Below are 57,671 nucleotides of genomic sequence, written 5' to 3'. Positions count from 1 at the left end.
TTCTTACTTGGGACGGGAGCAGTCGCTGGACGGAGTAGAACCGAGTGCGATCGCAACACTCAATCTGCATCAACCTATATCAGCAGTTGATCTACCGATTATTACGCCGTTATTAACCTTACCTGCTGCTTGGAGCTTGAGTCAATTCTGGTCTCATCTAAAGGCAGCAGAGCCGCCTGCTGAGGCTTGGGCTCTAGTAGATTTAGCGGGAGAGTTTCTAGGACTACTGAATTATTCACGGCTTTTGCAGTTATTGGCTCCCCTACTTACCCCTGGCGCTGAGGTCATACCCAACAGCCCTACAGCAACCCACGTCACCGCCACAACTGCAAGAGAATTGGCCGAGCCACCTGTAACTCCATCGGCTACCTCGGCACCCATACAGCCTCTAGCTCTCTTGATCCGACTTCTAGAGCAGATCCCTTTGCCTTTGATGGTGCAAACTAGCACAGGGCGAGTTTTACATCACAATCAATGTTGGCAACAGCAAATTGGGGAGCTTTCGGAGCTAACAAGACTTAGACAAGCGGCTGGAACGATCCTTAACACTACAGTAGATTCTCCGCTTGCTGAGTTTGGCGGTTCGCCCAACCAGCACTCTCAACCGAATACTCCAGAAGTTGATCCTGAGGCATGGCCACAGTCCGCTACTGGGACTAACCAACCGAACCATTCTCCCACTTGGCAGCGATCGCCTACGGTTCGGCCCCAAGATGTTGCAGGCATAACCAACAAGGCCAAGGGTTGGGGTGCAGCAGAGCGATCGCTTTCCACACAACTCAACCAACAGATTGGTCGCATGCGATCGGGCAGTGCCAAGTTCCGCCAAGCACATCCTGGCGTCACTTTGCTCAATCAACAAATGTTGTCTTCTAGAGCCCAACCGGGAACTCCCTTGAAGCTACAGCAAGCATCTTTCGCCAAATGGCCCTCTAAGGCTTCCTCTAGCACTACCTCATCTGAGCAGCAAGCTGGACTGCTGTCATTCTTTGCCTCTTCAATCGCGCAATATCACTGTCAAGTAGGAGCAGCAGAGGATAGTTGTATTTGCACCTGCCCGACCGACAACGGTCAAGAGCGGATTTGGCAATTTAGTAGAAGTCTGCTTGATTTATCGACTTGGATTGGGGATCAGCCAAACGAGCAGCAACCACAGCGCGTTCCAATAGCCACCACCTCGACTTCACCGTTTCAACTTGCAGACCTAGGCACAAGCCCTGTTGGTACTTTGGGCCAGTCGCCCCCTGCGCTACCAAGCTTCTCACCTCAGGAAGCTTTATGGTTGGTGCTAGCTCAAGACCATACAGACCAACAGGTCAACCGCACTTTAGCCGCGAAGAATGCTGATTTAGTCCAGCTCAACCTCTTAAAAGACGAATTTTTGGCCTGTATTAGCCACGAGCTAAAAACTCCGCTAACCGCGGTTTTAGGTTTATCTAATCTCTTGAAAGATCAGGTGCTAGGCCCTCTAAATGAGCGTCAGGCTCGTTATGCCAGCCTCATCTATCAAAGCGGACGGCACTTGATGACGGTGGTCAATAACATCTTAGATTTGACTCGGATGGAAACGGGTCAGCTAGAGCTAGCGATCGCGCCTGTCAGCCTTAAGTCAACCTGCGATCGCGCTCTTGAACAAGCGTATCAACTGCAATTTCCCGAAGAAAAAGCCTTAGTTGAGCACATGGTCGAAGCACCTTCAATGGTGCCCTGCACTCTGGAGATTGAGTCTGATCTGGAGAGCATTGTGGCCGATGAAGTGCGTTTGCGACAGATGCTGGTTAATTTGCTATCCAATGCTATCAAGTTCACTGAGGTTAGTGGCAAAATCAGCTTGAAAGTCAGCCGTTGGGAAGGCTGGGTTGTCTTCACCATTTCCGATACAGGCATTGGAATTGCAGCAGACAAGCAGCACCTAATTTTTCAAAAATTCCAGCAGCTGGAAAATCCCTTAACTCGTCGTTTTGAAGGGACAGGATTGGGGTTAGCCATCACCCAGCGATTGGCTCGACTGCATGGAGGGGATGTCACGTTTATTTCAAAAGAGGGCGAAGGGAGCCAGTTTACCTTACTGCTACCGCCAAGCCCTCCCCAACCAACCCTAGGTGTGCCATCGCGCGATAATTCCAGCCACAACCGCTTGGTGTTGATTGTAGAATCGGTGGCTCAATTCATTGAAGGATTAGCGGATGAGCTGACTAGTCTAGGCTACCGAGTGGCGATCGCCCGCTCTGGAACCGAAGCGCTAGAAAAAGCTAGACGCCTGCAACCCTGTATTGTTTTTCTCAATCCCTTACTGCCACTTCTTTCGGGTTGGGATGTGCTGACTCTATTGAAGTCGGATGCAGAAACTTACCATATTCCAGTCGTGATCACTGCGACCAAGGCTGAACAAGCTCAAGCAGCCCGTTATCAAGCTGATGGTTTTCTTTGCTTACCCATTCAGAGCCAAGCCCTACAAGATCATCTGGCTCACTTGACCACCTCAGTTGCCAACTTAGACTCAACTTCGCACCCAACTCGTAGATTAACGGTGCTTTATTTGAGTAGTGTTGAAGCTTCTATGCCATCAGACTTAATGCAGCATGGCTTAGGGCAATCAACTTCATCGCCCTCGATCTCAGCGCCCGAAGCATCTAGCCCCTTAAACCCAGCTTCCAGAGTCATCAGCAGGCTCAGCAGCTTACTCCAGCAACATCACCACCGCATTTTAGAAGCAGATGATCTCGAGCAAGCTGAATTGTTAGCGCGAGTTTGGCGGCCTGACGTTCTCTTAATCGACCAGGCGATCGCTGAGTTGCCGAGCTATTTCCAAACGCTAGCTCAACAGACTGCTTTAGCCTCCCTACCGTTAGTGACACTCACCAAAGCCGCTACCCAAGCCGCAAACCAAGTACCAGGTTTATCTGTTTTTCCTTGTTTAGCTGCTCCCAATTTTGACTTGGCCACAAATTCGGACCCAACTAATTCAGAAGCAGCCGCTTTAATGCAGGCAATTCAAGTGGCTGTCGGGCTCAACTGGCAACCTAGCGTTTTAGTGGTGGACTTGTTACACCTGCCCGATTTAGTCACAGCTGCTGCCAGGTCAGCCCCTGAACTAGCAGCCAATCTTTCAACCACGCTCAAGGATGCAGATTGGTTACAAGCTTTAGTGCAATATCTGCAAACAGCAGGCTTACGGGGGCTCCATAGTCACTCATGGGCGGAAGCGCTACGACAGTTAAAGCATCAAAGCGCTGATTTGTTACTGATTTGCCTACGAGGTCATCGCACTTCGCCCGTGGTGCTTCAGGCCCTAGAAACTCTCAATCAACTACAGTTGCCAATTCCCATCTTGGTCCTTGATCAACGGCAGCTTGCGAACCAAACACCACCCTGTACTGAACCCAGTTTGTTAGAAGCCGCAGCAATGACAAACATGGTGGACATGACGGATATGGTGGAGCTGACCACAGTTTTAGGGGCGATCGCAACTCAGATTCTCCCCTCGACCCTACCTGTAGAAGAGTTGTTAGAGCAAATTTATCAAGCCCTGTCCCAAGCTCACCAAGTTGCTGATTAACTGCTATCGAGCAGCGCGAATTAGTAGCCCCCCACCTGCGGTCAAGCCTACGAGGATCGGTAACCAGCCGGCTAAAAAGGGGGAAAATGCTCCTGTTTCACCTAAGGCATTACTCACAAAAGCAATTAAATAGTAGCCAAAGATAATCAAGATGCTAATGCCAAAGCCAGTAGACGTATTAGTACGACGACTGGTAGTGCCTAGAGCCGCCCCGACCAGACCCAACGCTACGCAGATGAATGGAAGAGCTAGTTTCTCTTGAATTCGTACCCTATACTTACGAATCTCTTTCTTCTCATCCCCTTTCTGCTCCAAAAGCGCCAAGCGTTCTTGCACCTGAGCAATATTCATTTGATCTGACTTGCGCTTTTTATTCGCTAAATCTAGAGGCGCACGAGGTAAGCGGAGTTGGTGGCGCTCAAACTTGAGCAAATTTTGCGACGAGCCATCCGGTGCCACAATGTAAATGGTGCCATTGGCAAAATCCCAGGTGCTCTGCTGCGCATTCCACACCGCCGATTCGGCTTCCACAATTTGATTCAACTCTTCTTTTGAGAAGTCAAGAATAGTCAAATTTTGCATGCGCTGACCATCGAAGTCATGGGCATAAAAAATGCGAGCCAGTTTTTTCCCCGAAAACTCTTGATAGAAAATATTTTTCTCTTGAAATGCCAGCTTATCTTGGCTTAATGCCTTTTCTAATAAAATTTCTCCCTGATAGTTACTGCTGGGAACTACCAACTCGTTGAGGAAAAAAGTCATGCCAGTCGCAATCAAGCTGACCAGCAAAGCAGGCACCATTAGCCGATAAACGCTGACTCCGCAACCCCGCAGCGCCACAATTTCGCTATCCCCCGATAGACGACTGTAAACCATTAAGGTGGCCAGCAAAATTGACATGGGAAACGAGAGGGTGACAAAGTTTGGCACCTGGAGCAAAAAGATCTGTATAGCCGTCGCGAAGGGAATCCCAGCATCTGTAATCTTCTGCACCAAGTCAAAGAAGACCCCTACTGCTAAACCGATCGCCGAGAAAGCGGCTACCCCAAATAAGAAAGGTGGCAGCAATTCTGCAATGAGATAGCGGTCCATGATGGAAGGCTTTAAACCCATCCCAATGACTCCTTGCCCTTAACTTTCAGGTGAGATGTAAGTAAGAATTTTAAGTAATGTGGCAAAACAAATTGAGGGCGATCAATTTCCATAGGGTCGGGGGTAAGGCTGAAGTAGGTTTTTCGCTCGGTAAATGTAAAAGACTTGGACGATCGCACCCCCCCGCCGAATCGGGACATCGGCAATTTTTTCGATGCTGCTGAAGTAGCCTTGGTATTTCGCCAACCCAGTTTTGCCCTGGAACCGCTCAGAGGTAATGTAGAGCGCGTCTCTACCAACCCACTCATTTGGCTTGGACCAAAAAGCAAAGCCGCGCAGATCTTCACATAAACAACCAATGGGTTTAGGTTCCAGAGGCTCTAAAGCCATCGCAATCTGTCCACCTAAGAAATAGCGATTGGTAAAGATAAAATCAGTCTCTTGCAAAGCTGCTCGTAGCGTGGGGTTGTCGGCGAAACCTCGACGTAACTGCTGCACATCTACTAGTTGTGTAGAGGAATCTTCCTTAGGAGACCACATTCCCCCCAAAAAAGCATAATTGCTGGTGGTTTGAGCAATGCCAAACGCCACGTGCAGCAGCGCAATCAACATCAAAGTAATGATGGTAGTCCCAGACCCAACTAGCCAACGTTGAACGGCGCGCGGAGCTTGCTTCTGCCATAGAGCCGCTTGATAACCCAACAGTAAAGTGGCACCCCAAAATCCTGGCATCGGCCAAGTTGGCAAAATCTGCTGATAACCGCCAATCAAGGTAAACACCAAGATAACGGGCAAAGACATCCAAAGAATAAACCGCTGTTTGCTATGCAAATTGAGATCAATCCCAGATTTGCGTCGCCAAGGCTGCATAATTTGTTTGCCCGCCTGACGCAGCGTTACCCACCACAGAGGAAAGCCAAAGGTGGGAAATAGGTAAGCAACTCCGAGCAAAAAGGTACCGAGGAGAGCCAGTAGATCGTACTGATCCCTGGGAACCGCTCGCCCAGATTGGAACCGAAATGAAACCCAATCTCGCTGCCAATTCCACACAAGCATGGGGGAAAGAGTGACAGCAAACAACGCTAAACCAAGACCCATCCAAGGGGAAAAGAGGGCTGAGCGATGGCGATCGCTGGTTAAGCAAAACCCAACTAACCCGAACCCCAGTAGAAATCCGTGATACTTGCCTAAGCAGGCCAAACCGACCAAAACACTAATCAACGCCAATCGCCAACTGGGCCGATAGCTTTCCGGAACCCGAAAAAATTCCCCAGCAGCGACATAGAGGGTGGCTGCCCAGAAAAACATCAGCGGCGTGTCGGGCACAGTCAAAGTGCCAAAGCCTACCTGAAAGATGGGAATGGCAGTGGCGATCGCCAGGGTTAGGGTGGCCACTTGTGCAGAGAACAGCGTGGCACTAGTTAAGTACAGAAAAATCAAGGCTCCGGTGTAAAGGAGCAACGTCCCAATCCGGATCGTGAACTGGGAAACTATCCCTGTAAGCCAAGGCCCGAACCCAGTGCTAAGAGCCACCAGCAGCGGATGGTCAAAATAGCTCCAGTCTGGGTGGAGCACATAAAGATAGTAGTAAGCCTCATCAAAACCAGGATAGAGCCAAGCTGCAATCGTGGCTCGTACCAATAATCCCCCGACCAGCAAAAAAACTACCCACTGATTTAACCGGGAAGTTAGCCACTTTTGCGCTGCTTGCATCATGGCTGACCTGTTTTAGGAACCCGAATCAGTTGATAAATTCCAGATTGAGCGATCGCTTGATATTGCGTAGGCTGCAAACCCGATCTGATTAAAGCTCTTTGCGAAGTAATCACTAAGGCAGAACCTGGAGCCGTTGATTGGGCGATCGCTTGCTGAATTTCGGGTGCGGCTGTTTCCGGGTTCATCAAGAAATTGACGGGTCGCTCTGTATAAAACACCAAACTAGGCTTGTGAAACCCGCGCACGATCATTAGTAGCGGTTCCTGGGGCTTTTCCGCCTGGACGGCAGCCGCCGCCATTTCTCTTAGGGGTAACTGCCGTTCCGCGTCCACAAGGAAGGACATAGGAGTCACGAACCAGAGCAGAAATGCCGCAAACCCAATCAAACTAACGCCCCAAAACCATTGTGCTTGCCGTTTTAGTAACAGGAGAAGCCCAGCGATCGCGCTAATTCCCCAAATAATTGCGCCCCAATTTGCTAAGCCTGCTTGTTCCATCCGTAGCCCCAAGTTAGGCATCGTCGGGTCATCACTCAACCAGTTAGGGCTATAGAAACAAGCGGCTGCTAGCAAAGCAAATAAAGCGATCCCCGCGATCGTGCTGAGCTTTAAGCTGCGTGATTGTTGCTGCCCAATTTCCGCTTGGGCAATTTGCTCACTCCACCACAGCGCCACCAAAATCGCAGCAGCAGGCATGGAAGGTAGCACATAGCTGAAGTATTTCGTAGCAGCAATCGTGAAGAACCCTAAGACGACTGCAAACCAAACGCCAGCAAACAACCCTAAATGAGTTGAGCGGGGTTGCTGTTGCCAAGCTCGACGTTGCCAAAATTGCAGACGGGCGATCGCGGCTGGCAAAAACACTGACCAAGGCAAAAAGCCAACCAGCACAATCAAAAAGTGAAAATACCAAGGGCCGCTGTGCTGATTTACCACGCTCGTAAAGCGCTCTACGTTGTGGTAGCCAAAAAAAGAGTCAATGTAGGCTTGCCCGTTAGCCAAAATCACCAGCACAAACCAAGGCACACTTAACCCTAAAACAATCAAAGCCCCCCAGCCGAGTCGGACTTCCCGCAAAACTGCTTTGAAGTGACCGACATAGAGCAGGAAAGCAGTGACGATCATCCCAGGCAGCACCGCTCCGACAGGCCCTTTCGTCAGCACCGCCAGCCCAATCAAGACATAGAAAGTCAAATACCAGCGAATTTGAACTTTGGAGTTTTCGGTATGGGCATATCCCAGAAAAAAAGCTAGCAATGAGCCACTCATACAAAGGCTCAGCAGCATGTCCGAGTAGCCCGTCCGTCCAAAAAAGAACGTGTAGGGGTGCAGCGCTACCATTGTGCCCCCCAGCCCAGCCGTCAGCCACAGTTGCCACTCTCGTCCAACGTCACTAGTCTGCTTTGGTGCTGTTGAAAACTCTAATGAGCAATCTGGTAGCTCTTGAGCCTTAGATTTTGAGAATCTATGGTGCCAGCCAAACTGACGCAGCGTATAAAAGCAAAAACAGCTCAAGGCAAATCCTGCCAAGGCTGAGGGAAGCCGAGCCGCCCATTCATTCACCCCGAAGGCTTTAAAGGCGATCGCCATCAGCCAATAAATCAGAGGCGGCTTATCGAAGCGAGGCACTTCATTAAAAAAGGGCGTAATCCAATCGCCTGTCACCGTCATCTGGCGTGCAGCTTCCACAAACAGTGGCTCGGTTTCATCAATTAAGCCAATGCTGCCCAAGTGCCCAAAAAATGCAATCCAGCCAATCAACAGTAACCAAGCGATCGCCAAAGCCCAAATGAGCGCTGAACCCTGCTTCTCGTCACGCTTCAACAAATCTGCAATACGGCGGCCCACACTCAATTTCATCCAAAATGTCAACAAGGCAATACTAGGGACGACAGAACTGGTTTTTAAGTTCTCCAGTATTATCATCCCATCCATCAACCTAAGACTTCAGCTTCTCAAGCGATCGCAGACCGTAGCTGCCTGAGATTCACTAAAGATTGACTCAACGTTGTAAGCTTAATTGCCACTCGGAGTTTTGGTCATTCCACAGGGGTTGGTCAGTTTCGCCGATGACATAAGGTCCCCAGTAACGGCGTGATCCATCTTGGGCAAACGCCACCAAAACATCTCCCTTTTTCAGTTGTAAACTTCCTTCTGGCAGGGACAAAGCTAAACCCTGAGCGCTGCCCTCGCCGGGAGCAAAATCCCAATGAGCCGGTTGGCCGTAGACGGGTGCCTTACCAGTAGGCGCTAAGGAAGCTTGGGCAGAGCTGGCTAGAGATTGTTGCGCTAGCAGAGCGACCCGAACTGGATGATCGGTGGTGTTACTCACTCGCAAGCCGCCAGGATTAGGAGTCGCATTCAAGCGAGCCGGGCTACTGTTAGCAGCAACTTGGGTTGGAGCTGTACCCTGCTGAACGCGGGGATCAGCCTCCGGAGAGGACACAATAGGATTACCTGTAGTCGATCGCATGGCGACTTCTGTTGCCGACTTCTGAGTCAGTGGAGCGGCTGCTGAGACCACAGAGGCATCTGGTCCTACAGGACTAATCGAAATCCCTACTTCCAGCCAACCCAAAGCTAAAGCCGCTGCGCCCAAAACTAACCCTGTCCCCGCGATCGCAGCTATCGGATAGGCGATCGATTTCATCTGCTTGTTCACTTGCCCCCGCTCCATGGTGTGCCCCCTACCCCAGTCATCGAAAACTCTTACGTTGGAATTTATTACGCCACTAAACGCTGCAACACTGGTGCCACAAATTCATACCATCCACCTCGCTCCCCTGTTTCAGGCAATCTGCACCTGCACAGGAGTTATATACTTTGTCACTAAGATATTTTTTTGAGATTCTGCCGCATCACCCTTTTGGAGCCTGCGTCATTTATGCAAAACACCCGCCTAAACAACCTCGTAGATGGAGTGCTAGGTCAGTTGGGACGGTGGTTGCGTAACCCTTGGCGACGGCTATCGCTGCTGGTAATCAGCGTTCTCTTCGGTATCTTTCTCGGCACAGCCATTCCAACTACAACCGGACAAGCAGCCACATGGGACATTGTCGCAGCCGCAATCTTGATGGCGTTGACAGAAGCAATTAGCCGAATTGTTTACAGCAATCGTCGGGGGGCAACGCAATCACTGCTGCTAGAAGCCCTGAACGCCACTAAGCTTGGCTTAATTTATGGCATGTTCATTGAGGCTTTCAAGATTGGCAGTTAAATCGAATTAGTCGTGCTTAAAGGTATGCAGCCATCAGATTCATCCTTGAACCTCATTCTGCAAAACTGGGCGATGGGACAAGCACCAACCCCGGTCCTTCAGCAGCAACTAGAGACTTGGCTTTTAGCAGACTCATTGAGAGCGAAAGCCTTTGGCATCAACTCTACCAATGTCAGCCAGACTGTCAAGGTGCGATCGCACCTGCTTCAAGGTGTTTATCCAGCGATCCAACAGTTTTGTCAGCACACCTTTTGCCTAGAATCTGACTTTCTAGTTCCTTTATGGAATTTATGGCTGCCCTTGGCTTTAGAGCTAGCAGTAAGCCATCAAGCGTTAGGCCGCCCCTTCATCCAGGGAATTTTGGGTGGACAGGGAACAGGCAAGACTACTCTAGCTACGATCTTGACCTTGCTACTTAGCCACTTAGGGTATCGCACCCTTAGTTTTTCGCTCGACGATCTGTACAAAACTTATCCAGATCGGCTACGCCTAAGAGCCGAAGACCCTCGCCTCACTTGGCGTGGCCCACCGGGAACTCACGATGTGGATTTAGGTTGCATGGTTTTAGACCAGCTACGCCATACTGACCCGTCCGCTTCGATTCAAGTTCCTCGGTTTGATAAATCTGCGTTTAATGGAGCAGGGGACAGAACCGTACCACAGGTAGTCAAGGATGTGGCAATTGTGCTGTTTGAAGGTTGGTTTGTCGGGGTTCGCCCGATTGACCCAGCAGCATTTGCTACCGCACCATCTCCGATTGTAACCGAAGCAGATCGTGAGTTTGCGCGAGATATGAACGTAAAACTGCAAAATTATTTACCGCTCTGGTCAAAACTCGATCGCCTGATGGTGCTGCATCCTACTGATTACCACTTAAGTCAGCAATGGCGACGGCAAGCCGAGCAGCAAATGATTGCGGCTGGCAAAAGCGGCATGAGCGATCGCGAGATTGATCAGTTTGTCGAATATTTCTGGAAGGCGCTGCATCCTGAGCTATTTATCCAACCCCTGACGCGCGATCGCCGTTACGTTGATTTAGTAGTTGAAGTTAACCCCGAGCATTCACCTGGAACTGTTTATCGACCTCAAGACCTCGCTCCTGAAAGTCAAAGTGTTACTGAGGCTTAACCCCGTTCACACCTACCTCGGCAAGTAACAATCTGTGAAGCGATCGCCAATAATGATCTCCAGGGAAGATTGCTTTCTTTTCCCTTGCTTCTAAGCTGCCACTCAAACCGAGCCATTAGACAGCAGCAGTCACAGAACTTAATTTGAGCCTTGATCCCCGCCATCGCAAAAGGTCTCAAGTTTCGGGTGGAGAGCGCGATCTCTGGAGGTAAAATCTGAAAGAGCGATCGCCTTTGCTAACAAATCTAAAAAGCTGCTTTAACTCACTGTCATTTTGAGATTAGGAGAAGAGAAGTGACGTCTGAATCTATAAACTGTGCCGAAGCTTGTAAGAACGGTTGTGTCCTTGGGGATCGATGCCCAAACTTGGAGTACAAGGAGGCAGCGACAAAGTTTATAGCCAATAACTCACTCGATAAAATGCTGGAAATTGCCGAGGAACGTGCCCGCAGGAGAGTGAGTGAGCCCCCTCAATGGGTTTTCCCAGATTTCCCAACAGAATAATTTCTAATTTTGAGAGTTCAAAAAGGCGATCGCTTTGAGTGTAGAGGAGCGATCGCCTTTCTTACTTAATCGCTTTTTAAGGAGTTGGCTCTACTGCCTGGTAAACCGTTTTCCAGGATTGAACAGTGCCCTTACCAATTTTATTTTTGACCGTCGAGCCGTTACCTGCCAAAGTAACTCTGATTACAACTTCCTCGTCAGGGGCGCTTCGTAAGGCTTTTGCCAACTCAGGGGTCACTGTAAATGTACTATCTTCGCCCTCTAGCTTGAAGACCTGACTCCCTAACTTAATTTCTAGCGCTTTGCCAACTAGAGACGAGTCCATCACATTGTTACAAGTTAAAAACCCACAAGAGCTAGTCTTCTTGTAAGGGAATACAGCAATTTTTGTTGGGGTCCATTGGGTGACGACGCCCGACTCCCGCCCAGTCCAAAAAGCGCTGCCAGAATGACTCTTATCAAATACAGCTAGATATTCGCCATCAAACTGGTCACGGACAATTACAGGCTCTGACCAAGGAATGTCTGCTTTGGGCGATCGCCAGTCTTGATCAACGTTGACCACTCGCAAATTTGCCTTAGTAGTCGCTGCATAACTGTTAGTGCTTTGTGAAGGCGTTCCTTGACCTACGCACTGAGAATTTTGTGGAGATTTGCGGCACAAGACATCTGTTACGGTCTCAGCCATCGCTCCTTGTGGCCCTGTAGTGAGTAATAAAGCACCCACACTAGCACCCAACAAAATCAAGCTTGATGCCTTTAAAACATCCATGTTGCTCACTGTAGTTTCCCTGATTGCAAATTTGTGAATTCATGATCAGTACCTACTAGCTCTGCTGAGAGAATTACGCAAATTTCAATTCCCTCGGCTAAAAGGAGCCTAACTGTGGCAATCTGAGAGGTAGAGAGAAACACTTACTTGTCTTGGTCTAGAAGCCAGCCATCAGCGTATGCAAACCCTGCCCACGCCACCTACCACCTCCGATCCCTCCAGCCAAACCTTTGTTGACACCACCATCCAGCGGCGCAAAACCCGCCCTGTCCAGGTTGGGAATGTCACGATCGGTGGAGGTGCCCCAGTCGTCGTGCAATCGATGATTAACGAGGACACCCTGGATATTGAGGGTTCAGTTGCCGCGATTCGCCGCCTCCACGAAATCGGCTGCGAAATTGTGCGGGTAACGGTGCCTAGTTTGGCCCATGCTTACGCGCTCAAAGACATTAAACAGAAATTAGCAGAAACCTATCAAGCTGTGCCTCTGGTGGCTGATGTGCACCACAACGGCATGAAGATTGCCCTGGAAGTGGCTAAGCACGTCGATAAAGTCCGAATTAACCCAGGGCTGTACGTGTTTGAGAAGCCGAAGAGCGATCGCACCGAATACTCCCAAGCAGAATTTGATGAAATCGGAGCCAAAATTCGCGAAACTCTAGAGCCGCTCGTGATTTCTTTACGAGATCAAGGCAAAGCCATGCGGATTGGAGTCAATCATGGCTCTTTAGCTGAGCGCATGCTATTTACCTATGGCGATACCCCCGAAGGCATGGTGGAATCCGCGATCGAGTTTCTTCAGATTTGTGAGTCGCTGAACTTCCACAATTTAGTCATTTCCCTCAAAGCTTCACGGGTTCCGGTCATGGTGGCCGCTTACCGCTTGATGGTGAAGCGGATGGATGAGTTGGGCATGAACTACCCCCTTCACCTGGGAGTGACTGAAGCAGGGGATGGCGAATATGGTCGGATCAAGTCCACCGCTGGCTTAGCACCACTTCTGGCAGACGGCATCGGCGATACCATTCGCGTCTCGATCACAGAAGCCCCCGAAAAAGAGATTCCGGTTTGTTACAGCATTCTGCAAGCTTTGGGTTTGCGGAAGACGATGGTGGAGTATGTCGCCTGTCCTTCCTGCGGTCGTACCCTGTTTAATCTTGAAGAAGTTCTCCACAAAGTTCGCGAAGCAACCAAGCACCTCACAGGACTTGATATTGCCGTGATGGGCTGCATTGTTAACGGGCCTGGTGAGATGGCTGATGCTGACTACGGCTATGTCGGCAAGCAACCTGGCTATATTTCTCTGTACCGAGGTCGGGAAGAAATCAAGAAAGTTCCGGAAGATCAAGGGGTGACAGAGTTGATTAATTTGATCAAAGCGGATGGTCGGTGGGTTGATCCTTAAATCAGGCATGGATTTTCTTCTTGGGTTGAGGCTTGCGAAATAAAGTTGTTATAGTCGTTCTATTGGCAAGGCTTTAGATTGAAAACCAATGAGATTCAGTCTGAGTCCTGAGGGTGTGAGGTTCTAACCAAAGCTGCTCGGTTAGACAGATTTCTTCAGCACAAATGCACGCTGTACCTTTTCCAGACCAATCCCTTCCAGCTCAGTAGGCGTATGGACATGACAAAACGCGGGCTTGTTTTAGGTGCAACAGCAGTTGCACTCACTGCTGTCAGCATCACTGGAGCTGGCATTCATCTATCTAAAAGTCAAGCCTTTTTTCGCGAAAGTCCTAAAGAAATAGTTGACGAAGTCTGGCAGATCATCGATCGCACCTATGTAGACGGTACGTTCAATCGGGTTGACTGGAAGGCAGTTCGCAGCCAGTACCTAAACCGCTCCTACAGCAATAAAGAGGAAGCCTACAAGTCTATCCGGGAAATGCTGAAGCAGCTGAACGATCCCTACACCCGGTTCATGGACCCGACTGAGTTCCGTAACATGCAGATTGATACCTCTGGTGAACTCACTGGCGTGGGTATCCAGTTGTCTCAGGATGAGAAAACCAAAAAGCTGGTGGTTGTGGCTCCGATTGAGGATACGCCTGCGGCTAAAGCTGGAGTGCTTGCCAAGGACACAATTCTCAGAATTGATGGAAAGAACACCGAAGGGATGGATGTCGATAAGGCTGTGACCTTGATTCGCGGTCCTGTTGGTTCTCAAGTCACCCTGACCGTTTTGAGGGGGAAAGAGGAATTAGAGTTTCGGCTGAAGCGCGATCGCATTGAAATTCACCCGGTTAAATACACCACTCAACAAGCGCCCAACGCCAATGTTGGCTATATTCGTTTGTCCCAATTTAGCCAAAATGCTTCCTTGGAGATGCGAAAAGCCATCCAAGATCTAGAGCAAAAGCAGGTGGATGGCTACATTCTGGATCTGCGCTCTAATCCTGGTGGTCTGCTCTACTCCAGTATTGAAATTGCCCGCATGTGGTTAGACGACGGCGCGATCGTCTCTACGGTCAATCGACAAGGCGAAACAGACCGGGAAAAAGCCAATCGTCGTGCTTTAACAAATAAACCCCTAGTTGTTTTGGTAGATGGAGGTTCCGCTAGCGCTAGTGAAATCCTGTCCGGCGCTTTGCAAGACAATGACCGAGCCGTTTTGGTGGGGACGCAAACCTTTGGTAAAGGCTTAGTTCAGTCAGTGCGAGGTCTGGGCGATGGTTCCGGTTTAGCGGTGACGATTGCCAAATACCTCACGCCTGACGGTGTTGATATTAACAAGCATGGTATTGCTCCCGATGTGGTCATCGAACTCAGCGATACTCAGCGAGAAGAACTGAGCCGCGATCGCGATAAGGTAGGCACTGAGGCCGATCCGCAATACGCCAAAGCCTTAACAGTTCTGACCCAAAAAGTTGCAGCTCAAAAAGGTACCCGTGCAGAATCCAGCACGCGGTAAGCAGTAGGGTGAGTCACGGCTCACCCCAAATCAGTTTCTAGTTCTTGGCTTTAGACAGGTTGACACTTACCCGCACGAATTAGACCCACTCGACGGGCGATCGCTTCAGTCTGCGATTTGAATGGTCCCCATTGTGGCGCTAAATCTGTAGACTGTGCTTGAGACTGCTTGGCTTCAATCTGAGCCGCAGACCAAACCTCGCAAGACCCATTAGATTGCTTGACGACAAACCAAGCTTCTTCGTCACTCATCCAGACCCTCCCAGTTAGCTCCAGTGGACCGTCATCAAAACATGCATGCCATCCACTATAGGCTAGGGTGCTTGACATGAGTGAAGTCCCGTACACGCTGTAGATAAGTTTCCGGGTCTTCCATCATCGGAAAATGAGCAGTACCAGGAATGAGCGAATATTCCACTTTCTCACTCAAGTTGGCCGCCTGCTGCCCCATCGACGCCGGGATGATGATGTCATGCTCCCCTGCAATCAACAAAGTAGGAACCGTTAACTTAGCAAACTCTTGCGGCATTACTTCTGTTGCTTTTTTGCTCACTGAAGTAAAAATGGTTCCAAGCGCAGCTTTGTAATCAGCTAAGAGAAAATCCTCTAAAAAAGCTTGGCTAATGGCATCTGGCAAAGGTTTGTGTAAGAACCGCGCCATAAACATGCGGTTGGCAAAGGGAATTTTAGCCAACCAACTGGGGCGGAACTTAACGACATAGCCACCGAAGCGATAAAAAGCACTAAACGCTTTTTCGTCGTATTCAAAGATGCCACTACAGGTCAGAATTGCCCGCTCTACAAACTGTGGGTAAAGATTCAGGAAAAAGACCGCGATCGAAGCTCCCATTGAGTGAGCATTCAGATAAACTCGCTCTAATCCCAGCGCTCGCAGTAAAGCAGCTAGATCATCGGCATAGCTTTCCAGCTCATAGATTAAATCTTCAGTACTCTCAGCTGCTTGCAACAGTTCTGTTTCAGCTGTCACTGTCTTGTCTACACTTTGCTGTAAAGTTGCTTGTTGATTTTCTGAGCCTGGTTGCTGATCAGCGGGTAAACAGGAACGACCAAACCCTCGGAGATCGTAGAGGAGACAATCGAACGTATCTGAGAGCGCTTGAGCTGTACTTTCCCAATACCGAGCCGAACCACCCCAACCATGCACAAAAACCATGATTGGCTTCCCAGAGGTTTTAGAGTGGTCCGACGTACCAATCCACTCATAGTAGTGATTAACACCACGAATTGGAATATAAGGCATTGCTCAGCAGGTTTTAAACTCCAGATTGAGATTACAAGTTTTTGGCTAAAAAACCTACTACTCAAGCGGCTACATGTATAGCTGACCTCACTACGCAGACTCAGGCTTAGGCAAAGAAGAGGGATGCAGCAGTAACTCAGCAGTTGAGCGTTTCTCCACCATCTCTTTAGTGATCGTGCAGCGTGTCACATCCTTGCGGGAGGGTAGCTCGTACATCACATCTAGCATCAGTTCTTCTACAATGCCTCGCAGCGCTCTGGCACCAGTTTTACGCCGATAGGCTTCCTGCGCGATCGCCCGCACAGCTTCTTGCTTAAATTCCAACTGGACATTGTCCATCTTCAGCAACTTCTGGTACTGCTTCACCAGAGCATTGCGAGGCTCGGTCAGAATCTCAGACAGGGCATCTTCATCCAGCGGATCGACCACTGCCACCATGGGTAAGCGACCGATAAATTCTGGAATCATGCCGAACTTGACTAAGTCATCTGGCTCCAAGTGGCGCAGGATATCTGCGGTTCGCTTATCTTTCGATTGACCATCACCCGCCTGGATGAAGCCAATCGACTTCTTACCAATCCGCTGCTCCACTGTTTTGTCAAGACCAACGAAAGCTCCACCACAGATAAACAGGATGTTGCTAGTATCAATCTGGATGCAATCTTGATAGGGATGCTTACGGCCTCCTTGAGGAGGTACATTCGCAACTGTTCCCTCTAGCATCTTCAGCAACGCCTGTTGCACCCCTTCACCGGAAACATCACGGGTGATCGAGGGGTTCTCGCTTTTACGGGCGATTTTATCAATTTCATCAATGTAGATAATGCCCCGCTGGGCTTCCTCTACATCTAAGTCCGCAACTTGTAATAGGCGCAGCAGAATGTTTTCCACATCCTCGCCTACGTACCCTGCTTCGGTTAGCGTTGTGGCATCAGCGACCGCAAAAGGCACATCCAGAATCTCTGCCAACGTTTGAGCCAGCAGAGTTTTGCCACACCCAGTAGGACCAATCAGCAGAATGTTAGATTTTTGCAATTCTACAGGGTCGTCAGTCGGCTTGGCACTTCCCTTAGCTTGAATGAAGCTGAGGCGTTTGTAGTGGTTATACACTGCGACAGATAGCACTTTCTTGGCTTCATCTTGACCGATGACGTGCTCATCTAGGTGTTTTTTAATTTCCCGAGGCTTAGGAATCTGAGTCAGCGAGAGACTAGAAGCACGAGTGCGTCGCTTCTCTGCCGGTTGCTCACGCCGAGGAGTTGGCTGAGGAGCTGCTGCACTAGAGTCAAACAGCTCCTCATCCAGAATTTCGTTACACAAGTCGACACACTCATCGCAAATGTAGACTCCTGGTCCGGCAATCAATTTGCGAACCTGCTCTTGAGACTTGCCACAGAAGGAACATTTCAGATGGGAGTCGTACTTAGACATAACTGCCTCATGATTTCAGTGCGGTGACAGCCTCTCCCGGAAGGGGAATGTTCTGCCTAGAAATAACTTGATCAATTAAACCGTAGTCTTTTGCTTCAACTGCCGACATAAAGAAGTCGCGCTCAGTATCCGCTTCAATCCTCTCTAAAGGCTGATTTGTATGACCAGCCAATAGCTCATTCAGCTTGCGCTTGTGATATAGAATTTCTTTGGCTTGAATTTCAATGTCAACAGCTTGACCTTGCGCTCCACCTAGCGGTTGGTGGATCATAATGCGGGAACTAGGCAGTGACATGCGCTTGCCTGGGGCTCCGCCTGAGAGTAAAAAGGCTCCCATGCTAGCAGCCAATCCAAAACACATAGTCACAACATCTGGGCCAATATGCTGCATGGTGTCATAGATTGCCATACCAGCCGTAACGGAACCACCTGGCGAGTTGATGTAAAGCTGAATATCTTTCTCTGGATCTTCTGCTTCTAGAAACAGGAGTTGAGCCACGATGGAATCAGCGACCGCGTCATCAACTGGCGTTCCTAGGAATACAATGCGCTCCCGCAAGAGCCGTGAGTAGATGTCAAACGCCCGCTCACCCCGACCAGATTGTTCCACTACCATCGGGATGACGTTGCTGGGGCCAGTAGAAGCAACGTCTAGCAAGTTCAGGCTGCTGATAGGGGAGTAAAGGGACTGAGATACCAACATAGGGGCTAAGAACTGAAGTTCAGGACTGTGACATCAACCAAACAGTTCGAGCGTTTATTTACGGACCTTTAGGAGCACACACTCTTGAGGAAAGCCGTAACGCTTGTATCTGTTATATGCGATCATTATGCCTCAACTCATCTAAGACTGGCTGTAGGTGAGGGAGAAATGCACGAGAAACCCGCTTAATTACGGCTAGGTAGCTAACCAGTCATTCTATCGGCTAGAGCCGTAGAGTGAGTTTAAAGTGATCGCTCCCTCAAGAAAATTTACGTAAGACTACTCACTAGCCTCTGTTTCTGCTGGAGCAGCAGTTTCCAGTTCAGCCGTAACCTCTGCTGAAGCTAGCTCCTCGCTTTCCTCATTCTGAGTGAGAGAACCTTCGGGTACAAGTTCAATCGTGGAGCGCTCTTCTAGCCACTTGAGGATTTTTTCTTTCAACAAATCTTCTTCAACCACGGTTCTCAAACGATCGTGGTCGATGTCGCGATCGCTGTATTGCTCCATGACTTCTTTGATACGAGTCTCGATCGCTTCAGGTTCGACCTGAATGGACTCCCGCTTCGCTACTTCGCCTAGAGCCAGTGTGCGCTTGATCCGAGTAACGGCTTCGGGCTGCGATCGCTCTCGCAATTGAGGAATCATGTCTTGGGTGAACAGCCGCTTGATATCCAGCCCTTGGTTTTGTAACTCAATCGCGGTTTGGGTCAACATGTAGTCAACTTCGCGATCGATCAAGGTCATGGGCAAATCAACCTCAATTTGCTTCAGTAACTCACTGATGATCGCTTGTTCCTTATTCGCGTCGGTTTTGCTGTCAGCCTTCTTTTGGAAATTGGATTCGATCGAAGCACGTAACTCCGCCAAAGTTTGAAACTCACTGACTTCTTGAGCAAAGTCATCATCCAAGGCGGGCAGTTCCTTTTCCTTCAGCTCTTTTACTGTGATGGTAAAGACAGCAGGTTTATCTGCCAGATCAGCTTGCGGATAATCCTCTGGGAACTTGACTGAGACTTCTCTGGTTTCTCCTGGATTCATGCCGACCATGCCGTCGATAAAACCAGGAATGAATCGGCCTTCCGACAACTCGACCTGGAAGTCTTCAGCTTGGCCGCCAGGGATTTCAGCGGCTTCTTCTTCAGCGCCTTCTTCAGCTACTATGCGACCAGAAAAGTCCACTACAGCTGTATCACCCAGCTGGGCAGCGCGGCCTTCAACTGGAATCAGAGTTGCCAATTCAGCCCGACGCTCTTCTAAAACTTTATCGACTTGCTGAGGGTCGTACTCTGCTTTTTCTGCCTGAACGTTAAAGCCAGTGTATTGGTCTAGCTTCACTTCTGGCTGCACATCTACAGCAGCAGAGAAAGTAAGGACAGAACCAGGTTCATACTGTTGCACCAAGTCCTCGAATGAAGAGCGCAACTGGAAGTTACCGATCGCATCGATTTTTTCTTGTTCAACGGCTTGACGGACACCGTTTTGAACCAACTCTTCTAGTGCCGCAGCCTTCATGCGACTAGAACCAAAGCGCTGAATCAATACTTGACGGGGAACTTTGCCTTTCCGAAACCCAGGGATATTAGCCGAGCGAGTAAACTCTTGCAGGACCTGCTCGTAGGCTTTCTTGGACATGTCTGGTGGAATTTCGATTTCCAAACCAATCTGACTGGCGGGAAGTTTTTCCTGGGTAACTTTCATTGGCTCTGCAGTTTTTAGACAACTAAACTTTCTGGTTCAACAGGGATTGAGGTTTGTGATACAGTGCCCTAAAGCACAGGTTTCCTTGAGCAATCCCTGACATTAAAGGTCAGCCCTTGGCCCAGCAACAACTTGATTACTGTAGGCATTAAGTACTCCGGGCATACTCAGGGCGATCGGTATGACTTAGCTTTCACAGGACTAATCACCTGCTCTATCACTTAACCTAAGGTCAGGGCGAAAGAGCTCAGTTCAGCAATTCGGGGAAATTTCGCTTGACTGCAATTAGCTATCCTAACCGATCCTAACCAGCCATGAACGAGATGAATTAAATTTGATCTAAAGTTCATCTGGGCTGTTCTTTGGCAGAGTAGCACTCAAATGCACTCAATGACTTTAGTGCTCTTGCCCCTCAGTCCAGTCTCCGTATTACTACAGCTAGCTTTGACCAGCAGCGATCGCACCTCAGAGCACAAAGTTAAGCGGATGAAACCCAGTCTTATGCAAAGATCTTAATTGAGGAGTGCTGAAATTCCTGCTTAGACAAGGTGAGCTATTTTTCAGTCCGAACAAAATCCGTTAAGATGTTGAAACCTCAATTTTTGAGACTTATCACCAAGAAAACGTCTAGATTCATGATTTAACCTCATCTGAATAAATCCTAAACAAAAGAAAATCTTATAAAAAGCCTTGTAAGCTAGCAGATCCAACAGCTAAAAATCCAGCAAAGTTAGCCAACCGACTCTTAGATTTACCTGTAAAGACCTAGCTCTAACCTTATATTTCTTCAAATATTTTTTATTCAATCGCAAAAATTATCGGTATCACAGGAGGCAATTAATTTGGGTCAGTCTTATAAAGTCGCTATTTTGGGAGCAACGGGTGCAGTTGGGACGGAACTCATTGAGTTGTTGCAAAGTCGCCAATTTCCAGTCTCCGAGCTGAAGCTACTGGCTTCTCCTCGGTCGGCTGGACGCACCCTCACCTTTCAAGGCGAAGAATTACCCATCGAAGCCGTCGGCGAAAACTCATTTGCCAATGTAGATTTAGTTCTAGCTTCCGCTGGAGGTTCGATCTCTAAAGCTTGGGCACCCAAGGCAGTGGCAGCAGGAGCAGTCGTGATTGACAACTCCAGTGCTTTTCGCATGGACCCCCAAGTACCATTGGTCGTTCCAGAGGTTAATCCGGACGCTGCTGCTAGGCACCAAGGCATCATTGCCAACCCCAACTGCACTACTATCTTGATGTCAGTTGCCATTTGGCCATTGCACCAAATTCAACCCATTAAGCGGATTGTGGCAGCTACTTACCAATCTGCCAGTGGCGCGGGTGCGCGGGCAATGGAAGAAGTTAAAACTCAAGCCAAAGCAATCTTGCAAGGTGAAACTCCTACTAGTGAAGTTTTTCCTTACCCGCTAGCTTTTAACTTATTCCCGCACAACTCTAAGCTGACTGATCAGGGTTACTGCGAAGAAGAGTTGAAGATGGTGCATGAAACTCGCAAAATCTTCGGTGCTCCCGATCTCAGAATCACGGCAACTTGCATACGGGTTCCCGTACTCCGGGCTCACTCAGAAGCGATTAACCTAGAGTTTGATGCACCTTTTGATGTGGCTCAGGCTAGAGAATTGTTGAGCCAAGCGCCTGGGGTCAAATTAGTTGAAGATTGGCAAGCTAATTATTTCCCGATGCCCATTGAAGCGAGTGGCCGTGACGAAGTTTTGGTGGGTCGAATTCGTCAAGACTTGTCTCATCCCTGTGGGTTAGAACTTTGGTTGAGCGGAGACCAGATTCGCAAAGGAGCGGCTCTTAATGCAGTGCAAATTGCTGAATTACTGGTTGCAAGAAATCTGCTTCAGCCTGCGGCTCCTGCCTTAGCGACTTGATGAGGACAACTGCTGACTCACAGCTAAAAATTCCTGACCTATTCATCATGAGGAGAAGTTGAAAGAGCGTGGTAGATTTTGGACGCGTTCTCACTGCGATGCTCACGCCATTTAAAGCAGATGGCACTGTTAATTATTCTGTTGCAGAGCAACTAGCAGCTTATCTAGCCGATAATGGAACAGATACCCTGGTTGTGTGTGGCACTACAGGCGAATCTCCGACTCTCAGTTGGGATGAGGAGTACGAGCTGTTTCAGGTAGTGCAAAAGGCAGTCGCAGGCAAAGCTAAGGTAATGGCAGGCACTGGCTCGAATTCTTCCCAAGAAGCGATCGCTGCCACCCAAAAAGCCGAGAAGCTAGGCTTAGACGGGTCTTTGCAGGTTGTGCCTTACTACAATAAGCCACCCCAAGAAGGGCTCTACCAACACTTTAAGGCGATCGCACAAGCAAGTCCTGATCTACCTTTAATGCTCTATAACGTGCCAGGTCGGACGGGCCAGAACCTACAACCCGAAACCGTAGCCCGCTTAGCTGAAATTCCTAATATTGTGGCAATCAAGGAAGCCAGTGGTAACGTAGATCAAGCCAGTCAAATTCGACGATTGACCCCTCCAGAATTTACAATGTATGCAGGGGATGACTCTTTGACCTTACCTTTGCTCGCTGTAGGAGCTAAAGGTGTTGTCAGTGTGGCTAGCCATATCGTTGGCCCAGAACTGCAACAAATGATTCAAGCGTTTGAACAAGGACAAGTTCAGGCAGCCACACAAATTCACCTGCGCCTCTTTCCTTTATTTAAGGCTTTGTTTTTGACGACAAATCCAATTCCTGTCAAGGCAGCTATGAAACTTCGAGGTTGGGAGGTAGGTCCTTCCCGGCTACCGCTCTGTGATCCACCCGCCGATGTTGTCGCAGCCTTGAAGACCGTTCTCGCTGAGTTGGCTCTGCTCTAGCACCTTGGCTGAGCTGAGTAGGGCGAGCGCCCTGAAGTTTCTAGACAACTAAATATTCTAACCACACCCTCTCTGAATCACTGTAGTTCTAGCAAATGTCTTGATATTCCATTACTCCCTTTGAGCAAGGCTATTTCTTGACAAACATTTGATTCTAGAAAAGTTTTTGACCCGCCATGAGCCTCCAGTGCAGTTAGCCATTTTTTCGACTTTGCACCGCTTTACTGGCCTATTCATCAACTCTTTTGCCTTAACTACACATTCGTAAAAAACTCGCACTAAGGATACACATGACTCAAACTCAATCAGCTCCTGCTCTCAAAGTTATTCCTTTAGGTGGCCTCCATGAAATTGGTAAAAACACCTGCGTTTTTGAAATCAATGATGAGATTCTGCTGCTAGACGCTGGATTGGCTTTCCCGACTGATGGCATGCATGGGGTCAACATCGTTTTGCCCGACACCACTTACCTGCGGGAAAATCGCCACAAAATTAAAGGCATGATCGTAACTCACGGTCACGAAGACCACATTGGGGGTATTGCCTTTCACCTCAAGCAGTTTGACATCCCTGTCATTTACGGCCCTCGCCTAGCCATGGCTTTGCTCGAAGGCAAGTTAGAAGAAGCAGGAGTCGCCGACAGAACTGAATTGCGTACCGTTCGTCCTAGAGATATGGTGCGGATCGGTTCGTCCTTCTTTGTAGAATTTATTCGCAACACTCACTCGATCGCCGACAGCTATACCGTAGCCCTACACACCCCTGTAGGTGTAGTGATTCACACAGGTGACTTCAAATTTGACCACACACCCGTAGACGGCGAGCATTTTGATATCCAAAAGCTAGCTGAGCATGGTGAGAAAGGCGTTCTTTGTCTGATCAGCGACTCTACCAACTCTGAGGTGCCTGGATTCACCGCTTCTGAGCGCTCTGTCTTCCCAAACTTAGATCGCGTTTTCAGCCAAGCAGAAGGTCGGTTACTCGTTACTACCTTTGCCTCATCTGTGCATCGCATCAACATGATTTTGGAGTTGGCCAAGAAACGTAACCGCTTTGTTTCGGTGATTGGCCGTTCCATGCTGAACGTGATTGCTCACGCGCGGAATTTGGGTTACATCAAGTGTGAAGATAGTTTGTTCAAGCCGCTTCAAGAAATCCGACATTTGCCTCCCGAGCAAGTACTGATCTTGACAACCGGGTCTCAAGGCGAACCCATGTCTGCCATGACTCGAATTGCTAACGGCGAACATAACCAAATCAAGGTGCGCCCCGGGGATACGATTGTGTTCTCTGCCAACCCTATCCCTGGTAACACGATCGCTGTGGTTAACACGATTGATAAGTTGATGATCCAGGGGGCCAAGGTGATCTATGGTCGCGAGCAAGGGATTCACGTCTCTGGTCACGGTTGCCAGGAAGACCAGAAACTAATGATTGCCCTAACTCGGCCTAAGTTCTTCTTACCCGTACATGGCGAGCACCGGATGCTAGTTAAGCATTCTCAAACGGCTCAAAGCATGGGCATTCCTGCCGAAAATATGGTCATCATCAATAACGGTGATGTGGTTGAAGTGGCTCCGGAGAGCATTCAAGTTGCGGGCAAGGTACCTTCTGGGATTGAGCTAGTAGATCGGGCTGGAGTCGTCAATGCAAACGTCCTCCAAGAGCGTCAGCATCTAGCTGAGGATGGTGTTGTTACCGTGGCTGCTACGGTTGGTTGGGATGGCAAATTGTTAACTCAGCCGGAAGTACATCTGCGCGGCGTAGTCACTACCCTGGAGCGATCGCTGCTGCAAAAGCTGATTAACCGAGCCATTGAGAGCGTGTTGAGCGATCGCTGGCGGGAATTTGTGCAGTCGTTAGAAGACGATCAGATTGAAGTCGATTGGGTAGGATTACAAGCGCAGATTGAGTCAGCCGTACAGCGACTGCTGCGACGTGAGTTGCAAAGCAAGCCACTTTTGGTCTTCCTGATGCAAAATCCTGAGAAGCCACCCGCAAAAGTGACCACAAATCGTCGGCGCTCCACTGCCAAGGTAGCTTCCTAGAGGCTGGCCGTTATTTTGCGGGCGGGCGGCTGAGTCGTAGCACTGCATAAAACTACAATTGCAAACCTAAGTAGAGATAGGCGAGGAGCGTGCTTCTCCTATCTCTTTTTTTATGGCAGTCCATTTTGGTGATGACCGTCATAGGCGTATCCTTACGGAAGTCACTGAACTAGAGAGAGGACATTCACAAAACTTCCGTGAAATCGCTCACTCAGGATTGTCCGGATCTTAGACACAATGGCAGTGTTGGAATAGATGAAAGCCCAACTTCAGTTAAGCGCTCCTTCAGTTTTCTCAAAGTCTACTCAACCATTTCTCAGCCGATCCGATATTTCCCGTTGAGGGGCTGTAGCTGCAAGCAGGGTTCCATACCATCTACTAATTCACAGGAAAGGCAGTATGAATACTTCTGAATGCACATCCGAAAATTTGGCCCTGGTTAGCTGGACTTGGCTCTCCTCCAGTCAAGAATCTGAAATGACAGCAAGCCCTCTACGTCCCCCTGCAAAAGCTAAATTTGATTTTTGGCAACCCATGCGTCAATGGCTAGAGCAAGTCGAAGTTGCGACTCCAGCTCTAGCTCATCGGCTTTGCCAACTCATTCCTTCTCAGTGCCCCTTTGAGCGTGACGTTAAACTGTTTGGTCGCACTTTGTTTCACATTCCTCCCATGTGCAAACTCAATCCTTTATACGAAGAAGTGGTAGGTCTACGGTTCCGAGCGCTTTGCTACTTGGCAGACAAATGTGGTGAAGATGTAACACGCTACTGTTAGTCATTCAGGAGGCAGTCGAGCGATCGCAGCCCTTCCGCAAAGAATTAGAGCTGCTGTATCCACTAAACGCTAACTGTTTATATAGGATTGTCATCCAATTAGAACCTTGGCTGCAAGAAGAGCCGAAACGATTTTGAGACAGAGATATCCAAGTCTCATTTAACCCATAGATTTAACTAGTTGATTCTTTAGACCGCTGCAAAAGATCAACACCGAATCTGTAAATTCATTAGACTTTGCATCATCACACAATAGTCTGCAATAAGCTATTGAATTAGCTAGGCAAAACCTTATTTTTTTGCTTAATTTAAAGCTTCCTTAAACCTAAATGTTTTAGTTCTCATTACTTTTGCGCTAATAGCTAAAAATCTCAATTCATAAAGCTAGCTCAACTATTTTCAGTTAACCTTACTTATTTTATGCAGCCTGAATTGAAGTCAGGTTCAATAGCTGAAGCTGCCACAAGCACTGCAGGGTAAATATTTGAAGCTTCGTAACGCTCAAAATTGTTAGGTACTCTCAGAGGAGTAAATTTTAGTTTCACCGTCTTGCTTCTAGAATCGGGGACGCTATATTGATAAGTGAAGCAATTAAGCTTCCCTGGCAGATTTAACAGCCAAGTGTCCATTCAGCAAGAGGTAAAAAGCGCTGTTTTTACAAAGTCTGTCTCGCATCGTCGCAACAGCACTCAAGTGTGATACTGATACTTCCTCATCAATTGGCTAATTGGGAGCTCTGTCGTTGATTGTGAATTAATTCAATCAAAGCAACTCTGCCCATGATCGATGAACCAGAGGAAGTTATTCAGTGAAGGCTTGGGTGTTGTTGTCGTTTAAACTTTCTGTTATTGTCGTTATCTTTATAGAAATTCCAGCCAATAGGTAAACGCGTATCATGGCCATTATTGCCTTGAAAGCCTGGTACCTCCAGCAGTATGAGCCGATTCGAGAACTGGAGAAACGTCCCCATGATTTACGCCTAAGTAAAAATAGCCTCCTGAAATCTGGTTTGCGAGCTGACTTCTTAGAAGACTCTGAAGAAGTAAAGCGCTCTACTTGGTTTCAGCGTTACTTAGAAGGGGAAACCATCGAGTTTTATATCGAGGGGAGTGGTGGCTACGCGATCTCGAATATTGATCTAATTAGTCACGAAATTTACTTCACCAAGCAAGAAGTGATGGCTCATCTGGAGCCAACCATTTTTCTCTGCTACCAAACCGAGTACAACCAATCCAGTGATGTCTTGAGAGACGCACTCCAAGACCTAATTGAAAACCTAAATCGGCGATCGCGCTTACCCCTGAGCTTAGAAGAGTCCCATCGCCTGACAGAAGGACCAGTGCGGCTCAGCAGTACTTTGATGCGGAAAATTCGCCAGAGCTTGCTTTTTGTCGCTGACAGCACTCCCATCACTAAAATTAGCGCTGAACCACCGCAGTTGATTCCGAGCCCTAAGGTTTGTGTTGAGGTTGGTTATGCCCTGCAAAGCAAGCGCACCGAACAGATCCTTTTGGCTCAAATGGACCGCTCCGATTTGCCAGGGCAGTTTCCCTTCGATTTACCCAGCCAGAATCGCTTAGTGTTTAAGGACGCTAAAGACTTAAGCAAAGCTTTACCCAGCTTGGTAGAAACTCAGTTACAGCGATTCAGCTTGCTCTCGTAAATCTAGCTTTCTAACAAGTCTTCGCAAGGAATTGTCGATTTTCGCCGATTCAGAGCCCATAATAATGTCGGTGTATTCAGGATAGTTTCGACAGTATGCCTAGAACCCCGAATGAGTTCATTGTTCACCTCCTATTTGATGGAGGCCATCGGGAAGAAGTCCGTTTCCCTACCATTCAAGAATTCCAAAAGTGGTACAGCGGCGAGCTAGTGCCCAAATCCTCGTCTGATGACTTCATCAGTGTCCCGATCAAAAATATTCAGGGCGAGTACATGGTGGCCCGACCCTCGCGGATTATAGCGATTCGAGTGGAACCGGTGTTCAATTCTAGCGTCGAGCGATACTAGCTCGTTAGATTCTTTATTCCACTCAACCTAAAGTATGTCTGGCTTTGCTAAGGCTCAAAGATGGCTTGCTGCCGTTGCTCTTAGTTTTGGAGTTACGCTCACAGCAACTCATCAGCCTATTTTTGCAGTTCAACCCCTGCAACCTGTTACTTCATCTGTTTCGCTACCGACCTCCCTCGGGCTTGACGACAAAATCTGGCCTCAAGCAGGCCAGCCGGGGGATCGGGCAGCTTTATTAGCGGCGATTGACCATAGTTTGACTTATCTCCAAACTCCTAAAGCAGCGGCAGATTATCAGAAGCATTTGGTGCCTGGAATTAGCCGCGATCGCGTGCGTCGCAGTCTGGTTAGATTTCGCCAGTTGGTGACAAAGTCGCGCTCTGCGGCAGAGCTAAAGGCAGCCGTACAGCGGGAGTTTGTTTTGTATCGAGCCGTGGGCAAAGACAAACAAGGCACTGTTGCCTATACAGGTTACTTTGAGCCTACTTATACTGCTAGCCGTGTCCGTACGGCTGAATATCGCTATCCTCTATTTCGGATACCGCCCGGTTTAGCTGAGTGGTCTAAACCTCAGCCAACCAGGGCTCGATTGGAAGGAAAGGATGGGCTGCAATTTGCCAAGGGGCCGCTGAAGAATCTGGAGTTGGTTTGGTTGCGCGATCGCCTAGAAGCATTTCTGATTCAAGTGCAAGGTTCGGCTCGCCTGCAAATGACGGACGGCAGCACAATGACTGTTGGCTTTGCGGGCAAGACCAGCCATCCTTACACCGGAGTTGGCCGCGAGTTAGTCAAAGATGGCAAGATGCGTCTGGAAGACCTAACACTGCCTAATTTGCTGGAATACTTTCATCAGCATCCTGAAGACCTCGACGTTTATTTGCCACGCAACCGCAGTTTCGTGTTCTTTCGAGAAACCTATGGTGCAGCGGCAACTGGTAGTTTAGGCGTACCCGTAACGGCTGAGCGATCGATCGCAACCGACAAATCTCTCATGCCACCTGGCGCTCTAGCTTTGATTGACACCCCGCTGCCCCAGCCAAGTGCGGCTGGCAAATTAGAACAACGCCCCGTGAGCCGCTACGTCTTGGATCAAGATACCGGAAGCGCCATTAAAGGCCCAGGACGAGTCGATATTTTCATGGGTACAGGGGTGAAGGCAGGCGATCGCGCGGGCCTGACAAATTCAACGGGTCAACTCTACTATCTATTACTGAAGCAGTAACCCTATTTCTACCTACCCCTGTTGAGGTTGTACCCTGTCTATAGAAGCTCTCACATTCAAAGATAGGCATACGAACTACCCCGCTCTACATTGCCCTTGCTATAAGACCCTTCCTTTAAATCAGTAGGGCGTCTAGACAGAGACCCAAAGCCTGCAACAGTAGCGCCTATGGAAGCATCCTTTGAAATTACACTGCTGATGATTATTACAGTCATCGCAGGCATCAGTGCTCAGGTAATTGCCGAATTTTGCAAGGTACCGAGCATTGTTTTCTTGCTCCTCTTTGGCATTCTGCTGGGCTCTGATGGTTTCAATATCTTGCACCCAAATTTGCTGGGTACTGGGTTAGAAGTGATTGTCTCCCTCTTCGTAGCGTTGATTTTATTTGAAGGGGGACTCAATCTAGAACTCGGAGAGCTGGGTCGAGTTTCCGGGAGCCTCCGCAACTTAGTGACAATCGGCACTCTGATTACCTTAGTCGGTGGTGGCATTGCGGCTTATTGGCTGAGTGAATTTCCTTGGCCGATCGCGTTTCTTTACGCCTCCCTCGTGGTCGTTACTGGACCCACTGTCATTAGCCCCCTACTGAAGCAAGTACAGGTTGATCGTCAGGTGGCAGCCTTGCTGGAAGGCGAAGGCGTCCTGATCGATCCGGTGGGAGCCATTTTGGCTGTGGTAGTGCTCAACATCATTCTCAACGGTGATGCCGACCCAGTTTTAGTATTTAGTGGCTTAATGCTCCGACTGGGCATTGGCGGTGGAATTGGTTTGGTTGGGGGTCTCTCGCTAGGCTTTGTGATTAAACGAGCCCGCTTTTTATCGGATGATCTCAAAAACTTAATCGTTTTAGCGGGGCTCTGGGGCTTGTTTGGCTTGGCGCAAATGCTCCGAAGTGAGTCAGGCTTGATGGCAACGGTGGCGGCTGGAATGATGTTGCGAGCATCCTCACTGCCGGAAGAGCGCTTGATCCGACGCTTCAAAGGACAGCTGACCACATTGGCAGTTTCGGTTTTATTTATTCTGCTCTCAGCGGATCTTTCGATCGCTAGTATTTTCGCTTTAGGCCCAGGTGGGGTACTCACAGTCTTAGTCTTGATGTTCATCGTCCGCCCCCTCAATATTTGGCTCTGTACCTCTTGGAGCAGCAACCTGAACTGGCGACAAAAGCTATTTTTGTGTTGGGTGGCTCCTAGAGGTATTGTGTCCGCTTCGGTTGCTTCCTTGTTTTCTATTTTGCTGACCGAACGCGGGATTAACGGGGGAGATGCGATTAAGGCCTTAGTTTTTTTGACAATCCTCATGACCGTTTTTGTCCAAGGCCTATCTGCGGGTTGGGTCGCTCGCTGGTTGGGCATCACCTCCACTCAAGCGACAGGTGCGGTCATTATTGGCTGTAGCCCTCTCAGCCGTCTTCTGGCGCGCTTATTTGATGAACGCGGTGAAGCTGTAGTCTTGATTGACACAGATGCTGAAGCCTGTCGTTTAGCGGCAGAGGAGAATGTGCGAGTTTTTGTCAGTAGTGGTCTAGATGCTGGAGTGTTAGAAGAAGCGGGACTAGGCTCAGTTGGCACCTTTCTAGCCATGACCAACAACGGTGAAGTGAATGTGGTGCTCGCACAACGAGCTGCCGAAGAATTTCATCCACCTCGCGTTCTAGCTGTTTTCCCACGCGATCCTCAAGCAAGTGGTGTTAATAAGAGCAATAAAGTGCATCAAGCTTTTGTTCCAGAGCTCCCCATCAAAGCTTGGAACGAATACTTGAGCAGCGGTGCGGTCAAGCTGGGCGAGACGATGCTACGGGATGAGGGTTTTGCTTTTCAGCAGGCTCATCTGCAAGCTTTGATTCGCTCCGGTGAGCTGATTCCAATACTCCTAGAGCGCGATGACCATTTGCAAATTATGCCTGCCCAGGAAGAGTGGGAAGCGGGCGATCGCATCATTTATCTATTACATGACCCTCGGCCTACCCTACTAAAGTTGCTATCTGGCACCACCCAGCCTCGCCTCACCTTGGAGAAATTAGCCGCAGTAGAAGAAATTCCGATTCCCGAACCTGCTTTAGAAGCTCCCGTTTTGGTAGAAGCCGAAGTAACGCCTAGGGAGACAGAAGTTGTACCACCTTCTATCTCAAGTTAAGTGAGATTAGATGAGAGGTTTAACTTTTAAGACAATTCCGCATCTAAATTGGTACTTCCAACATCAGCCTGCTTAGCTTCTTTTTCTTGAAACAACAAGCTGACTAGGTGAATGACCGCGAGCAAAACGGCTCCAATAGCCAGCAAGTAGCTGTGCAAAGTGTAAAGATGCTCTACCGTAACTGTGCTGACTGAACCACCTGTCAAAATTTCGCGTAAGGCAGGTCCAATCAAGGGGATGGCTTGGATGGTTTCTAATTCAATCTTGAAGCGCCAATAACCAAGTTGGCTCCAGCTCAAGATCATAGCGGTCCAACCTAAGGCGATCGCAGTCAAAGTCAGCAAAATACCGCTAATCCAAGCTGTTAACCAACTGGAACGAAAACGCTCTCCGAGAAACATCACCACAATTTGGATGAGAGAAATAGCAATGAGGCCATTGCCAGCCACGCTGTGCAGGTTTTGAATTAACCAACCATTCGTGACTTCAGTGTTAATCAGTCGCAAGGACTCGTAAGCACCACCTGCCGTAGGTTCGTAATAGAACGCGAGCAAAATTCCTGTGATCGCTGCTATGAGACTCAAAGTCAAAACAGCTACAGCCAAAACCGTAGCGAGTCGCCGCCAAACTACCGCGTACTGCACGTTTTTCATGGCTCGTTAATGTGTAGTTTTGTTAACTCTTAAATTAACAAAGGATGCCAGAATCAGCCACTCTATCGCAGGTCGCAGAACTGGAAAATTATTTAGATCTCAGGACTTATCGCCAACGTTCAACCTAGCTCGTCATCGACTAAGCGTAAGTAACGAGCAGCGAATATGTCAGACTCAGAAGAGACTATTGCAAAGGATGAATTGGTGACTGCTGCACTTGCAAACTCAACTGAACCTGCGATCGCCGAAATCGGAACCTTGTATGGCATTGGCGCGGGTACAGGCGATCCAGAACTTCTCACTCTCAAAGGGCTACGCCTACTAAAGCAAGCATCAGTCGTTGCTTTTCCAGCAGGAGTAAAAGGCAAACTCGGCATGGCTGAGCAGATTGTGGCTGAGTGGTTACAGCCCCATCAAGTGCGCTTAGCCCTAAATTTTCCTTATGTTCAAGATACAGATACGCTGACACAAGCATGGCAGCAAGCCGCCAAGTCAGTTTGGCCCTATTTACAGCAAGGCCAGGATGTAGCCTTTGTTTCTGAGGGGGATGTCAGCTTTTTCAGCACTTTCACATATCTAGCCCAAAGCCTGCAACACCTCTACCCGGAAGCTAAGGTACAGACCATTCCAGGGATTTGTTCTCCCTTAGCTGCGGCGGCGACTTTAGGTATTCCTTTGACGATGCAAGCGCAGCGGCTCGTAGTGCTACCAGCGCTGTACCATGTATCAGAATTAGAAACAGCACTGCAATGGGCAGATGTGGTGGTTTTAATGAAAGTTAGTTCTGTGTACGAACAGGTATGGGCCATTTTGCAGCAGCAGCAACTTTTAAATCGTAGTTATGTGGTTGAGCGAGCCACGTTGCCAGAGCAAGTAATTTATGCGAATCTGAGCGATCGCCCTAACCTCCAACTGTCTTACTTCTCACTGCTGATTGTGCAAGTTACAGCCCCTAGTCTTGTTGGTAGTTAATTCAGGTGGTGTAGGCAACTTTTAGCGCCACTATAATGTCTTCCCATACAGCCCATCGTGGTATTACGTGCAGTTTTAAGCCGCTCATCCTTAACAATCATGAGCCAGTTAAAGTTTAAGGTCCTGAGGCTAAGATTTGAGTGCGTGCTTTTTTAGTACCAAACGAGATGTCGGTTTTTGATGCTTGAGCGGAGCGGATTCTCACAGTTATGTCTTACTGGTCCTTGATTAAGTCTCTGCCCGAAGTATTGCGCCAACCCAGCGGGATTGCAGCTATTGCTTCCGTCGGGGTTCACGGGCTGCTCTGGGTTGTTCTACCTGTTTTACCTCTATCCTCAAAAACCACCGAATCTGAGGCGCAAAGACCTGTAAAACTGGTGGAGCTGACGCCAGCAGAACAAGGCCGTTTACCCAGCTTTGCTACCCCCCAACTTTCCTTGCCTCCTCTGCCCAAGACCACAAACCTATTTCCATCCCTGCCGTCCCTACAGTCGTCCAACTCACTGCCTAGCTCTAGTTCGTCCCCGTATAATCTTCCCCTCTTCGCACCGCCCCCTTCAGGCTTTTCTTTTTCCCCGTCCGTGCCCCTACCCGCTCCTTTAGGGCTTCCCACGACTCAAATTCCCATTCCCGATACGCCAGCCCCTAGAATCTCGGAACCCGCTCAATCTTCCAGACCTACGATCGCCTTTCAAGATCAACCGGGTCTAGATGCGATTCAGCAGAATTCTCAGGCCTTACAATCCCAAAATCTACCTCAACTGCCACAGCTAGAAGCCAGCGCTCCCGAGACAATCAATTTCCCACCCACAGACCTTAGTCCCTCTGAGCCAGGAACTCCACAGTCCCAGCCTCCTAGCAACTCACCGGAACAAACCGCTCCTCCAGCTACAACTCAGGCTCCGCCTCCAGAGACGGAGCAGGCTGCTGCCCCAAACACACCTCCCCCAGCCCCTGGTCCCCGACCAGATAAAATTCCTGCTGAGGCGATCGCGAGACTGCGTGAAGCCCAACAACGCCAGCAAGAACTATATGCCTTTGACGCAACAGATACTAAGCCCGAGGCAGCCAATAACAACCTCAAAACATGGTCTCAAAAAGCTTCAGAGTTCAAACAAGCTGCAAACGCACAAGGAGAAATCTGGAAGAAATTTGACCTCACTCCTAACTATCCAGTAGAAGCTTGTCCTAGAAAGCTAGAAGGACCAACGGTTTTTGGGGTTTTAGTAGATACAGACGGCAAAATAGTTGATGAGCCAGTTTTAATTCAGAGTTCAGGATACAGATTGCTGAACCGAAAAGCTGAGGAAGCCGTTAGAACTTACGAATTTGAGCAAACTGGAGAGCCTGAAGCTTATTTAGTGAACCTACCATTTACCTACAGCAGCGATGCTTGTGCTGCTGCCCCTGCAGAGGAAGTGGCACCTAGCTAAATCTTTTGTTCTCGTTTGAACTTGTGTAACAAATTTTGTAAGTTATTACAGATGACTTGGGCCTGCTTGAGCAGATATGGCTTTAGACCCTACATTTGCAGAGCAACTAACCGCTGCGGCTGACCAACTGTTTCATTACTTAGAGCAGTTTAGTCAGGCGAAGGTTCTTGTGGTGGGAGATTTAACCCTAGACGAATTTCTCACAGGTCAAGTAGAGCGGATTTCTCGTGAAGCTCCGGTGCTGATTATTCGGCATGAAAATACCAGGCAAGTTCCGGGAGGCGGCGCGAACGCGGTCTATAACTTTGCTCAGTTGGGAGCCCAGGTCAAGGCGGTAGGGCTGATTGGCAAGGATGAGCAAGGACAGGTGATTCGCGAGATTTTCGCCAGTGCTGGGATTGATACGCAAGGAGTCTTAGTCGATGCCCAGCGTCCCACCGTGACTAAAACTCGCATTTCTGGGCATGCTCGTCAGTCAGTGACGCAGCAGATTGTGCGGGTCGATCGCAAATCGGATGAGCCACCAGACCTAGAGTTGCAGCTCCAATTAGCGCAGTATATTCAGCAACATCAAGACACCGTAGATGCAGTTGTTTGTTCAGATTACGGGGATGGCACTCTCACCCAATTGGTAACTGCCGCAGCTTTGCAGCATCCTTGCACGATTGTGGACACTCAGAAAGAACTGAACCGCTATCGAGGTGCCCTGTTGTTTACGCCCAACCTGCCGGAGGCAGAGCAAGCAGTTGGTTATGCGATCGCGACTCCCCAGGATTTGAGTCGAGCAGGACGTGATCTTTTAGACTTAACTGAGGCCCAAAATATTTTGATCACCCGTGGGGAAGCAGGTATGACCCTGTTTGAGCGATCAGGGGAGGAATCTCATATTCCTGCTTTTAACCGCACTGACGTATTTGACGTCACTGGAGCAGGGGACACCGTCGTGGCGGCTTTAACCTTAGGGTTAACTGCGGGAGCATCGGTATGGGAAGCCGCTGTTCTAGGTAACTTAGCAGCCAGCATTGTGGTACGGCAGTTTGGCACTGCTACAACCACTACCTCTGAAATTAAACTAGCCCTACAAAATTTACTGAACTAAGTAACCTGGAGACAACAAGCGACATGACAGAGACAGGCAAAGGCACAGAGGCAGACCAAAACTCTCAGCGCCGTCATCCCCGCCGCATTATTATCACGGGAGGGGCTGGGTTTATTGGCTCCAATTTTGTCCATTACTGGTGTGATCGCTATCCAGAAGATCGCGTGATTGTGCTGGATGCGCTGACCTATGCTGGCAATCTGCGGAACCTGGAAAGTTTAGAGGAGCGGCCTAATTTTCGCTTTGTTCAAGGAGACATCTGCGATCGCTTGTTGCTGGATGCCCTGCTGAAGCAAGAAAAAGTTGATGCGATCGCTCACCTCGCTGCCGAATCCCATGTCGATCGCTCGATTCTATCGCCTGGTGCTTTTGTCCGCACCAATGTTGTCGGCACTTTCACGCTTCTAGAGGCGTTTCGTCACCATTGGGAAGCCCACCAAAAACCGAGTCACTATCGCTTCTTGCACGTCTCTACCGACGAAGTTTATGGCAGCTTAGGCTCTGACGATCCAGCCTTTAGCGAAACCACTTCCTACGCTCCGAACAGCCCTTACTCAGCTTCCAAAGCAGGCAGTGATCATTTCGCCCGCGCCTACTACCACACCTACAACCTGCCCACCCTCATTACTAACTGCTCCAACAATTACGGCCCTTACCACTTCCCAGAAAAGTTGATTCCCTTGATGTGTATCAACATTTTGCTGGGCAAGTCGTTACCTGTGTACGGTGATGGTCAAAACGTGCGTGACTGGCTTTACGTAGAAGACCATTGCCGCGCCTTAGACACCGTGATCCACCAAGGGCAGCCAGGAGAAACTTACAATATTGGCGGCAATAACGAAGTCAAAAATATTGACCTAGTTCACATGCTGTGCGACTTGATGGACGAGCTGGCCCCCGACTTACCTGTGCGTCCTTGCCATCAGCTGATTACGTATGTCAAAGACCGCCCAGGGCACGATCGCCGTTACGCCATTGATGCCAGCAAAGTTAAAACCGAGCTGGGTTGGACTCCCCAAGAAACTGTTGAAAGAGGCTTACGCAAAACTGTGCAGTGGTATCTAGACCACCCCAGTTGGTGGCGACCTCTGCTCTCTGAGGAATATCAAGCTTACTACCGCAAGGTCTACGCCTAAACCTACTGGATAGCTGCGTAGACACAAAATTCTGGCTCTGCGGTAGAGGCACCTCTTGTGAGCGCCCTCAATGGTGAAAAGGCACCCACAACACATCTGCAACGGGTGCCCCTAGCAGGCGTTGACATGTAGGCGTTGAGGTTAAGTACCTGCTCCCAGTGGCCAAGTGGTCACAAGGAAGACAATCACAGCTCCCAAGGCTAGCAAACCTTGAATTAAATTACCGATTAACGAACCGACGACAATCCCAATGCCAGCTTTGACAGCTATGACAAAATCTCGTCGATAAATCAACTCACCCACGATCGCGCCCAATAAGGGACCAATCAAAATCCCCAATAATGGCCCACCAAAAGGCAATGCAGGTAGCAAACCAAAAAAGCCGAGCAGCAATCCTACTACTGCGCCAATTTGGCCCCACTTGCTGGCTCCAAAGCGCTGGGCTCCCCAAAAGCTTGCCAGAAAATCTACACCCATGCTGACCACCAGCACTCCGATCGCCACCACTAAGGGAACGGTCACTGTGCCAAATCCGTGGATAACGCCCCAGATCACGATGGCAGCCACAATCAAGCTGGTGCCTGGGATAGCTGGGACCACGGCCCCAATTACCCCAAGCACCATCACAGCTACAAGCAGCCAATAGAGTACGGTCATAGTTTAAGCGTGAGGTTGAGCAACTTCTAAATAGTGACGGATAAATGATGACTCAGAGTATTGTCTAGCTTGTCGGCGATCGCCTCTACCCAGTTTTCGTCCTGCTTGGTATAGCTGCGCGGAGCATTGGCGGCCAGGATCAAAGCTCCTTGATTGCCAATGGGTTGGCAAATAATACCTTGAGTATTTTCTGGCAAATAGTCGAACTCAATGCGTCCAGGGTAAGCTTTTACATCGACTAAATAAACGGGTTTTTGCTTCTCCAAGACCCGTTGCAGAATCGGGCCTGGCTTCACCTCCGCATTGGTCGCCAAAATTCCTCGCCGCAGTAAGACGCGCCCCTGATACCACACCACCAGCGATCGCGTCATGGTATTGGTGAGCAAAATCTGAGAGGCCCAAGCCAGTTCTAGCCGCACCGCTTCTGGCAGGTTTGAAGCTAGTTCCAGTCCTTCTTCACCGACTAACTTCACAGCATCGGGCGATCGCGGTTGAATGCGCTGCCACAGCAACCCAGTTAGAATCAATAAGGCACTGAGAATGACGCCTAAAGCGTCAGAACGAGCTTGAGCATCCGTTAAATTGGGCGTAAGCAGGCGATTCACTAGCAGCAACGTCCCTGCCAAAGCGCCCACAACAATGGGTAAACGACGTAAAACTTGATTTTGGTCGGGTTTTGCCATGCCTTGGGGCCTGATTCTATCTATTCACCATCGTAATAGATAGAATGTTTCCGTCTTGGTTTTAGCTTCAGCCGTGTGGAGGCAAATCAGTAGTGCTGGAATTAGTCAGCTCTGGGTTGGTTTCGCTTTGGTTCAAAATGGCCCAAGTGCCACAACCCATCAATCCCGACAGCTTGCTTGCGTCTTGGAGTACACCTGGCCTAGTTTTTTCTGCCCAACCTGACCCAGCAGGCGAAGCAACGGTGAAACAGTATCTGCAAGGTCTGAGCGCCACAGGGCTGACTGAGACGACCCAAGGTGTTTGGGTGCAAGTGGGCTACAACCTGCTGGCCAATCACCAAGGAACGCAACCCTTACCTGCGGCTTCTTTAACTAAGGTCGCGACTTCTTTGGCCGCACTAGAAACTTGGGGGCCTGCTCACCAATTTGACACGTTGATCGGGGCCACGGGACCAATTCAGAACGGAGTGTTACAGGGAGACTTGGTAATTCAGGGCAATAACGACCCCTTCTTTGTCTGGGAAGAAGCGATCGCCCTCGGCAATACCTTGAACCGCATGGGCATTCGTCAAGTCACAGGCAGCCTAGTAATTACTGGCAACTTCGCCATGAACTATGAGACTGATCCTTTGCTAGCAGGAACGTTGTTAAAGCAAGGGTTAAATGCTCAACTGTGGTCCGAGGAAGCCAAGGCACAGCACCTCAACTTACCCAAAGGCACCCCTCAGCCTCAAGTCGCGATCGCGGGCGATGTGAAGGTCGCTACCTTGCCGATTCCTAAGCAAATTGCTTTGTTACGGCACCAATCCCTGCCATTGGCACAAATCCTCAAACAGATGAACATCTACAGCAACAATCCGATGGCTGAGATGTTAGCTGCTTCCGTGGGAGGAGCACCTGTCGTCGCCGCTCAGGCTGCTAAAGCTGCGGGGGTGCCACAAGCAGAAATTCAACTGATTAATGGCTCTGGTTTGGGTCCAGAAAATCAAATTTCCCCACGAGCTGTATGCGCCATGTTTATGGCGATTGAAAATTACTTGAAGCCTCAGCAGATGAGTGTAGCTGACTTGTTTCCAGTCTCTGGTCGCGACGGTGGTACGCTCGAAGACCGCAATATTCCTGTCGCCTCAGTCGTCAAAACGGGGACGCTTTGGGATGTGAGTACTCTGGCAGGAGCCTTACCCACTCGCGATCGCGGCTTAATTTGGTTTGCGATTTTGAATCGAGGCGAAGACCTAGATGGGTTGCGGAATCGCCAAGACCAACTGCTGCAAAACTTACTAGAGCAGTGGGGAGCCGATCAATCGGTTGTGGCTGAGATTGCTCCCAACAGCGCACCAGGCTCTAATACACCGCTCAATTTCTCAGCTCCAGCCTCCAGTAGTGAACCCGCCGCTACTCAGCTAATGGGAACTACAACTGCTCCTAGCAATCCCGAGGCAGCATCACCGACCCTGCACCAAAAGTTTCAACTAGGCGATGACAGGCGCAATCAAATTTTGTTTAAGGTCCAGGTTTGAGGTCCGAGCTTAGGGAATAATTTCTGTCACTACTCGGCCACCACTCACCACAATATTCTGGTCTTGCAAAGTTCCTGAAGCTTTAGGGCCTTTGAGGTTAAAGGGTGGATTCGCTTGGCTATAAACCACATTCCCTGTTGCTTCAATTTGCTGCGTCGGGATATACCAAGTGAGGTTGTCTGCTGCTAGTTGGGATTGGTTGCGCTGTCCGTTTCCTTGCACATTTCCCGTTAGGTAAAAAATTCGCGGCTCCAGATTACCACGTCCTTGATTGGCCGTTATAGCGACCAGTTGCTCCCGGTGCAACACATCAACTCGTTGATCGGAAACTACTGTTTGGTCGTTGAGGTTCCAAACTAGAGAATTGCTAGCAATTTCGAGTGGTGGGTCAGCCACAGACAGTTTAGCGTTCTGTTTCAGCGTCGCGACTTTGTTTTTTAGCTGCACTTCGGCTTGGTCGGCTACGGCGCGATCGCTCACGACAGTCCCCACATAGCGATCGATTTGTACTGGCTTATCAACCACTACTAACTGCTTAGCAATTTCCCAGATCAAATGCTCGCTCTTAAAGCCCATAGCAGGATCTTTAGACATAGCTGCTACCTGACCAAAAAACTCCATCCGCCGCGCCCGACTGTATACTTTGGCTTCTTTGGCCGTAGCTTGGAATTGGGGATGAGTACCTGTGATGTTATTACGAACTAGCAAAAGATCGATTTTGGGCTGCCATTCCAGCTCATTACCCTTAACGATCGCCCCACTTTGGATGTCAGTAGCGACAATTTGCCCTTTCAGCAGGATAGTTTGGCCGTCTTTTCGGACTTCGCCACTCTGAGCCTGAATTTTGTAGACCGCTTTGCCATCCTGAAACAACTCACCCGCAGGGCTTTGAACGTTAGCAATTTTTTGGTCTTTACTGTAGCGTGCTTGCTTGGCTTTGACTTTCCATAGCAACTGACCTTTTTCGTCTACCTGCTCTAGGGTGACATCATTAAACGTCAAGTTGTTATCAAAATTCTGCACCGCAGAACTATCTTGAGCCAGCTTATCAACCGTTTGGCTTTTCTTGGGTCCCCCACAAGCACTGAGACCCACCAGCAAGATCAACCACACAAGCTGCGAGGAGTAAATTGGGTGTCGGCGCAAGCTAGAGGGTCTCAAGCGAGGCAGCAGTGACATCAGCATTCTCAAAGTGTTCAATACCAGAATTGACTATACAGTAGGCTTCTGGTTCCACTCTAGACGCTGATGCCCTTTTCTCGCGATCGCCTTTTAACAGCAGTAAAACGATGGCCTCATCCAAGATGGCCGTTTCTCAGCCATTAACACCGCGCCGAGTTGGCAGTTTCCCTACCGCTCCTCTGGCTCTTCAACGATGCTAATACCGGAGAGGGGCCGATAGGTATAGCTTTGTCGCGGTGTTTTTTGAATATCTTCTTTAATGTTGTCCAGATCGATATAGCGATCCGACACGTTGATCAAGCTATCACTGGTCATGGAGCGAAGGCTGACCACTTCAACCCGCACACCTCGGTAACTGACGGCATTAACCGCATAGGCTAAGTCACCATCGCCACTCACCAAAACCGCCGTATCGTAGGAATCGACCAAGGCCATCATATCTACAGCAATTTCTACATCCAAATTGGCTTTTTTAGAGCCATCTGGTAGCTGCACCAAATCCTTAGAGATCACTCGGTAGCCATTGCGACGCATCCACAGCAAAAAGCCTTGCTGTTTTTCGTTGGTGCGATCAACGCCTGTATAGAAAAATGACCGTAATAAGCGAGAACCCGCCGTCAGACGACAAAGCAGTTTGGTGTAATCAATTTCAATCCCTAACTGCAACGCGGCATAAAACAGATTAGAGCCATCAATAAAAATGGCCACTCGACCCCGGTTCTCTAGAACTTGTTCTGGGGTGAATACAGTATTGCTTTCTAAATTGTTCAACATTGTTGTTATACCTCTTTTTTATTATGAAAAAAATTGATGTTTCATTAGTTCACCTATTGATGACCGTAGCACTGTTTGCTAACACTGTCTGCTTAGACTGACCTTAGATCACTGCTTCCGGAGCTTCTAAGCGTTGAAACACAGGTTTAGCGTCACCTAAGGATTGATTACCAGGTAGTATTCCCCAGGTAGCATGGGTCACAAACGGCAGCGAAACATCAATTAAACTTCGATCATTAAAATCTACAGCAAACCCGAGCTGCTGGTAGATGGCACCACTGACATTCGGAATGATTGGCGACAAGAGATAAGCGGCAAGCCTAACCGATTCTAAAACTGAATAGAGGACTTGCTCGACTGCTTGTTGCTCTCCTCGCTTATAGAGACTCCAAGGAGCCTGATCATCAATAAATTTGTTGCCCATTCTCACTAGGGCCAGAATGGCTTCACAGGCTTCACTGAAGGCTAAGGCTTGGTAAGCTTGAGCCGTGCGATCGCCTAGAGTTACGCCAATTGCCTTCAACGGATGATCAACAGCAACCTCTGCGCCCACGACAGCGGGAACCTTGCCATCGCAGTACTTATAGACCATCTTCAAGGTCCGATTTAGCAAGTTGCCTAAGTCGTTGGCTAAGTCAGCATTCAAAATATTGATGAAACGAGTTTCATTGAAGTCGCCATCTCGGCCAAACTCGATTTCCTTGAGGAAATAGTAACGCACTGCGTCTGAGCCATACCGATTAACCAACGCCACCGGGTCGATCGTGTTACCCAAGCTTTTGCCCATTTTTTGACCGTCTTTAGTCAAAAAGCCATGGCCAAACAAGCGCCCTGGTAAGGGCACCTCGGCTGACATCAGCATGGCAGGCCAATAAACCGCATGAAAGCGTAAAATATCCTTGCCAATCAAATGCAAATTGATCGGCCACCAATGGGCTAAGGCATTTTCTAGGGTGGGTTCGCTGTCCGGGTCCAGCAAAGCCGTTACATAACCTAGTAAAGCGTCAAACCACACATACAGGGTATGACCAGGATCGTTGGGTACCGGGAATCCCCAGTCTAAATTGACGCGAGAAATCGAAAAATCCTTTAGCCCTTGGCTCACGAAACTGAGCACTTCGTTACGGCGAATTTCTGGTTGAATAAAATCTGGTTGCTGTTGGTAAAGCTCTTCTAGTTTTGTTTGATAGTTCGATAGCCGAAAAAAGTAATTTTGCTCGTCACGCCATTCAGTTTCGCGTTGGTGAATGGAACAACGATGACCTTCTAATAAATCTCGCTCTTCTTTGAATTCTTCGCAAGAAACACAGTACCAACCTTTCTGTTGGCCTAAATAGATGTCACCGCGCTCCCACACTCGTTGAAAGAACTCTTTGACAATGGCTGCGTGACGTGGGTCAGTAGTACGAATAAAGCGATCGCACTGGACATTGAGTTGCTGCCAAAGCTGAGAGAACCCAGCTGAAACTTCATCACAATGTGCTTGCGGCGATCGCCCTAGCGCTTCAGCCGTACGCTGGATTTTCTGCCCATGTTCATCAGTACCTGTAATTAGTAAAACTGATTTACCTTGCAATCTTTGAAAGCGCGCAATTACATCTGCGGCGATCGTGGTGTAAGCGCTGCCAATATGCGGTAAATCATTTACATAATAAAGAGGTGTTGTAAGAGCAAATTTTTCTTTATTCGTATCGATAGAAATCATGGAAGAGAAAAATACAATACATTAAATCCGTTTTTAATCATACATGAGCACCTGCAAATAAGTCCTTTATTTGCTCTTTGATCTAGGCTAATTAGCTTTAATTAATAAGTCTAGAATCAAACAAAAATATAATTAAGGTGACAAGGCTGAAGTTACTTACTATCTTAACCGTAAACTTTACTTAAAATAGGTTACAGAACCTTAAATCAATTGAAATAAAGCAGCTATACCTTGCCACTTTACGCGACAAGGAGTTCTAGCTCGTAAGCGGGTTAAGTTTTCAGTCTGCCTCGTTGGGTAGAAGCAGCAGGGCTAGCCGCAACTCTTTACTTAGCTAGACCCGTTAGTTTCTACTCTAAGACATGTGTCAAGCCGAGTAAAGCAATGTTAACACTGTCATTAAGTAAGGATTGAGGCGTTTATTTTCTCCGATGTCTTCAGATAGCCCACTGCAAATTTCTCGCTGGCTGCTAACTGCCTTAGGAACTCGCATGTTTCTCTACCATGAGAATTTGGTTCCTCGGAATAGCGCTGTTTTGGTAGTGAGCAACCACCGCAGTTTTATGGATGCTCCGATCCTGATGGCCGCAGTTAATCGCCCCATTCGGTTTGCCTGCCATCACTATATGGACCAAGTGCCAGTGATGCGGGAGGTCGTCAAACTATTAGGCTGTTTTCCTTTAGATTCGCTGGAACATCGACAACAGAGTTTCTTCCGACAGGCTAGTCAACTACTCCAGTCCCCTCAAATGATTGGTGTGTTTCCTGAAGGAGGAGAGCCTATGGTGCAAGAGACTCATCCCCAAAAAACTGGAGAGTTCCATCGAGGCTTTGCTCACCTGGCTTTGCGGGCTCCGATTCAGAATTTGGCCGTGTTGCCTGTCGCGATCGCCTCCTGCGAGGAAAGCAATGGTGCCGGGGTCCCGCTGAAATTATTAAGCCTAATCGATCCGTCAGAGCCTTTATTTGACCAAAATGGTTGGCATCCTTTGGTAATCTACCATCGGGTCAATGTCTTCATTGGTCGGCCACACTGGGTCAAAACCTCCGAACGCCAACATTACCGGGGCAAGGATGCCAAAACAGTTGTCTCTGACTTAACCAACTACTGTCACGCCGAAATTGACCATTTACTTGCTCAAGGCTGCTATTAGAGCCGCCTACCTGAGGCTGCTCAACGCTCCAGCTGGAATTTACTAATTCTCATCTCCCTCAGAAAATGCAGGAAGTCAAGAGCCAAATCTGTTTTCTCACGCCCAGACGGCTGAATCCTCACCATTCCCTGTTTGTGTTCCTACCGGGTATGGATGGGACTGGGCAACTTTTGCGATCGCAGACTTCAGGGCTAGAAACCAGCTTTGATATCCGCTGCTTAGCCATTCCTCCCGATGACTTAACCAACTGGGATGTCTTAGCAACCAAAGTCATCAATTTGATTCAAGAAGAAATTGCCAAACAGGAGCAACCACGGGCGGTCTACCTCTGCGGTGAGTCCTTCGGTGGCTGTCTAGCGCTTCGAGTTGCCACTCAAGCTCCTCAACTCTTTGATCGGCTCGTGCTCGTCAATCCAGCTTCGTCCTTTAAACGGCGGCCTTGGATTCAGTGGGGTTCATCTTTGACTCGTTGGTTGCCAGAAACTTGGTATCAAATCTCATCGGTAGGATTGCTGCCGTTTCTAGCATCCTTTGGGCGCATACTACCAGAAGATCGCCAAGCGCTGCTCACGGCGGTGCAGTCAGTCCCGCAAAAAACTTCCATCTGGCGTCTCTCTCTGCTCAATGAGTTTGACATTGCCGATGACCAACTGCGTTGTCTCACGCAACCTGTTTTACTTTTAGCCAGTGCCGCCGATCGCCTGCTACCTTCCTTAGCCGAGGCAGAGCGCTTAGCAGCAGTTTTGCCAAACGTCACAACGGTGGTTCTGCCCGATAGCGGTCACGCCTGCCTCTTAGAAGCAAATGTCAATCTTTACGAGATTATGCGTCAGCATAATTTTTTGATGTATCAAGATGACCTGACTTTACCAGCCTCTATTTCAGGTTTGGGTGTGCAGTCCTAACTTTTGAGCTAAAAATCTGGATCTGCTTGGCAGTAGACTGAAGTTCATATTATGCGAGGATTGAGGCAGGTTAGTCTGCTATTACCTCAACTAGGGTGTATTGCTAGACTTCAAAGCGCAAGCTCAAGTGTCGGTCATGGCGATCGCATCAACCTCTTAAAGCTTGGTGTGGCTCTCGAATTCACCTCATTCCTGAAGGGAGAAAATATTCATGAAACCAATTCACTTTTCGCCTAAAGTGCAATTTTTTGGTAAATCCCTTCTGGAAACCGCAAACTCTGCTCAACAGTCGCTAGAATGATGGAAACTCAGTGCTCCAGATCACTGGCCAAGTTGCTGGTAAGAAGTTACGTTTGCCCCTCAGCAGCATTGACGGTTGAAACCATAATGTCTTTCAGCAGCTCCTCCACACCTCCTGGCAAACGGCTTCATTCGCGCTCTCGCTGAATTATTCCTTAACAACCTTGGATAATGACTGTAACAGGTACCATCCATCTCCAAGAACGTTTCCAAACTACTCTCTTCCATTTGATTCAGGCTCAACTTGCTAAATTTTCAAATCACATCAATCAAGGGCTACCTGCTATTAACTGCACCTTACAAGCAGGCAGGCAATAACTCAGCAATGCTCACTTCCAATTACCCATTGGACGCCTTCAAAGTCAGCCAGAACCGCTGTTAGGTTTGGGTGCTTCACGTTGAAGGCGACAGCATTGATTCGGGTAAAGCTACGGCAATTGATTAAGTATTCGAAGAGTTAGGTGCTCAGGAGAAACCAAACATGCTACACCGCAAGATCTATCAGCTCTGTTCAGATGGTCGCGAAGTCTGGATCTTCTTGCGGGACCAGCAGCGCTGGATTGAACGCGCACGCATTCTTGACATTGAGGGAGATTTAGTTACGCTTCGCTACGAAACTGAAGAAGAGGATGAAATGTGCTCCTGGGAGGAGATGGTGCGGCTAGAAAGCATCGGTGCTGTGACCCAGAAGCTAGCCACAGTCCCCAGAGGCGATGTCGAACCTTTAGTTTCCGATGACTGTCCTGAAGCAGAGCAAATTCGTAATCACCCTGATTCCAACCCAGACTAAGACCTAACCTGATGTAGGTTCCTTAGCAGGTTAAGACAGACTTTAAGGCAGGCTCCTCAGCCTGTCTTTGCTTTAAACGACTGCTAACCCTGTTTGTCAGCTTACCTGCTCACCTATACATTGCTTTAGTTAAGTTCTGGTTCGTCGTCACTGTTTGGCCCCTCTAGATCTCCTGTCAAGGTGTTGCTCAGAGGCGAGATAGAGCTAGGGGGCTCAGGGTGAATGGGCTCAAAAACAGGGCAGTACCCTTCAGGGGCAACTTTGAAGTCGAACAGAGGCGAAGTTTGATTCCAGCACCGCTGACCTCGGTAGTGCTGACAGTTGCCACAACAATCTAGCGTCACTGGAGCAGGGCGATCGCTACCTTGGGTCAGTAACTCCCATTGAGGCAAACCACGTAGTACGAGTTCCTCCCCCTGCCAACGAGCTTCAATCAGACCCGTATCGGCAAAATTGTGCCATCGAGTATCCACCGTGATGGCATCGGGTAGCGTAATAGTAACTACAGTGCCTAGCTCGGTTAGCTCACCCTCGTAACTGGTTTCGGGTGCGGCAGGTTGCAAAAACGTTTCGCCGACTGGCAACTCAACTACCGTGCCTGATGCGGGGGAATGTAGGTGATAGCGGTTATGCAGTTCATCCAGACTAGTCAGATCAGATAAATAAGTAGGAGAACTGTGTACAAACACCACATGCTGGGGCCGTAAATTGTGGATTAGCTGGGTAGTGCCTGGTCCATCGCAGTGGTCAGCCAGCAGGTAGGTTTCTACGGCTAGGCGACCCGCTCGGATCTCGGCTTGCAGTTTTTTTTCGACTGCCCTCGACTGCGACAATACCAATTGACGATGACGCTGCGATCGCTCAGCTAAGGATGGCTCGTCTGACGATGAGTGAATTGTGACTAACTGTTGGGGCAGCATTAGCAGCCAAGGGCCGCTTCCAGGACGGCAGTACTGGCTCAAGTCGGCAGTTGCGTCGGTGAGAATAATACAAGGAGGTTGTAAATCCCCAGTTCTCAACTCCTCAGCGGTGCCGATAGGGTCGGCGTGCAGCCGTCTTACTCGTGGACGAACTCGCTCATCCCAAAACAAAGGTTGATGTTGAGCAAAATTCTGCACTGTCGTAGGCAGATGGGGCAGCAATTGAATATAAGCATCACAAGCAGCCGCCACAGTGCCACTGACCCAAATATTGAGGTCACGCCCCGTGAAGTGGTGATGGCTCCGTAGCAACATCAGCAACTCTTGCCCTAACCCTAAAGTAGGCGTAGGCAGCAACACAGAATAGCCCTCTGTAATGGCTTGGCTGACTCGTTCGGCTAATTGATTTTCTTGCTGACGGCGACGTGGATGCCGCGAAGTTCCATAACTGCCTTCGACAATCAACACGTCGGGCCGCAACCCCCGCAACTCTTCCAGCGGAAACCCTTCGACTAAACGAGAATTAGAAAGGAAGCAGTCTCCCGTGTAAAAAACCGTGTAGGTACGGTGTGGTGTGGTGTGGGTGAGTAAGAATGCTGCGGCCCCTGGAAGATGACCTGCGGGCCATAACTCAGCCGTCAGCCCTTCTTGAAACTCAATCGGCGATCGCCACGGCAAGGCTTGGCAGAAAGGCGGAATCTCAGCTGGATCTAGCTCTGGCCAGTTGAAGGGCAACAATTCAGTGGTAACTTCGCTAGCATAGATAGGAAGTTGTGGAAAGGTCTGATGTAGCGCTAGGAGACCTTTGGCATGGTCTGGGTGGGCATGTGTGCATAACACCAAATCGGCAGGCAGCGAGCGAGCGGCATCTACGACCAGAGGCGAAACATCTTGCAGACCGCAATCTAACAAAATCCGATAAGGTCCCATCCGTACTAGTAAGCAGACGCCTTCACCTGCTTGACCAGCACCATAGGGCAAACATTCCAGCTCAACCACGTCCGTATTACATCTCCGTAGAACCCAAAATCAGAGAAGTGTGCCGGATTTTCCGAGGGCAACCTCTATTTCTTTAGCCACAAAAATCAGCATAGTTGCGAATGTAGGCTAGATATAGCAAAACTTGGGTTTTAACTAGGGAACGCTAAAAACCCAAATTCTGATACTTCTACTCTCAGCTTAGGGCAGCACACTCTGCCCTTACCTTGATGCTATCTCGTGCCAGTAAAATGTGAATTAAATCAACTCTATAGCAGTTAGCCGCTATTAGTGAGCGGAACCATTTCCGTGGTAATCGTCTGAATCGTAAAAGCCGTTTTGGGTGCCAAAGAATAGGCAGGAAATGGTAAATACAACGGTGAGAACGGCCAAAATTAATTTAACGTCCATATTTATAAACCAGGTAAACAGCAGTATCAGGCTTAAATTCAGTAACTTATGGAATGTGAAGTAGGAATTCAGTGACCAAACTTGACGGCATTGTAGAACAAACCAATCAAGATCTTAGCGATCGCAACATTTTTGACACAATCTCCCTGAGTTCGATTTCCACTGCCCAGTTTATTCAGCCCGCTTGGCTGGCTCGTCCTTCTACAGAGGTAGCCCCCGATCTCTTAGGCTGCACCTTGGTTAGACAAACTGCGGATGGCACCGTGTTGCGTGGCTTGATTGTAGAAACAGAAGCTTATGCACCCGGAGATCCTGCTTGTCATGCCTACCGACGACAGACCACTCGGAATTCTGTGATGTTTGGTCCCGCAGGGCTGAGCTATGTTTATCTGATTTACGGCATGTATCACTGTCTGAATGTGGTCACTGATCTAGATGGCATCCCTAGTGCTGTCTTGATTCGGGCTTTGCAGTTGGATGCTATGCCTCCGGGAATCGACCCCCTCAAAGAACGCAAACTAGACCGAGTAGCCGCCGGACCCGGAAAACTTTGCCGTGCCTTTCAAATTGACTTAAGTTTGACGGCTCTACCATTCGCCCTAGGCCAACCCCTCTGGCTGGAGCATCGTCAACCCAACTGGCAACAAGATTTCGAGCAAGGGGCGATCGCGTTGGTACAAACCACCCGGATTGGCTTAACTCAAGGGATTGATCTTCCTTGGCGCTGGTATGTCAAGCAGTGTCCTGCGGTTTCTAAGCTCTAGAGTTTGCGCCTGCTAAAGCACCACTTCTTCTCCTTGCTCTGTAAAGCGGACAGACTCAATTTTCCACTGCGGATTGGTAGTCAAGGTTTTATTGACTGCCCCCAGCAAGGCTAACTGCTCACAGCTAGAGAGCGACTCTAGTTGCCGTTTTGAGCTTGGGCTGACGCGCAGATCCACAGTCGCAACCCGACTGTCTGGATCAACGCTGACCCGGTAGCCTGTCAAACTAAAATCAGCGGTATCCCATTGCGCTAGGGTTTTACTAACTGCTGCCTCCATTGGTTTCTGAGCTGACACCGTTACTTTTTGCGCCACCAAGTTTTGGCATTGACCATCCACCTTGTAGATCGTCACAGGGACTGTATTTTGAGTCTGAGCCGTTGTGGTTGCCGCCACGGTTTTAGCGGGTGCCTTTAGCGGTTGGCTGCGAGCGGCTGGAGATGGAGTTGCTGAGGAAGGGCTAGTTGTGGGGGTTGACGTTGCCTTTGGAACGGAGGCGGCTGGTTGAATGGTTGAGTTCGCTGCGGTTGAGTTGGGCGGAGATGAGCGGGTGCGATCGCCTTCTTCGCTGGGAGGCGTATCACAACTGCTGATGCCTAAACACAAACTACCAGCTAGCAAAATTATTAAAGATACTTTATAAAATTTCATCATCTTCTTACCTGTGATTCCATAAACTTCAACCGGACTCTACCGCCAGAAGCAGGAGAGGGTTAGCATAGAACGTAGCGATACCTAGGTTGGGTGTCGATGTTGAGTTTTATTGATTCCATGGACTCTAGTCCATTCCCTGGTAGTAGATATCTCCTCTAGCCTGGTGGCGTAAGTCTCCCAGCGCGGGGGAGACGTAGGAGGTTGTATGCTAACTCAGGAAAACCGTGCCTTGCTGTCCGATATTGCGGACTTAAACCAGCTCAAGTCTGAGCTGAATCAGTTACCTGCTGTGGATGTGGGGGACTACATTGTTGAACTCCCGCCAGAGCGGCGAGCGATCGCGTTTCGGTTGCTGAGGAAAGATCAAGCCACCGATGTTTTTGAATATCTCCCCTCTGAAGTGCAGGAAGAGTTGATTAATTCCATGCACGGTACCCAGGTCTGCCAGATCGTTGAGTCGATGCGACCCGACGATCGAGCCGAGTTGTTTGACGAGTTGCCCGCTGGTGTGGTCAAGCGGCTTTTGCAACAGCTCAGCCCCACGGAACGCCAAGCAACAGCGACAATTCTAGGCTATCCCGAAGGCACGGCTGGACGGGTGATGACCACCGAGTATGTGCGGTTACGCCAAGGATTAACCGTCGAAGAAGCCATTCGCAAAATCCGCTTGACTGACCAAGACAAAGAAACGATTTACTACGCTTATGTGACTGACAACAACCGCAAACTGGTGCAGGTGGTGTCACTGCGCCAACTTCTCTTTTCACTACCTAATGTCCTAATTCAGGATATTGCCAGCGATCGCGTCCTCAAAGCTCGCACCGAAATGCCTCAAGAAGAAGTGGCGCAGTTGATGAAGCGCTACGACCTGCTGGCCGTGCCTGTAGTCGATCGAGAAGACCGCTTAGTAGGCATTGTCACGATTGACGACGTGGTCGATATTTTGGAAGAAGAAGCCACAGAAGATATTCAAAAGCTGGCAGGGGTAAGTGGTGGAGACGAAGCAGCTTTGTCAGCTCCCCATGTCACAATTCGCAAGCGCTTGCCTTGGTTAATGGGCAACATTGTGCTTTACGTAGGTGCAGCCAGTGCGATCGCTCCTTTCCAAAAGACGATTGCCCTGGTGCCTGTTCTGGCTGTGATTATGCCAATTTTGTCTAACGCTAGCGGCAACGTAGCAATTCAAGCTTTGTCGGTTACCGTTCGAGGTTTAGGGGTGGGTGAGGTCACACCAGATGACACATTGCAAATTCTACGCAAAGAAGTTTTAGCTGGCTTGGGCACTGCTGTAGGCTTAGGTCTATCCCTCAGCCTCCTCTCCCTGATTTGGTCTCCCCCAGATGAACGCTGGGTGGCTTTGGTGGCAGGAACGGTAATGGCGATTAATGTCTTCATTGCCGCCAGCTTAGGAACAGTGCTGCCAATGGGCTTGAAACGGCTAAATCTAGATCCCGCCTTGATCAGTGGGCCACTGCTCACTACCCTGCTAGATGCAGTAGGCTTTCTCACCTTCCTGACCCTAATTTCCATCGCTCTACAAGTTTTCAAGTAAAGCTGGATACTCAATGCTCTTAAAGTTTTGAAGCAGGACAATCACGAGAATCGTGCTGATTGGTCTGCCGATGTAGCTCTAGCTCCAGCTAAGGGAGTTTAGGTGTGCAACAACTGATCGAGGGTTTGGAGTAGCTCTTTAGCAGTAAAGGGTTTATTCAAGAAGGTTTTAACCCCAGCCTTGGCTGCCGCAACTAACTTATCGCTGGTTACCAAACCGCTCACCGCGATGGTTTTTAGCTGGGGGTTAATCTTCTGGAGGGTCCGGATGGTAGTGGGACCGTCCATAGAGGGCATCATCATGTCTACTAAAGCAGCGCTGAGGTCATCCTTGTGTTGAGCATAAAGAGCGATCGCTTCAATGCCGTCATTGGCCACCAGTACTCGGTAACCAAACGCTTCTAACGAAGTTTTGGTAATATCCCGAATTGCTGCTTCGTCATCCACCACCAAAATTTGCTCACCCCTGCCCCAAGGTAGGTCTGAGGCTTCAGCTATCGGTTGGGGTACCGTCGCTTCTGTGGCTGGCAAGAACACCTTAAAGTGAGTTTCTTGGTTGAGCTTGCTAGAGACATGCACAAAGCCCCCATGACTCTTAATAATCCCCATCACCGTCGACAGCCCTAAACCTGTACCCTTGCCTAAGTCTTTGGTAGTAAAGAAGGGTTCAAAAATGCGATCGAGAATTTCTGGTGGAATTCCGGCTCCTGTATCCGATACCGTCACAACAATATAGGAGCCTGCTTGAGCATCAAGGTGCATCTGAGCATAATTTTCATCAATCAGCAAATTCTCAGCCGTAATGCTCAGCGTGCCTCCCTCACTCATGGCATCTCTAGCATTCACACAGAGATTCATCAGTACTTGGTGGAGTTGGGTAGCATCTCCCGAAACTGGCCACAATTCCTGTGGAATATCTGTGTAGATCTCAATTGACTTGGGAAATGTCTCTTTGGCGATCTTGGCAATCTCTAGAATTAAATGCCTAATTTGGAGTAAAGTTCTTTCTCCTTCTAAACCTCGAGCAAAGGATAGAACCTGTCTAACTAAATCCGCTCCTCGTTTAGCATTCAACTCTACAGTGTTCAGTAAGCGTTGGCTTTGTTCATCTTTGATTTTGCGCTCTAACAACTGAGTAGACATCAAAATCGGAGCCAACACATTGTTCAAGTCATGAGCAATACCGCCTGCCAAGGTGCCGATACTCTCCATGCGCTGCGCTCTGAGAAACTGAGCCTCGATTTGCTTCTTCTGAGTGATATCGGTATTCACGACCAAAATCGATTTAGGCTGATTTTGCTCATCTCGCAATAAAGTCCAGCGGCTAGACACCACCACCTCGGGGCCATCTTGGGTAGCCTGGTGTAACTCCCCATACCATTCCCCCTTCGCTAGAGTTTGCTGCCAAGCTGTTTCTAGCTGCAAGGAAGCCTCTTTAGCCAAGAACTGGTTGGCGGGTTGTCCTATCGCTTCTGCCGCTGTCCAACCGTACAGAGTCTCAGCACCTCGGTTCCAGACCAAAATTTCACTGTTGAGGTCTTGCACCCAAATAGCATCGGTTGCAACTTCTAAAAATGCTGCCTGTTCTCGGAGTTTGTGCTCAGCTTGTTTTCGGGCGGTGATGTCCTGGAAATAGACCGACAAACCATCTTGAGTCGGGTAGGCATGCACCTCAAACCATGCCCCTAAAGCGGGGCAGAGTCCCTCAAACTCAACACTCACTCCCCTCGTCATTGCTAGCTGATACTGCTGTTGAAAGGTTGAATCAACGGCTTCAGGAAACTCATCCCACAAGCGCTGTCCTAATAGTTGGTGTTGAGCCTTTTGCAATAAGCGTTCTGCGTGCGGGTTGATGTAAGTAAATCGCCACTCATGATCGACGGCGAAAAAAGCATCTGTAATGCTCTCTAAAATATTGGTCATTCGCTCACGCGCTATTTCTGCTTCTGCTCGCGCTGCCTGTTCGCGGGCCAAGAAGCAACGCCGCTCTTCTTCCGCTTGCTTACGTGGTGTTACATCCGTTTGAACCCCCACGAAGTAAAGCAGTTCTCCTAACTCCGAGAAAATGGGCGAGATGCGAAGTTCGCTCCAGAAGGGCTGTCCATCTTTGCGATAGTTCAACAAAGTGGTCTGCGCTTCTTTACCTGCTGCGATCGCCTGACGAATTTTTGCCACCTCTTGCAAGTCAGTCTCTGGACCTTGCAAAAACCGACAGTTCTGTCCGATCACTTCTTCGGGTTCATACCCCGTCATGCGACTGAAAGCAGAGTTGACATAAATGATCGGATTGTCTACTTGATGCGGGTCAGTAATCAATACTCCATCAGTCACCGCCGCGATCGCCCTAGCCAAGCGCAAATTTTCCACCGCTGCTTGGCGTAGAGCTTGCTCCTGCTGCTTATGAGCCGCGATCGCTGCTTGCTGCTGTACCCAATTTTGTTGTTCTTGTTGCACCCGCTCTCGGTAGTGCTCAAAGAAATCTGCTAAGTTAGGCGCTTCTTCTAAAAGAGCCTGAAAATGCCCCAAAACCCGCGCATCAGTGGTGTAAGCCACCTCGGGATGGGCCTCCATCCACATATGGCAGGTTTTGACATAGGCGATAAAGGTAATTAAGTGCTGGTACATCTCCAGCCCTAACATCCGACGTAGCTCCTGCCGACAAAACTCTGCTTCCTCGGAATTGAGAAAAATAAAGATAGAACAATACAGCAAACTTGTTTCTACAGCTCTGTCGCCTTCGGATAGAGCCCTAAGCACTTCGGGATGAGCCGACAACAAGGCGAGGTGGTCGTCTACCTCTAGCTCCGTAGGAGGTGGCGCTTCCAACAAAGCTAAGACCTCCTGAGCTTCTACTCCCAAAGGACGCAAAGAGCAGCTATGGCAGATCATGCAGTAAGGAATCGCGCAGTAACGAGAAAGATAGGCAGAAAGCTTTTCTTTGAATACTGGCGATAAAGGATTACCTAGATAAGCTAGCTGAGTCTGGTGCCATAGGTTTTCTAGGACTTGAGGATAGGTCTGAGCGGGACCAAAAAAAGGTGGTACAAAGCCTAGTTGCGTTTGAATATGAGTTTGAATGTCTTCACTGGGCCGCAACCCTAGAGATTCGCTCGCCTGCGGCAGTTGATTGGCCTGCCTCAAACTTAAGCGCTGACGTCTGAGTTCTAGCTGAGCTACTACTTGATGGCTCAGAACCCGCAGGGCTTCGATCTGATCAACGTTTATCTCTCTAGGAACATAATCAATGACACAAAGTGTTCCTAAGTTAAAGCCCTCAGGAGTTGTTAACGGCACCCCAGCGTAGAAGCGAATATAGGGTTCCGTAATCACTAAAAGATTTTGGGCAAAGCGGACATCTGACAAAGCGTTGGGGACGACCAAGATGTCATTTTGCAAAATTGCGTGAGCGCAAAATGCCAGATCTCGCGGAGTTTCGCTGATGGACAAACCAACCTTTGACTTAAACCACTGGCGATCGCGATCGATGAGACTAATGAGAGCAACTGGCGTACTGCAAATGCGGGCAGCTAAGCTAGTTAGTTCATCAAAAGTAGATTCAGATTCTGTATCCAAAATCTGATATTGCTGAAGAGACTGTAGTCTCTCTGTCTCATGATCTGGACAAGCAGCTTTCATGAATTTTTGTGGTTCCTGAAGAAGTAGTGCTTTGCTAAAGCCGTGGGATTGGTTGTCTTGAGACAAGTCTCTGGATCTCGCCAACATATCTAGTGGACCTGTCTATCCAGCCTGGATCAGTGAAGGCTAAACAAATGGCATGCCACCCATCGGTTTAAACCTGTAGCGACTCCGTACATACCCGTATATAGTGCCCATTTGAGGGGAGAGTTACCTTAGCTAGATGGCTGAATCTAATCCGCTAAAGCGCAATGGTCGAAGCTCGAAGCTTACAGGACCGATTTGGAAGGTTGTGCTCGTTGACTTTGAGTAACTTTAATCGGGGCTGATTTATCGGCTGATTGGTCTAATGGTTCCGTAAAAGTTTTAAAGTTGGAACCTGAGACTATCGGGCTAAATCACCAGCATGGCTACTACAGCTTGGACTCGCCGTCACGTCATTTCTTTGATTGATTTTTTTCCCGCAGAGTACGACACAGTCTTACAAACTGCTGCCAGTTTTCGAGAGGTTTTATCTCGGCGAACCAAGAAAGTTCCAACTCTTCAGGGGCAGGTAGTTGCTAACCTGTTTTTCGAGCCGTCTACACGCACTCGGAGCAGTTTTGAACTTGCAGCCAAACGTTTATCCGCTGATACTCTTAATTTTACTCCGGGAAATTCTTCTTTAACAAAAGGAGAAACGATTCTCGATACGGCCAAAACTTACTTGGCGATGGGTACGGATTTGATGGTGATTCGTCATCAGCAGGCAGGAGTACCCCAAGCGATCGCAGATGAGATGGACCGTTTAGCCTCTCTAGTTGGGGTGCTAAATGCCGGAGATGGACAACATGCGCATCCCTCCCAAGCTCTGCTTGATCTATTCACGATTTGTACCCTGCTCGATCCAGAACGACCTCGCTTAGATTTATTGGCTGACAAGAAAATCGCGATTGTCGGAGATATTTTGCATTCACGGGTGGCGCGATCGAACATCTGGAGCTTGACGGCCAGTGGCGCGGAAGTACATTTGGCTGGACCTCCGACGCTTCTACCCCAACTGTTTGCTGACTGTGGCAAAGACCGAGCGGGCAAGCTATTTTTGCACTGGAATCTAGAGCCCGCTTTGCAAGATGCTGATTTTGTCATGACGCTACGGCTGCAAAAAGAACGCATGACCCAGCATTTATTGCCCAGCCTGCGAGAGTACCATCAACAATTCGGCATTACTCGCGATCGCCTCAAGCTCTGCAAGCCAAATGTCAAAGTCCTTCATCCTGGCCCTGTGAATCGGGGGGTAGAAATTAGCTCCGACTTGATGGACGACCCAGAGTTCAGCTTAATTTCGCAACAAGTCACCAGCGGTGTAGCTGTCCGGATGGCCTTGTTGTACTTGATGGGCAGCGGCAAAGCTTAAGACATTTGAAGTTGGAGAGAGTGGAGGAGAAATTCTGCAATCTCAATCCAAAATTGCCTCTGTTTCACGCAAAGATCCGCACAATAGAGGCAGGACGTTCTACAAAGCTGATGCCAATGGATGCCGCTACCACCCTAGCCATTTCTGCCCCCACTTCCCTAGACGAGCGAGACAGTTTTGCTATGACGTTTGCACCGTTATCTCTAGACGAGGTGTATCGCTTAGCAGACGATGCTGCCAACGGAGCGATCGTGGTGATGAGTGGGATGGTGCGTAACCAAACCGATGGCAAACCTGTGGTTGCATTGGAATATCAAGCATATGAGCCAATGGCGATCGAGGTTTTTAAGCAAATTGCCACCCAGATTCGGCAGAAGTGGACAGACGTAACGCGGGTGGTGATTCATCACCGCACTGGCAAGCTAGGAATCGGCGAAATCAGCGTTCTTGTCGCTGTAGGCTGTCCGCATCGTACTGAGGCATTTGAGGCATGTCAGTTTGCGATCGATACGCTGAAGCACAACGCCCCCATTTGGAAAAAAGAACATTGGGCTGATGGTTCTAGCAGTTGGGTGAGTATTGGCGCTTGTGAAGCTAAGGTAGCTACCTGAATGCCTGCAACCAAGTTCGTAGCGACTGAACTGCTGTAGCGATCGCTTCCTAGGTAATTGGTTGACCCGCAGCAAAAAGTTCAGCAACGGTTAGGTTCAATTCTCCAAACTGTGGCGATCGCATCGGATCCTCACCCTGGAGCGTGGAAATTTCTGTATAGACATCACCACTTAGTTCTAAAACCAGCACTGTTTGCTGTTGGGGGTCTACGATCCAGTATTCTGGGATGCCCCGATCTTGGTATTGCATCCGTTTGGCAAATATAGTCGCGATCGCGCTGCAACTCTCCTGGGCTGACAATTTCAACCACTAGCAATGGAGAAGCCATATCAAACCGTAGGGTATTACGTCGTCTCAACTGCTCAACATGCTCCTCTCGGATCACTGTCAAATCGGGATAGCGGTTTCTCGGCTCGCCTCGGACTTCGAGTTCTAGCCCATGAGGTCTCACTCTGGCATGACCTACGATCGTTGCCAACTGTAACAGTATAAAGATTGCGATCGCTACATTTTCTCCTGATTCGGGTGGCACCTCGATTAGTTCTCCATTGAACAGTTCATACAGCTTTTCTGTGCCATCGTCGTAGGCTAGGTACTCTTCAAAGCTCTCAAATCTGGGTTTAGTTGAGATCATGATGTTGAGCGAAGGCGATCGCATCTATTTTGTTTTAATTTTAGGAGTTAGAGTCTTTGGCGGATTGGCATTGCCTGGCGAGTTCAATACAAGTGGCGATCGCGGCGTTGGTTTTGATGGCCTGAGCATTAATG

At 49.0% G+C, this 57,671-nt stretch carries 48 protein-coding genes (2 of these 48 running past the window's edge); 25 read left to right on the top strand and 23 right to left on the bottom strand.

The genetic code is table 11. The features are described from left to right. Window positions 1-3,559 carry the 3' portion of an ATP-binding protein gene (locus H6F68_RS23590; RefSeq protein WP_199300259.1) on the top strand. The gene continues 50 nt to the left of window position 1, outside the view, so 3,559 of the gene's 3,609 nt are visible here — the last part of the coding sequence; its start codon lies off the left edge, out of view; the stop codon is at window positions 3,557-3,559. 3 nt (window positions 3,560-3,562) lie between these two features. Here the strand turns inward: H6F68_RS23590 and H6F68_RS23585 are convergent, their stop codons facing one another. The 4 genes from H6F68_RS23585 to H6F68_RS23570 all read right to left on the bottom strand — a co-directional run bounded on the left by H6F68_RS23585 (window position 3,563) and on the right by H6F68_RS23570 (window position 9,043). Beyond that, entirely contained in the window at window positions 3,563-4,672 is a 1,110-nt protein-coding gene (locus tag H6F68_RS23585) for an LptF/LptG family permease (RefSeq protein ID WP_199300257.1), read from the bottom strand. Window positions 4,673-4,753: 81 nt separating this feature from the next. After that, entirely contained in the window at window positions 4,754-6,367 is a 1,614-nt protein-coding gene (locus H6F68_RS23580) for a glycosyltransferase family 39 protein (protein ID WP_242065623.1), read from the bottom strand. Continuing rightward, window positions 6,364-8,226, bottom strand: a complete 1,863-nt coding sequence (locus tag H6F68_RS23575) for a glycosyltransferase family 39 protein (RefSeq protein WP_190562728.1) — start codon at window positions 8,224-8,226, stop codon at window positions 6,364-6,366. The genes H6F68_RS23580 and H6F68_RS23575 overlap by 4 nt, the downstream gene beginning before the upstream one ends. A gap of 142 nt (window positions 8,227-8,368) precedes the next feature. Further along, on the bottom strand, window positions 8,369-9,043 hold the full coding sequence (locus tag H6F68_RS23570; protein ID WP_199300256.1) for a hypothetical protein: 675 nt from the start codon (window positions 9,041-9,043) through the stop codon (window positions 8,369-8,371). Window positions 9,044-9,250: 207 nt separating this feature from the next. On the opposite strand from H6F68_RS23570, the gene H6F68_RS23565 reads away from it, so the two are divergent. Next, complete coding sequence (locus H6F68_RS23565; RefSeq protein WP_190555393.1) at window positions 9,251-9,583, top strand: DUF565 domain-containing protein; 333 nt, start codon at window positions 9,251-9,253, stop codon at window positions 9,581-9,583. A 24-nt stretch (window positions 9,584-9,607) separates the two neighbouring features. Next, entirely contained in the window at window positions 9,608-10,711 is a 1,104-nt protein-coding gene (locus tag H6F68_RS23560; protein ID WP_190562726.1) for a glycerate kinase, read from the top strand. A gap of 580 nt (window positions 10,712-11,291) precedes the next feature. Here H6F68_RS23560 and H6F68_RS23555 read toward each other — a convergent pair. Next, window positions 11,292-11,987, bottom strand: coding sequence for a hypothetical protein (locus H6F68_RS23555; RefSeq protein WP_190562724.1), 696 nt, complete (start codon window positions 11,985-11,987; stop codon window positions 11,292-11,294). A 178-nt stretch (window positions 11,988-12,165) separates the two neighbouring features. Here H6F68_RS23555 and ispG point away from each other — a divergent pair, with 178 nt between their 5' ends. Then, window positions 12,166-13,392, top strand: a complete 1,227-nt coding sequence (ispG, locus tag H6F68_RS23550; protein WP_190562722.1) for a (E)-4-hydroxy-3-methylbut-2-enyl-diphosphate synthase — start codon at window positions 12,166-12,168, stop codon at window positions 13,390-13,392. Window positions 13,393-13,605: 213 nt separating this feature from the next. Continuing rightward, on the top strand, window positions 13,606-14,898 hold the full coding sequence (gene ctpC / locus H6F68_RS23545; RefSeq protein ID WP_190562720.1) for a carboxyl-terminal processing protease CtpC: 1,293 nt from the start codon (window positions 13,606-13,608) through the stop codon (window positions 14,896-14,898). A 50-nt stretch (window positions 14,899-14,948) separates the two neighbouring features. On the opposite strand, the gene H6F68_RS23540 is transcribed toward ctpC, so the two are convergent. The 5 genes from H6F68_RS23540 to tig form a co-directional block, all read right to left on the bottom strand. Continuing rightward, window positions 14,949-15,149 carry a hypothetical protein gene (locus H6F68_RS23540; RefSeq protein WP_190555390.1) on the bottom strand — a complete coding sequence of 67 codons (201 nt, stop codon included), beginning with the start codon at window positions 15,147-15,149 and terminating at the stop codon, window positions 14,949-14,951. Between the two features lie 55 nt (window positions 15,150-15,204). Beyond that, on the bottom strand, window positions 15,205-16,158 hold the full coding sequence (locus H6F68_RS23535) for an alpha/beta fold hydrolase (RefSeq protein ID WP_190562718.1): 954 nt from the start codon (window positions 16,156-16,158) through the stop codon (window positions 15,205-15,207). Window positions 16,159-16,248: 90 nt separating this feature from the next. Continuing rightward, complete coding sequence (gene clpX, locus H6F68_RS23530) at window positions 16,249-17,589, bottom strand: ATP-dependent protease ATP-binding subunit ClpX (RefSeq protein WP_190562716.1); 1,341 nt, start codon at window positions 17,587-17,589, stop codon at window positions 16,249-16,251. A gap of 7 nt (window positions 17,590-17,596) precedes the next feature. Beyond that, window positions 17,597-18,292, bottom strand: coding sequence for an ATP-dependent Clp endopeptidase proteolytic subunit ClpP (gene clpP / locus H6F68_RS23525; protein ID WP_190438383.1), 696 nt, complete (start codon window positions 18,290-18,292; stop codon window positions 17,597-17,599). A 279-nt stretch (window positions 18,293-18,571) separates the two neighbouring features. Next, entirely contained in the window at window positions 18,572-19,990 is a 1,419-nt protein-coding gene (tig, locus tag H6F68_RS23520) for a trigger factor (RefSeq protein WP_190562714.1), read from the bottom strand. Window positions 19,991-20,832: 842 nt separating this feature from the next. Between tig and H6F68_RS23515 the strand changes: the two genes are divergently transcribed. The 8 genes from H6F68_RS23515 to H6F68_RS23480 all read left to right on the top strand — a co-directional run bounded on the left by H6F68_RS23515 (window position 20,833) and on the right by H6F68_RS23480 (window position 31,018). Next, the gene (locus tag H6F68_RS23515; protein ID WP_190438379.1) at window positions 20,833-21,876 is read left to right on the top strand and encodes an aspartate-semialdehyde dehydrogenase; all 1,044 of its coding nucleotides are present in this window, start codon (window positions 20,833-20,835) and stop codon (window positions 21,874-21,876) included. 68 nt (window positions 21,877-21,944) lie between these two features. After that, a complete protein-coding gene (dapA, locus tag H6F68_RS23510; RefSeq protein WP_190562712.1) occupies window positions 21,945-22,829 on the top strand; it encodes a 4-hydroxy-tetrahydrodipicolinate synthase in 885 nt (294 codons plus the stop codon). A 290-nt stretch (window positions 22,830-23,119) separates the two neighbouring features. Next, on the top strand, window positions 23,120-24,877 hold the full coding sequence (locus tag H6F68_RS23505) for a ribonuclease J (RefSeq protein ID WP_190438366.1): 1,758 nt from the start codon (window positions 23,120-23,122) through the stop codon (window positions 24,875-24,877). A gap of 399 nt (window positions 24,878-25,276) precedes the next feature. Beyond that, the gene (locus H6F68_RS23500) at window positions 25,277-25,651 is read left to right on the top strand and encodes a Mo-dependent nitrogenase C-terminal domain-containing protein (RefSeq protein ID WP_190562710.1); all 375 of its coding nucleotides are present in this window, start codon (window positions 25,277-25,279) and stop codon (window positions 25,649-25,651) included. 894 nt (window positions 25,652-26,545) lie between these two features. After that, on the top strand, window positions 26,546-27,313 hold the full coding sequence (locus H6F68_RS23495; RefSeq protein WP_190562708.1) for a hypothetical protein: 768 nt from the start codon (window positions 26,546-26,548) through the stop codon (window positions 27,311-27,313). A gap of 95 nt (window positions 27,314-27,408) precedes the next feature. Continuing rightward, window positions 27,409-27,660 carry a hypothetical protein gene (locus tag H6F68_RS23490; RefSeq protein ID WP_190438355.1) on the top strand — a complete coding sequence of 84 codons (252 nt, stop codon included), beginning with the start codon at window positions 27,409-27,411 and terminating at the stop codon, window positions 27,658-27,660. Window positions 27,661-27,694: 34 nt separating this feature from the next. Next, window positions 27,695-28,882, top strand: coding sequence for a murein transglycosylase A (locus H6F68_RS23485; protein WP_190562706.1), 1,188 nt, complete (start codon window positions 27,695-27,697; stop codon window positions 28,880-28,882). 168 nt (window positions 28,883-29,050) lie between these two features. Then, window positions 29,051-31,018, top strand: coding sequence for a sodium:proton antiporter (locus H6F68_RS23480; RefSeq protein WP_190562704.1), 1,968 nt, complete (start codon window positions 29,051-29,053; stop codon window positions 31,016-31,018). A gap of 26 nt (window positions 31,019-31,044) precedes the next feature. Here the strand turns inward: H6F68_RS23480 and H6F68_RS23475 are convergent, their stop codons facing one another. After that, complete coding sequence (locus tag H6F68_RS23475) at window positions 31,045-31,671, bottom strand: cytochrome b N-terminal domain-containing protein (RefSeq protein WP_190562702.1); 627 nt, start codon at window positions 31,669-31,671, stop codon at window positions 31,045-31,047. 165 nt (window positions 31,672-31,836) lie between these two features. On the opposite strand from H6F68_RS23475, the gene H6F68_RS23470 reads away from it, so the two are divergent. From H6F68_RS23470 to rfbB, 4 genes are all read left to right on the top strand, one after another. Beyond that, window positions 31,837-32,643: a precorrin-2 C(20)-methyltransferase gene (locus H6F68_RS23470; protein WP_190562700.1), complete on the top strand. Its 807-nt coding sequence runs from the start codon at window positions 31,837-31,839 to the stop codon at window positions 32,641-32,643. Window positions 32,644-32,852: 209 nt separating this feature from the next. Beyond that, complete coding sequence (locus H6F68_RS23465) at window positions 32,853-34,076, top strand: TonB family protein (RefSeq protein WP_190562698.1); 1,224 nt, start codon at window positions 32,853-32,855, stop codon at window positions 34,074-34,076. Window positions 34,077-34,152: 76 nt separating this feature from the next. Next, window positions 34,153-35,175, top strand: coding sequence for a D-glycero-beta-D-manno-heptose-7-phosphate kinase (rfaE1, locus tag H6F68_RS23460; RefSeq protein WP_190562696.1), 1,023 nt, complete (start codon window positions 34,153-34,155; stop codon window positions 35,173-35,175). Between the two features lie 23 nt (window positions 35,176-35,198). Further along, window positions 35,199-36,311, top strand: a complete 1,113-nt coding sequence (gene rfbB / locus H6F68_RS23455) for a dTDP-glucose 4,6-dehydratase (protein WP_190562694.1) — start codon at window positions 35,199-35,201, stop codon at window positions 36,309-36,311. Window positions 36,312-36,452: 141 nt separating this feature from the next. On the opposite strand, the gene H6F68_RS23450 is transcribed toward rfbB, so the two are convergent. Further along, window positions 36,453-36,968 (bottom strand): DUF456 domain-containing protein, encoded by a 516-nt coding sequence (locus tag H6F68_RS23450; RefSeq protein WP_190562692.1) that lies wholly within the window; start codon window positions 36,966-36,968, stop codon window positions 36,453-36,455. Between the two features lie 26 nt (window positions 36,969-36,994). Continuing rightward, the gene (locus H6F68_RS23445; RefSeq protein WP_190562690.1) at window positions 36,995-37,651 is read right to left on the bottom strand and encodes a cofactor assembly of complex C subunit B; all 657 of its coding nucleotides are present in this window, start codon (window positions 37,649-37,651) and stop codon (window positions 36,995-36,997) included. 92 nt (window positions 37,652-37,743) lie between these two features. Here H6F68_RS23445 and H6F68_RS23440 point away from each other — a divergent pair, with 92 nt between their 5' ends. Then, window positions 37,744-39,171 (top strand): D-alanyl-D-alanine carboxypeptidase, encoded by a 1,428-nt coding sequence (locus H6F68_RS23440; RefSeq protein ID WP_190562688.1) that lies wholly within the window; start codon window positions 37,744-37,746, stop codon window positions 39,169-39,171. A 9-nt stretch (window positions 39,172-39,180) separates the two neighbouring features. On the opposite strand, the gene lptC is transcribed toward H6F68_RS23440, so the two are convergent. From lptC to metG, 3 genes are all read right to left on the bottom strand, one after another. After that, entirely contained in the window at window positions 39,181-40,350 is a 1,170-nt protein-coding gene (gene lptC / locus H6F68_RS23435; RefSeq protein ID WP_190555371.1) for an LPS export ABC transporter periplasmic protein LptC, read from the bottom strand. A gap of 171 nt (window positions 40,351-40,521) precedes the next feature. Continuing rightward, window positions 40,522-41,127 (bottom strand): NYN domain-containing protein, encoded by a 606-nt coding sequence (locus H6F68_RS23430; RefSeq protein ID WP_190438321.1) that lies wholly within the window; start codon window positions 41,125-41,127, stop codon window positions 40,522-40,524. A 103-nt stretch (window positions 41,128-41,230) separates the two neighbouring features. Continuing rightward, window positions 41,231-42,832: a methionine--tRNA ligase gene (gene metG / locus H6F68_RS23425; RefSeq protein ID WP_190562686.1), complete on the bottom strand. Its 1,602-nt coding sequence runs from the start codon at window positions 42,830-42,832 to the stop codon at window positions 41,231-41,233. Between the two features lie 431 nt (window positions 42,833-43,263). Between metG and H6F68_RS23420 the strand changes: the two genes are divergently transcribed. The 3 genes from H6F68_RS23420 to H6F68_RS23410 all read left to right on the top strand — a co-directional run bounded on the left by H6F68_RS23420 (window position 43,264) and on the right by H6F68_RS23410 (window position 45,981). Continuing rightward, window positions 43,264-43,986, top strand: coding sequence for a 1-acyl-sn-glycerol-3-phosphate acyltransferase (locus tag H6F68_RS23420; RefSeq protein ID WP_190562684.1), 723 nt, complete (start codon window positions 43,264-43,266; stop codon window positions 43,984-43,986). Window positions 43,987-44,051: 65 nt separating this feature from the next. Then, window positions 44,052-44,891 carry an alpha/beta fold hydrolase gene (locus H6F68_RS23415; RefSeq protein WP_190555368.1) on the top strand — a complete coding sequence of 280 codons (840 nt, stop codon included), beginning with the start codon at window positions 44,052-44,054 and terminating at the stop codon, window positions 44,889-44,891. 781 nt (window positions 44,892-45,672) lie between these two features. Continuing rightward, the gene (locus H6F68_RS23410) at window positions 45,673-45,981 is read left to right on the top strand and encodes a DUF6679 family protein (RefSeq protein WP_190438310.1); all 309 of its coding nucleotides are present in this window, start codon (window positions 45,673-45,675) and stop codon (window positions 45,979-45,981) included. A gap of 125 nt (window positions 45,982-46,106) precedes the next feature. Here H6F68_RS23410 and H6F68_RS23405 read toward each other — a convergent pair whose 3' ends face one another. Together H6F68_RS23405 and H6F68_RS29460 are read right to left on the bottom strand one after the other, a co-directional pair. After that, window positions 46,107-47,900 (bottom strand): MBL fold metallo-hydrolase, encoded by a 1,794-nt coding sequence (locus tag H6F68_RS23405; RefSeq protein WP_313930219.1) that lies wholly within the window; start codon window positions 47,898-47,900, stop codon window positions 46,107-46,109. Between the two features lie 267 nt (window positions 47,901-48,167). After that, on the bottom strand, window positions 48,168-48,290 hold the full coding sequence (locus tag H6F68_RS29460; RefSeq protein WP_255527350.1) for a hypothetical protein: 123 nt from the start codon (window positions 48,288-48,290) through the stop codon (window positions 48,168-48,170). 71 nt (window positions 48,291-48,361) lie between these two features. On the opposite strand from H6F68_RS29460, the gene H6F68_RS23400 reads away from it, so the two are divergent. Continuing rightward, complete coding sequence (locus tag H6F68_RS23400) at window positions 48,362-49,054, top strand: DNA-3-methyladenine glycosylase (RefSeq protein WP_399315012.1); 693 nt, start codon at window positions 48,362-48,364, stop codon at window positions 49,052-49,054. A gap of 12 nt (window positions 49,055-49,066) precedes the next feature. On the opposite strand, the gene H6F68_RS23395 is transcribed toward H6F68_RS23400, so the two are convergent. Continuing rightward, on the bottom strand, window positions 49,067-49,708 hold the full coding sequence (locus tag H6F68_RS23395) for a hypothetical protein (RefSeq protein ID WP_199300255.1): 642 nt from the start codon (window positions 49,706-49,708) through the stop codon (window positions 49,067-49,069). 205 nt (window positions 49,709-49,913) lie between these two features. Between H6F68_RS23395 and mgtE the strand changes: the two genes are divergently transcribed. Beyond that, window positions 49,914-51,260: a magnesium transporter gene (gene mgtE, locus H6F68_RS23390; RefSeq protein WP_190438307.1), complete on the top strand. Its 1,347-nt coding sequence runs from the start codon at window positions 49,914-49,916 to the stop codon at window positions 51,258-51,260. Between the two features lie 98 nt (window positions 51,261-51,358). On the opposite strand, the gene H6F68_RS29125 is transcribed toward mgtE, so the two are convergent. Continuing rightward, a complete protein-coding gene (locus H6F68_RS29125; protein ID WP_242065622.1) occupies window positions 51,359-54,895 on the bottom strand; it encodes a PAS domain S-box protein in 3,537 nt (1,178 codons plus the stop codon). A gap of 406 nt (window positions 54,896-55,301) precedes the next feature. Between H6F68_RS29125 and H6F68_RS23370 the strand changes: the two genes are divergently transcribed. Beyond that, the gene (locus tag H6F68_RS23370; RefSeq protein ID WP_190562682.1) at window positions 55,302-56,291 is read left to right on the top strand and encodes an aspartate carbamoyltransferase catalytic subunit; all 990 of its coding nucleotides are present in this window, start codon (window positions 55,302-55,304) and stop codon (window positions 56,289-56,291) included. 110 nt (window positions 56,292-56,401) lie between these two features. After that, window positions 56,402-56,902 carry a molybdenum cofactor biosynthesis protein MoaE gene (locus H6F68_RS23365; RefSeq protein WP_399315006.1) on the top strand — a complete coding sequence of 167 codons (501 nt, stop codon included), beginning with the start codon at window positions 56,402-56,404 and terminating at the stop codon, window positions 56,900-56,902. Between the two features lie 49 nt (window positions 56,903-56,951). On the opposite strand, the gene H6F68_RS29455 is transcribed toward H6F68_RS23365, so the two are convergent. The 3 genes in view from H6F68_RS29455 to H6F68_RS23355 are tightly spaced (at most 16 nt apart) and all read right to left on the bottom strand, a layout consistent with a single transcriptional unit that may run on beyond the window. After that, complete coding sequence (locus H6F68_RS29455) at window positions 56,952-57,152, bottom strand: Uma2 family endonuclease (protein WP_277876152.1); 201 nt, start codon at window positions 57,150-57,152, stop codon at window positions 56,952-56,954. Next, window positions 57,067-57,561: a Uma2 family endonuclease gene (locus tag H6F68_RS23360; RefSeq protein WP_277876151.1), complete on the bottom strand. Its 495-nt coding sequence runs from the start codon at window positions 57,559-57,561 to the stop codon at window positions 57,067-57,069. The genes H6F68_RS29455 and H6F68_RS23360 overlap by 86 nt, the downstream gene beginning before the upstream one ends. 16 nt (window positions 57,562-57,577) lie before the next feature. Then, window positions 57,578-57,671, bottom strand: partial view of a tRNA (guanine-N1)-methyltransferase gene (locus H6F68_RS23355; RefSeq protein ID WP_190562681.1) — the 3' end only. 1,046 nt of this gene lie beyond the right edge of the window; the window shows 94 of its 1,140 coding nt (coding positions 1,047-1,140); its start codon lies beyond the right edge, outside the window; its stop codon occupies window positions 57,578-57,580.

Source organism: Trichocoleus sp. FACHB-262 (assembly GCF_014696035.1).
Lineage (GTDB): Bacteria > Cyanobacteriota > Cyanobacteriia > FACHB-46 > FACHB-46 > Trichocoleus.
This window is presented reverse-complemented; position numbering and strand designations above follow the sequence as displayed.

Coding starts and splice junctions, on each gene's coding strand:
- H6F68_RS23565 (WP_190555393.1), top strand. CDS start 9,251: ATGCAAAACACCCGCCTAAACAACCTCGTAGATGGAGTGCTAGGTCAG.
- ispG (WP_190562722.1), top strand. CDS start 12,166: ATGCAAACCCTGCCCACGCCACCTACCACCTCCGATCCCTCCAGCCAA.
- tig (WP_190562714.1), bottom strand. CDS start 19,990: ATGAAAGTTACCCAGGAAAAACTTCCCGCCAGTCAGATTGGTTTGGAA.
- H6F68_RS23570 (WP_199300256.1), bottom strand. CDS start 9,043: ATGGAGCGGGGGCAAGTGAACAAGCAGATGAAATCGATCGCCTATCCG.
- H6F68_RS23580 (WP_242065623.1), bottom strand. CDS start 6,367: ATGATGCAAGCAGCGCAAAAGTGGCTAACTTCCCGGTTAAATCAGTGG.
- H6F68_RS23575 (WP_190562728.1), bottom strand. CDS start 8,226: ATGAAATTGAGTGTGGGCCGCCGTATTGCAGATTTGTTGAAGCGTGAC.
- H6F68_RS23365 (WP_399315006.1), top strand. CDS start 56,402: ATGCCAATGGATGCCGCTACCACCCTAGCCATTTCTGCCCCCACTTCC.
- lptC (WP_190555371.1), bottom strand. CDS start 40,350: ATGTCACTGCTGCCTCGCTTGAGACCCTCTAGCTTGCGCCGACACCCA.
- rfbB (WP_190562694.1), top strand. CDS start 35,199: ATGACAGAGACAGGCAAAGGCACAGAGGCAGACCAAAACTCTCAGCGC.
- H6F68_RS29125 (WP_242065622.1), bottom strand. CDS start 54,895: ATGAAAGCTGCTTGTCCAGATCATGAGACAGAGAGACTACAGTCTCTT.
- H6F68_RS23370 (WP_190562682.1), top strand. CDS start 55,302: ATGGCTACTACAGCTTGGACTCGCCGTCACGTCATTTCTTTGATTGAT.
- H6F68_RS23410 (WP_190438310.1), top strand. CDS start 45,673: ATGCTACACCGCAAGATCTATCAGCTCTGTTCAGATGGTCGCGAAGTC.
- H6F68_RS29460 (WP_255527350.1), bottom strand. CDS start 48,290: ATGGACGTTAAATTAATTTTGGCCGTTCTCACCGTTGTATTTACCATT.
- H6F68_RS23360 (WP_277876151.1), bottom strand. CDS start 57,561: ATGCGATCGCCTTCGCTCAACATCATGATCTCAACTAAACCCAGATTT.
- H6F68_RS23470 (WP_190562700.1), top strand. CDS start 31,837: ATGTCAGACTCAGAAGAGACTATTGCAAAGGATGAATTGGTGACTGCT.
- H6F68_RS23395 (WP_199300255.1), bottom strand. CDS start 49,708: ATGATGAAATTTTATAAAGTATCTTTAATAATTTTGCTAGCTGGTAGT.
- clpP (WP_190438383.1), bottom strand. CDS start 18,292: ATGTTGGTATCTCAGTCCCTTTACTCCCCTATCAGCAGCCTGAACTTG.
- clpX (WP_190562716.1), bottom strand. CDS start 17,589: ATGTCTAAGTACGACTCCCATCTGAAATGTTCCTTCTGTGGCAAGTCT.
- mgtE (WP_190438307.1), top strand. CDS start 49,914: ATGCTAACTCAGGAAAACCGTGCCTTGCTGTCCGATATTGCGGACTTA.
- H6F68_RS23490 (WP_190438355.1), top strand. CDS start 27,409: ATGCCTAGAACCCCGAATGAGTTCATTGTTCACCTCCTATTTGATGGA.
- H6F68_RS23585 (WP_199300257.1), bottom strand. CDS start 4,672: ATGGGTTTAAAGCCTTCCATCATGGACCGCTATCTCATTGCAGAATTG.
- H6F68_RS29455 (WP_277876152.1), bottom strand. CDS start 57,152: ATGCAATACCAAGATCGGGGCATCCCAGAATACTGGATCGTAGACCCC.
- H6F68_RS23495 (WP_190562708.1), top strand. CDS start 26,546: ATGGCCATTATTGCCTTGAAAGCCTGGTACCTCCAGCAGTATGAGCCG.
- H6F68_RS23480 (WP_190562704.1), top strand. CDS start 29,051: ATGGAAGCATCCTTTGAAATTACACTGCTGATGATTATTACAGTCATC.
- H6F68_RS23415 (WP_190555368.1), top strand. CDS start 44,052: ATGCAGGAAGTCAAGAGCCAAATCTGTTTTCTCACGCCCAGACGGCTG.
- H6F68_RS23540 (WP_190555390.1), bottom strand. CDS start 15,149: ATGAGTGACGAAGAAGCTTGGTTTGTCGTCAAGCAATCTAATGGGTCT.
- H6F68_RS23445 (WP_190562690.1), bottom strand. CDS start 37,651: ATGGCAAAACCCGACCAAAATCAAGTTTTACGTCGTTTACCCATTGTT.
- H6F68_RS23450 (WP_190562692.1), bottom strand. CDS start 36,968: ATGACCGTACTCTATTGGCTGCTTGTAGCTGTGATGGTGCTTGGGGTA.
- H6F68_RS23555 (WP_190562724.1), bottom strand. CDS start 11,987: ATGGATGTTTTAAAGGCATCAAGCTTGATTTTGTTGGGTGCTAGTGTG.
- H6F68_RS23420 (WP_190562684.1), top strand. CDS start 43,264: ATGTCTTCAGATAGCCCACTGCAAATTTCTCGCTGGCTGCTAACTGCC.
- H6F68_RS23505 (WP_190438366.1), top strand. CDS start 23,120: ATGACTCAAACTCAATCAGCTCCTGCTCTCAAAGTTATTCCTTTAGGT.
- H6F68_RS23465 (WP_190562698.1), top strand. CDS start 32,853: ATGTCTTACTGGTCCTTGATTAAGTCTCTGCCCGAAGTATTGCGCCAA.
- metG (WP_190562686.1), bottom strand. CDS start 42,832: ATGATTTCTATCGATACGAATAAAGAAAAATTTGCTCTTACAACACCT.
- H6F68_RS23560 (WP_190562726.1), top strand. CDS start 9,608: ATGCAGCCATCAGATTCATCCTTGAACCTCATTCTGCAAAACTGGGCG.
- ctpC (WP_190562720.1), top strand. CDS start 13,606: ATGGACATGACAAAACGCGGGCTTGTTTTAGGTGCAACAGCAGTTGCA.
- rfaE1 (WP_190562696.1), top strand. CDS start 34,153: ATGGCTTTAGACCCTACATTTGCAGAGCAACTAACCGCTGCGGCTGAC.
- H6F68_RS23535 (WP_190562718.1), bottom strand. CDS start 16,158: ATGCCTTATATTCCAATTCGTGGTGTTAATCACTACTATGAGTGGATT.
- H6F68_RS23500 (WP_190562710.1), top strand. CDS start 25,277: ATGAATACTTCTGAATGCACATCCGAAAATTTGGCCCTGGTTAGCTGG.
- H6F68_RS23475 (WP_190562702.1), bottom strand. CDS start 31,671: ATGAAAAACGTGCAGTACGCGGTAGTTTGGCGGCGACTCGCTACGGTT.
- H6F68_RS23485 (WP_190562706.1), top strand. CDS start 27,695: ATGTCTGGCTTTGCTAAGGCTCAAAGATGGCTTGCTGCCGTTGCTCTT.
- H6F68_RS23430 (WP_190438321.1), bottom strand. CDS start 41,127: ATGTTGAACAATTTAGAAAGCAATACTGTATTCACCCCAGAACAAGTT.